Annotated in this window: 52 protein-coding genes (1 of these 52 cut by a window edge); 24 read left to right on the top strand and 28 right to left on the bottom strand. The window is 65.9% G+C overall.

Annotated features, from left to right (window positions below; all coding sequences use genetic code 11):
* Window positions 1–416 precede the first annotated feature (416 nt).
* A complete protein-coding gene (locus ACHQ4I_RS29405) occupies window positions 417–3,890 on the top strand; it encodes a protein kinase domain-containing protein (RefSeq protein WP_420775119.1) in 3,474 nt (1,157 codons plus the stop codon).
* 15 nt (window positions 3,891–3,905) lie between these two features.
* Here the strand turns inward: ACHQ4I_RS29405 and ACHQ4I_RS29400 are convergent, their stop codons facing one another.
* Window positions 3,906–6,029 carry a putative bifunctional diguanylate cyclase/phosphodiesterase gene (locus tag ACHQ4I_RS29400; protein ID WP_420775118.1) on the bottom strand — a complete coding sequence of 708 codons (2,124 nt, stop codon included), beginning with the start codon at window positions 6,027–6,029 and terminating at the stop codon, window positions 3,906–3,908.
* Between the two features lie 122 nt (window positions 6,030–6,151).
* Here ACHQ4I_RS29400 and ACHQ4I_RS29395 point away from each other — a divergent pair, with 122 nt between their 5' ends.
* Entirely contained in the window at window positions 6,152–6,958 is an 807-nt protein-coding gene (locus ACHQ4I_RS29395) for an SAM-dependent methyltransferase (RefSeq protein WP_420775117.1), read from the top strand.
* Between the two features lie 7 nt (window positions 6,959–6,965).
* Here the strand turns inward: ACHQ4I_RS29395 and ACHQ4I_RS29390 are convergent, their stop codons facing one another.
* From ACHQ4I_RS29390 to ACHQ4I_RS29380, 3 genes are read right to left on the bottom strand one after another with little or no spacing between them, the layout of a single operon-like run.
* Window positions 6,966–7,760 (bottom strand): class I SAM-dependent methyltransferase, encoded by a 795-nt coding sequence (locus tag ACHQ4I_RS29390; protein ID WP_420775116.1) that lies wholly within the window; start codon window positions 7,758–7,760, stop codon window positions 6,966–6,968.
* 42 nt (window positions 7,761–7,802) lie between these two features.
* On the bottom strand, window positions 7,803–8,570 hold the full coding sequence (locus ACHQ4I_RS29385) for an alpha/beta hydrolase family protein (RefSeq protein WP_420775115.1): 768 nt from the start codon (window positions 8,568–8,570) through the stop codon (window positions 7,803–7,805).
* 29 nt (window positions 8,571–8,599) lie between these two features.
* Window positions 8,600–8,881, bottom strand: a complete 282-nt coding sequence (locus tag ACHQ4I_RS29380; RefSeq protein WP_420775114.1) for a YggT family protein — start codon at window positions 8,879–8,881, stop codon at window positions 8,600–8,602.
* Between the two features lie 111 nt (window positions 8,882–8,992).
* Between ACHQ4I_RS29380 and ACHQ4I_RS29375 the strand changes: the two genes are divergently transcribed.
* From ACHQ4I_RS29375 to ACHQ4I_RS29360, 4 genes are all read left to right on the top strand, one after another.
* Window positions 8,993–9,784: a transporter substrate-binding domain-containing protein gene (locus tag ACHQ4I_RS29375; RefSeq protein WP_420775113.1), complete on the top strand. Its 792-nt coding sequence runs from the start codon at window positions 8,993–8,995 to the stop codon at window positions 9,782–9,784.
* Window positions 9,785–9,895: 111 nt separating this feature from the next.
* A complete protein-coding gene (locus ACHQ4I_RS29370; RefSeq protein ID WP_420775112.1) occupies window positions 9,896–11,320 on the top strand; it encodes an MFS transporter in 1,425 nt (474 codons plus the stop codon).
* An 88-nt stretch (window positions 11,321–11,408) separates the two neighbouring features.
* A complete protein-coding gene (locus tag ACHQ4I_RS29365) occupies window positions 11,409–13,199 on the top strand; it encodes a DUF3556 domain-containing protein (protein ID WP_420775111.1) in 1,791 nt (596 codons plus the stop codon).
* 125 nt (window positions 13,200–13,324) lie between these two features.
* Window positions 13,325–13,885, top strand: a complete 561-nt coding sequence (locus ACHQ4I_RS29360; RefSeq protein ID WP_420775110.1) for a hypothetical protein — start codon at window positions 13,325–13,327, stop codon at window positions 13,883–13,885.
* Window positions 13,886–13,970: 85 nt separating this feature from the next.
* Here the strand turns inward: ACHQ4I_RS29360 and msrA are convergent, their stop codons facing one another.
* The 3 genes from msrA to ACHQ4I_RS29345 form a co-directional block, all read right to left on the bottom strand.
* Window positions 13,971–14,486, bottom strand: coding sequence for a peptide-methionine (S)-S-oxide reductase MsrA (gene msrA / locus ACHQ4I_RS29355; protein ID WP_420775109.1), 516 nt, complete (start codon window positions 14,484–14,486; stop codon window positions 13,971–13,973).
* Window positions 14,483–14,938 carry a peptide-methionine (R)-S-oxide reductase MsrB gene (gene msrB, locus ACHQ4I_RS29350; protein WP_420775108.1) on the bottom strand — a complete coding sequence of 152 codons (456 nt, stop codon included), beginning with the start codon at window positions 14,936–14,938 and terminating at the stop codon, window positions 14,483–14,485. The genes msrA and msrB overlap by 4 nt, the downstream gene beginning before the upstream one ends.
* 184 nt (window positions 14,939–15,122) lie before the next feature.
* Window positions 15,123–15,635, bottom strand: coding sequence for a GNAT family N-acetyltransferase (locus tag ACHQ4I_RS29345; protein ID WP_420775107.1), 513 nt, complete (start codon window positions 15,633–15,635; stop codon window positions 15,123–15,125).
* 69 nt (window positions 15,636–15,704) lie between these two features.
* On the opposite strand from ACHQ4I_RS29345, the gene ACHQ4I_RS29340 reads away from it, so the two are divergent.
* The gene (locus ACHQ4I_RS29340; RefSeq protein WP_420775106.1) at window positions 15,705–16,661 is read left to right on the top strand and encodes a LysR family transcriptional regulator; all 957 of its coding nucleotides are present in this window, start codon (window positions 15,705–15,707) and stop codon (window positions 16,659–16,661) included.
* 257 nt (window positions 16,662–16,918) lie between these two features.
* Complete coding sequence (locus tag ACHQ4I_RS29335; protein ID WP_420775105.1) at window positions 16,919–18,955, top strand: M3 family metallopeptidase; 2,037 nt, start codon at window positions 16,919–16,921, stop codon at window positions 18,953–18,955.
* Window positions 18,956–19,005: 50 nt separating this feature from the next.
* On the opposite strand, the gene ACHQ4I_RS29330 is transcribed toward ACHQ4I_RS29335, so the two are convergent.
* Window positions 19,006–20,331, bottom strand: coding sequence for an AIM24 family protein (locus ACHQ4I_RS29330; RefSeq protein WP_420775198.1), 1,326 nt, complete (start codon window positions 20,329–20,331; stop codon window positions 19,006–19,008).
* Window positions 20,332–20,490: 159 nt separating this feature from the next.
* Entirely contained in the window at window positions 20,491–20,808 is a 318-nt protein-coding gene (locus ACHQ4I_RS29325; protein WP_420775104.1) for a hypothetical protein, read from the bottom strand.
* A gap of 169 nt (window positions 20,809–20,977) precedes the next feature.
* On the opposite strand from ACHQ4I_RS29325, the gene ACHQ4I_RS29320 reads away from it, so the two are divergent.
* Entirely contained in the window at window positions 20,978–22,471 is a 1,494-nt protein-coding gene (locus ACHQ4I_RS29320; protein ID WP_420775103.1) for an alpha/beta fold hydrolase, read from the top strand.
* Window positions 22,472–22,474: 3 nt separating this feature from the next.
* On the opposite strand, the gene ACHQ4I_RS29315 is transcribed toward ACHQ4I_RS29320, so the two are convergent.
* On the bottom strand, window positions 22,475–23,989 hold the full coding sequence (locus ACHQ4I_RS29315) for a putative glycoside hydrolase (protein ID WP_420775102.1): 1,515 nt from the start codon (window positions 23,987–23,989) through the stop codon (window positions 22,475–22,477).
* Window positions 23,990–24,239: 250 nt separating this feature from the next.
* Between ACHQ4I_RS29315 and ACHQ4I_RS29310 the strand changes: the two genes are divergently transcribed.
* A complete protein-coding gene (locus tag ACHQ4I_RS29310; protein WP_420775197.1) occupies window positions 24,240–25,199 on the top strand; it encodes a polysaccharide deacetylase family protein in 960 nt (319 codons plus the stop codon).
* A gap of 214 nt (window positions 25,200–25,413) precedes the next feature.
* Window positions 25,414–27,963, top strand: coding sequence for an MFS transporter (locus ACHQ4I_RS29305; RefSeq protein ID WP_420775101.1), 2,550 nt, complete (start codon window positions 25,414–25,416; stop codon window positions 27,961–27,963).
* An 18-nt stretch (window positions 27,964–27,981) separates the two neighbouring features.
* On the opposite strand, the gene ACHQ4I_RS29300 is transcribed toward ACHQ4I_RS29305, so the two are convergent.
* The 4 genes from ACHQ4I_RS29300 to ACHQ4I_RS29285 form a co-directional block, all read right to left on the bottom strand.
* Entirely contained in the window at window positions 27,982–28,392 is a 411-nt protein-coding gene (locus tag ACHQ4I_RS29300; protein WP_420775100.1) for a hypothetical protein, read from the bottom strand.
* The gene (locus tag ACHQ4I_RS29295) at window positions 28,374–29,135 is read right to left on the bottom strand and encodes a HEAT repeat domain-containing protein (RefSeq protein ID WP_420775099.1); all 762 of its coding nucleotides are present in this window, start codon (window positions 29,133–29,135) and stop codon (window positions 28,374–28,376) included. Before ACHQ4I_RS29295 ends, ACHQ4I_RS29300 begins: the two co-directional genes overlap by 19 nt.
* A gap of 92 nt (window positions 29,136–29,227) precedes the next feature.
* Window positions 29,228–29,431 (bottom strand): hypothetical protein, encoded by a 204-nt coding sequence (locus ACHQ4I_RS29290; RefSeq protein WP_420775098.1) that lies wholly within the window; start codon window positions 29,429–29,431, stop codon window positions 29,228–29,230.
* Window positions 29,416–30,147 (bottom strand): LLM class flavin-dependent oxidoreductase, encoded by a 732-nt coding sequence (locus ACHQ4I_RS29285; protein ID WP_420775097.1) that lies wholly within the window; start codon window positions 30,145–30,147, stop codon window positions 29,416–29,418. Before ACHQ4I_RS29285 ends, ACHQ4I_RS29290 begins: the two co-directional genes overlap by 16 nt.
* Window positions 30,148–30,304: 157 nt before the next feature.
* Between ACHQ4I_RS29285 and ACHQ4I_RS29280 the strand changes: the two genes are divergently transcribed.
* Together ACHQ4I_RS29280 and ACHQ4I_RS29275 are read left to right on the top strand one after the other, a co-directional pair.
* Entirely contained in the window at window positions 30,305–30,805 is a 501-nt protein-coding gene (locus tag ACHQ4I_RS29280; RefSeq protein WP_420775096.1) for a hypothetical protein, read from the top strand.
* Window positions 30,806–30,861: 56 nt separating this feature from the next.
* Entirely contained in the window at window positions 30,862–32,040 is a 1,179-nt protein-coding gene (locus ACHQ4I_RS29275; protein WP_420775095.1) for a cytochrome P450, read from the top strand.
* 37 nt (window positions 32,041–32,077) lie between these two features.
* Here ACHQ4I_RS29275 and ACHQ4I_RS29270 read toward each other — a convergent pair whose 3' ends face one another.
* From ACHQ4I_RS29270 to ACHQ4I_RS29250, 5 genes are all read right to left on the bottom strand, one after another.
* On the bottom strand, window positions 32,078–32,302 hold the full coding sequence (locus ACHQ4I_RS29270) for a hypothetical protein (protein WP_420775094.1): 225 nt from the start codon (window positions 32,300–32,302) through the stop codon (window positions 32,078–32,080).
* Between the two features lie 46 nt (window positions 32,303–32,348).
* Window positions 32,349–33,575: a cytochrome P450 gene (locus ACHQ4I_RS29265; protein ID WP_420775093.1), complete on the bottom strand. Its 1,227-nt coding sequence runs from the start codon at window positions 33,573–33,575 to the stop codon at window positions 32,349–32,351.
* Between the two features lie 135 nt (window positions 33,576–33,710).
* A complete protein-coding gene (locus ACHQ4I_RS29260) occupies window positions 33,711–34,130 on the bottom strand; it encodes a MarR family winged helix-turn-helix transcriptional regulator (protein ID WP_420775092.1) in 420 nt (139 codons plus the stop codon).
* Window positions 34,120–35,496, bottom strand: coding sequence for an MFS transporter (locus ACHQ4I_RS29255; RefSeq protein ID WP_420775091.1), 1,377 nt, complete (start codon window positions 35,494–35,496; stop codon window positions 34,120–34,122). Before ACHQ4I_RS29255 ends, ACHQ4I_RS29260 begins: the two co-directional genes overlap by 11 nt.
* A 228-nt stretch (window positions 35,497–35,724) precedes the next feature.
* Complete coding sequence (locus tag ACHQ4I_RS29250; RefSeq protein WP_420775090.1) at window positions 35,725–36,276, bottom strand: DUF8020 domain-containing protein; 552 nt, start codon at window positions 36,274–36,276, stop codon at window positions 35,725–35,727.
* A gap of 313 nt (window positions 36,277–36,589) precedes the next feature.
* Between ACHQ4I_RS29250 and ACHQ4I_RS29245 the strand changes: the two genes are divergently transcribed.
* From ACHQ4I_RS29245 to ACHQ4I_RS29235, 3 genes are read left to right on the top strand one after another with little or no spacing between them, the layout of a single operon-like run.
* Window positions 36,590–37,639, top strand: coding sequence for a DUF2235 domain-containing protein (locus tag ACHQ4I_RS29245; protein ID WP_420775089.1), 1,050 nt, complete (start codon window positions 36,590–36,592; stop codon window positions 37,637–37,639).
* A complete protein-coding gene (locus ACHQ4I_RS29240) occupies window positions 37,618–39,552 on the top strand; it encodes a gluzincin family metallopeptidase (protein ID WP_420775088.1) in 1,935 nt (644 codons plus the stop codon). Before ACHQ4I_RS29245 ends, ACHQ4I_RS29240 begins: the two co-directional genes overlap by 22 nt.
* 7 nt (window positions 39,553–39,559) lie before the next feature.
* Window positions 39,560–40,798 (top strand): ComEC/Rec2 family competence protein, encoded by a 1,239-nt coding sequence (locus ACHQ4I_RS29235; RefSeq protein ID WP_420775087.1) that lies wholly within the window; start codon window positions 39,560–39,562, stop codon window positions 40,796–40,798.
* Between the two features lie 110 nt (window positions 40,799–40,908).
* On the opposite strand, the gene ACHQ4I_RS29230 is transcribed toward ACHQ4I_RS29235, so the two are convergent.
* The 5 genes from ACHQ4I_RS29230 to ACHQ4I_RS29210 all read right to left on the bottom strand — a co-directional run bounded on the left by ACHQ4I_RS29230 (window position 40,909) and on the right by ACHQ4I_RS29210 (window position 45,121).
* A complete protein-coding gene (locus tag ACHQ4I_RS29230; protein ID WP_420775086.1) occupies window positions 40,909–41,820 on the bottom strand; it encodes a haloalkane dehalogenase in 912 nt (303 codons plus the stop codon).
* Window positions 41,821–41,980: 160 nt separating this feature from the next.
* On the bottom strand, window positions 41,981–42,424 hold the full coding sequence (locus ACHQ4I_RS29225) for a TIGR03618 family F420-dependent PPOX class oxidoreductase (protein ID WP_420775085.1): 444 nt from the start codon (window positions 42,422–42,424) through the stop codon (window positions 41,981–41,983).
* Window positions 42,425–42,576: 152 nt separating this feature from the next.
* Entirely contained in the window at window positions 42,577–43,011 is a 435-nt protein-coding gene (locus ACHQ4I_RS29220; RefSeq protein ID WP_420775084.1) for a hypothetical protein, read from the bottom strand.
* Entirely contained in the window at window positions 43,008–44,702 is a 1,695-nt protein-coding gene (locus tag ACHQ4I_RS29215) for a hypothetical protein (protein ID WP_420775083.1), read from the bottom strand. The genes ACHQ4I_RS29220 and ACHQ4I_RS29215 overlap by 4 nt, the downstream gene beginning before the upstream one ends.
* Complete coding sequence (locus ACHQ4I_RS29210; RefSeq protein WP_420775082.1) at window positions 44,699–45,121, bottom strand: hypothetical protein; 423 nt, start codon at window positions 45,119–45,121, stop codon at window positions 44,699–44,701. Before ACHQ4I_RS29210 ends, ACHQ4I_RS29215 begins: the two co-directional genes overlap by 4 nt.
* A 270-nt stretch (window positions 45,122–45,391) precedes the next feature.
* Between ACHQ4I_RS29210 and ACHQ4I_RS29205 the strand changes: the two genes are divergently transcribed.
* Window positions 45,392–46,027 carry a class I SAM-dependent methyltransferase gene (locus ACHQ4I_RS29205; protein ID WP_420775081.1) on the top strand — a complete coding sequence of 212 codons (636 nt, stop codon included), beginning with the start codon at window positions 45,392–45,394 and terminating at the stop codon, window positions 46,025–46,027.
* Window positions 46,028–46,116: 89 nt separating this feature from the next.
* Window positions 46,117–46,509, top strand: coding sequence for a hemophore-related protein (locus ACHQ4I_RS29200; RefSeq protein WP_420775080.1), 393 nt, complete (start codon window positions 46,117–46,119; stop codon window positions 46,507–46,509).
* A 39-nt stretch (window positions 46,510–46,548) separates the two neighbouring features.
* Here ACHQ4I_RS29200 and ACHQ4I_RS29195 read toward each other — a convergent pair whose 3' ends face one another.
* Both ACHQ4I_RS29195 and ACHQ4I_RS29190 read right to left on the bottom strand, forming a co-directional pair.
* Window positions 46,549–47,709, bottom strand: coding sequence for a sensor histidine kinase (locus tag ACHQ4I_RS29195; protein WP_420775079.1), 1,161 nt, complete (start codon window positions 47,707–47,709; stop codon window positions 46,549–46,551).
* Window positions 47,706–48,362 (bottom strand): response regulator transcription factor, encoded by a 657-nt coding sequence (locus ACHQ4I_RS29190; RefSeq protein WP_420775078.1) that lies wholly within the window; start codon window positions 48,360–48,362, stop codon window positions 47,706–47,708. Before ACHQ4I_RS29190 ends, ACHQ4I_RS29195 begins: the two co-directional genes overlap by 4 nt.
* A gap of 150 nt (window positions 48,363–48,512) precedes the next feature.
* Here ACHQ4I_RS29190 and cqsA point away from each other — a divergent pair, with 150 nt between their 5' ends.
* Complete coding sequence (gene cqsA, locus ACHQ4I_RS29185; protein ID WP_420775077.1) at window positions 48,513–49,751, top strand: alpha-hydroxyketone-type quorum-sensing autoinducer synthase; 1,239 nt, start codon at window positions 48,513–48,515, stop codon at window positions 49,749–49,751.
* Between the two features lies 1 nt (window position 49,752).
* Here cqsA and ACHQ4I_RS29180 read toward each other — a convergent pair whose 3' ends face one another.
* Both ACHQ4I_RS29180 and ACHQ4I_RS29175 read right to left on the bottom strand, forming a co-directional pair.
* Window positions 49,753–51,276: a sensor histidine kinase gene (locus ACHQ4I_RS29180; RefSeq protein ID WP_420775076.1), complete on the bottom strand. Its 1,524-nt coding sequence runs from the start codon at window positions 51,274–51,276 to the stop codon at window positions 49,753–49,755.
* The gene (locus ACHQ4I_RS29175) at window positions 51,273–51,446 is read right to left on the bottom strand and encodes a hypothetical protein (RefSeq protein WP_420775075.1); all 174 of its coding nucleotides are present in this window, start codon (window positions 51,444–51,446) and stop codon (window positions 51,273–51,275) included. The genes ACHQ4I_RS29180 and ACHQ4I_RS29175 overlap by 4 nt, the downstream gene beginning before the upstream one ends.
* Before the next feature lie 164 nt (window positions 51,447–51,610).
* Here ACHQ4I_RS29175 and ACHQ4I_RS29170 point away from each other — a divergent pair, with 164 nt between their 5' ends.
* From ACHQ4I_RS29170 to ACHQ4I_RS29150, 5 genes are all read left to right on the top strand, one after another.
* Entirely contained in the window at window positions 51,611–51,976 is a 366-nt protein-coding gene (locus ACHQ4I_RS29170; RefSeq protein WP_420775074.1) for an ArsR/SmtB family transcription factor, read from the top strand.
* Between the two features lie 90 nt (window positions 51,977–52,066).
* Window positions 52,067–53,890, top strand: a complete 1,824-nt coding sequence (locus tag ACHQ4I_RS29165; protein WP_420775073.1) for a phosphoenolpyruvate carboxykinase (GTP) — start codon at window positions 52,067–52,069, stop codon at window positions 53,888–53,890.
* Between the two features lie 157 nt (window positions 53,891–54,047).
* Window positions 54,048–54,524 (top strand): NADH-quinone oxidoreductase subunit B family protein, encoded by a 477-nt coding sequence (locus ACHQ4I_RS29160; RefSeq protein ID WP_420775072.1) that lies wholly within the window; start codon window positions 54,048–54,050, stop codon window positions 54,522–54,524.
* Window positions 54,525–54,580: 56 nt separating this feature from the next.
* Window positions 54,581–56,494: a proton-conducting transporter transmembrane domain-containing protein gene (locus ACHQ4I_RS29155; RefSeq protein WP_420775196.1), complete on the top strand. Its 1,914-nt coding sequence runs from the start codon at window positions 54,581–54,583 to the stop codon at window positions 56,492–56,494.
* Between the two features lie 5 nt (window positions 56,495–56,499).
* Window positions 56,500–56,690: the 5' end (the start) of a respiratory chain complex I subunit 1 family protein gene (locus ACHQ4I_RS29150; protein WP_420775195.1), read on the top strand. 760 nt of this gene lie beyond the right edge of the window; only the first 191 of its 951 coding nucleotides appear in the window; it begins with the start codon at window positions 56,500–56,502; the stop codon falls past the right edge of the window.

Raw genomic sequence — 56,690 nt, 5'->3', positions numbered from 1 at the left:
CCGTGATGCGAGCCCCGAATCGATTGCCCCGGTTGGACATCGCGCGGAAGCCTCCATTGAACGGCTCGCCGAGCTTGCCGAAGATTGAGCAGGTAAAGCGCTGGGCCGGGCGATCATTCGCAACACGTGGCGGGGGTGTGGCGTCAATGTCGCTTCGGGAGTAACGGGATGGCCTGGCGCCATGTCGAAAACGTGGTGTTCCACCCCGTGCGCGGAACCCGGATCGCAGGCTGAGGTGTTTTTCGCCGACCAATAGCCTCGAGTGCCGGGCGCAAATGTTTCGGCACCGAGACATTCGGCTGTCAGGATCGCCTGCACCGCAGTGAATTGCGGCGACATCTGTGGCGAGCGCGCGCGCAATCGTAGCGACGGGAATATGCTCGAAGTAACTGATTGATTGTTGTATCGAGGTCGCCGTGGCGCAAATTGATCCGCTTTCCACACAGCGCGACCTGGCCTCAGGGTTCGCGGCGGAATTGGACGCCGCGGGGTTCACCGATGCCGCCGAGATCGGCCGTGGCGGTTTCGGGGTGGTGTATCGCTGCCGGCAACCCGCGCTCGATCGCACGGTGGCGATCAAGGTGCTCACCGCCGATCTGGAGTCGGAGAATCTCGAACGATTCGTCCGCGAACAGCTCGCCATGGGCAAGCTCTCCGGTCATCCGAATATCGTCACCGTCTTCGAGGTGGGATCCACCGCGACCGGACGGCCCTACATCGTGATGCCGTACCACTCGCACGGTTCCCTGGACGTCCGCATCCAGGAGCACGGCCCGATCGACTGGCAGGACGCGCTGCACATCGGGGTGAAGATCGCGGGCGCGCTGGAGACCGCGCACCGGCGCGGGATGCTGCACCGCGACGTGAAACCCGGCAATATCCTGCTGACCGAATACGGTGAGCCGCAGCTGGCCGACTTCGGCATCGCCCGGCTGGTCGGCGGCTTCGAGACGACCGCGGGCACGATCACCGGCTCACCCGCCTTCACCGCACCCGAGGTGCTGCAAGGCCATGTCCCGGACGTGACCTCCGACATCTACAGCCTGGCCTCGACCCTGTTCTGCGCCAGCACCGGCCACGCGGTCTTCGAACGGCGCAGCGGCGAGCAGCTGGTCGCACAGTTCCTCCGCATCACCAAGCAGCCGATTCCGGATCTGGGCGATGCGGGTCTGCCTCCCGACGTGACCGCCGCGATCGAATGCGCGATGTCCCGCGAACGCGGTGAACGTCCCTGCAGCGCAGCGGAATTCGGTGAACGACTGCGCGAGATCCAGGAGCGGCACGGCCTGCCGCCCGACGATATGGCGATCCCGCTGCCCGCCGCCGAACCCGTCGGACACCGCCCGACACCGACACCGACCGGAACCGGCCGCCGCCGCATCTCCGGAACGCATTCGACCCGCACGCCGCCCGTGCCCGCTACCCGTCTGCGGCCCCCGGTGGCCAATCGCCCGCTGGTCGACCGTCAGCGGCTCATCGCACTGTTGCGACAGGGACGCAAGCGCAGGCTCGCGGTCATCCACGGCCCCACCGGATTCGGCAAGACCACCCTCGCCGCCCAATGGTGCGAAGCGTTGAGTGCCCAGGGGGTGGCGGTGGCCTGGCTGACCGTCGACCACGACGACAACAATGTGGTCTGGTTCCTGTCCCACCTGATCGAAGCCATTCGCGCCGAACGACCGTCGCTGGCACACGAACTCGGCGAACTGCTCGAGGAGCACGGCGACGAATCCGAACGCTACGTGCTGACCTCGCTGATCAACGATATCGACCGGCGCGGTGAACAACTCGTGGTCGTCATCGACGACTGGCACCGCGCCACCGATCCCGCGACCACCCGCGCACTGCGCTTCCTGATCGAAAGTTGCAGTCCGACACTGCACCTGGTGATCACCAGCCGCAGTCAGACCGGACTGCCGATGAGTTCGATGCGGGCCCGCGACGAGCTGGTCGAAATCGGTCCCCCCGCATTGCGTTTCGATGTCGAGGAGGCCTACGTCTTCCTGGTCGAGCTGGGCGGGCTGGAGCTGGATCGCGCCGATGTCGAAGACCTCACCGAATCCACCGAAGGCTGGGTCGCGGCACTGCAACTGGCGGCACTGTCGCTGCGCGGCAGCGACGATCCCGGCGAGCTGATCAGCCATCTGACCGGACGCCATCACGCCATCAGCGAATTCCTGGTCGAGAACGTCCTGGACACCCTGGAACCCGGCACGCTCGACTTCATGGTGGCGACCTCGATCACGCCACGGATCTGCGGTGAACTCGCCTCGGTGCTCACCGGCGTCGCGGACGGGCAGGCGATGCTGGAGCAGATAGAACTCCAGGATCTGTTCCTGCGCAAGCTCGATGACGGCAACTGGTTCCGATATCACCACCTGTTCCAGGACTTCCTGCAGCAGCGGCTGGAACGCGATCGGCCCGAACGGATCACCGAACTGCACCGCGCGGCCTCGCGGTGGCTGGCCGAGCACCGGCACGTCAGCGAGGCGGTCGATCACGCCCTGCTGGCCGGGGATGAGCAGCGGGCCATCGAGATCGTCGAACAGGACGGCATGTCGCTGCTCGAGTACGGACAGTTCGCCAGCCTCATCGGTCTGGTCAACAAACTCCCCGCCACGATCATCGAAACCCATCCGCGGCTGCAGTTGGATCTGGCGTGGGCGAATATCCTGCTGCACCGTGCCGGACCGGCCGAACGCGCACTGCGGCTCGCCGAATCGAATCTGGACCGTGGTGAACTCGACGAGGACACGACCGGGCGGTTGCGTGCCGAGGCCGGTGTGGTGCATGCGGTGGTGCGGGTGCGCGCGGACGTGCTCGCCGATGTCGACGACATGCTGGCGCCCTGCTTCTTCCGGGCCGAGGAAATGTCACCGTATGTGGTGGCGATCGGCGCGAACGTCGCGACCTTCGCCGCGGGCTATCGCTACGATTTCGACGAGGCATTGCGGATCCAGGAATGGTCCGCACCGTATATGCGGCAGAACAAGGGTTTCTACAACAACATTCACGGTTTGTGCTTTCTCGGTCTCGCCGCGAGTCTGCAACTCGACATCACCAGTGCGGAGCACTACTTCCGCCGGGCGATGAAGGTGGCCAGACAATCCGGCGGCAGTCACTCCTACGGCGCGCGGCTGGCCGGATCCCTGCTCGGCGAATTGCTGTACGAGCGTGGTGAAATCGCGGAGGCGGAACGGCTGCTGGATGAGGGCTACAAGCTGGGACCCGACGCGGGTGTGGTCGATTTCAAATTGGCTCGCTATGTCGTCGGGGCGCGCATCAAAGCGCTGCGCGGGGACCGCGCCGCCGCCATTCGCAGGCTGAACGAGGGTGCCCGCGTCGCCCGTTCGGTGTCCTTGCCGCGACTGGGCGCGGAGGTGGAGAACGAGCGGCTGCGGTTGGGCTTGCCGCCGCATCCGGAATTCGGCCCGCTGCCCGTCGTCGAATATGGGAGCCGTCGCCAGCCGGTGGACCCGATCGACGAATTCACGGTCCTGTACGAGGAATTCACCGCGATCCGGCTGCTGCTCGCCGCGGAATCGCCGGAAAAGACCGAACTCGCCTGCACCTGGGCGCAGGAATGGGTGGATCTGCTCGAATCCGTGCGGCGTCCGAGGGAACTGTTGAAGGCGCGCCGATTGCTGATCGCCTGTCTGGCCGCGGCGGGCCGCATCGATGCGGCCAAGACCTTGCTGGCAACGGTGACCGCCCAGTGTGCCGAACTCGGGTCGGTCCGTTATCTGCTCGACGGGGGACCACATGTCGTGGCCACGCTCGCCGCGGTGCGCGCCGATCAGCTCGCCGGCCGCTGGCGTCCCGAATGGCCGGACGTACCTGCCGAATTCCTGCTCGCATTGGTCGATGCCGATGCGGCCCAAACAATCTGACGAGCTATAGGCCGGTTATTCACCGCGGATCTCGGAAAGGAGATCGGTGACCTGATGGGCGGGCATGGGGCGGTGGAATAGCCAGCCCTGTGCGGTATCGCAGCCGAGCGCGCCGAGCCGGTCGGCCTGATATCGCGTTTCGACGCATTCGGCGGTGAGGGTGTAGCCGAGGGCGTGGGTGAGTTCGATGATCGATTCGAGCACCAGCAGATCGGTGGCCCCGGGTGATTCGGGGGTGCGGATGCAGTGGATGAACGGGCCCGCGAGTTTGACCACATCGAGCGGGAGTTGGCCGAGGTAGGCAAGATTGGAGTAGCCGGTGCCGAAGTCGTCGATGGCTATGTGTATTCCGGCTTCGGCGAGGGTGCGCAGTGCCTCCAGCGGCCGACCGGTCGTGTGCATGAAAGCCCGTTCGGTCAGTTCGAGTTGTAGCCGATCCGGCGGTATGCCGGTATCGGCGATGACCCGCTGCACTCGGTCCAACCAGGTCGGATCGGCCACTTCGGCGGCGGACACGTTGACGCTCACGATCGGCGTGTGCTCCGGGAACAGCTTGTGCCAGTCGCGGCTGTCGCGGCACGCGCGCTCGAGTACGTGCGCGCCGAGCGCGCCGATATGGCCGTTGTCCTCGGCGAGGTCGACGAATTGCGCCGGGGTGAGCACACCCAGTTCCGGATGCCGCCAGCGCACCAGGGCCTCGACCGCCACCATCCGCTGATCGGTGAGCGCGACGATGGGCTGGTAGTCGAGGAAGAGTTCGCCGCGCACCAGTGCGGCGGGCATGGCCGCGGAGAGTTCGGCGCGGGTTTGCTCGCGGCGACCGCGGTCGGCATCGAAGATCGCGTAGCGGCCGCGGCCCGCGGTCTTGGCCCAGTACATCGTGGTGTCGGCGGCCTGGAGCAGTTCGTCGACCGTGCGGTGCTCGGCGCGTCCCGCCATGACGCCTATGCTCGCGGTGACGGTCAGGTGGTGGCCCTCGATATCGAATGGCCCGGCAAAGGCATCGAGCATGGTCTGCGCGATCTCGGCCACCTGGTCGGACGCACTGACCTGGGGGACCAGGACGACGAATTCGTCGCCGCCCATGCGGGCCACGAGCTGGCCGGGCCTGGCCCGGGCGCGCAGGCGGGCCGCGGCCTGGATCAGCAGTTCGTCGCCGACCGCGTGCCCGAAGGTGTCGTTGACGAGTTTGAAATGGTCGAGGTCGATGTAGCAGAGGCCGAAGGCGGCGGCCGGATCGGCGAAGGCGGCGGTGAGCGCATCGATGAACTTCGACCGGTTCGGCAGGCCGGTCAGCTGGTCGTGGTGGGCGCGGTAGTGCAGGCGTTCGCGCAGTGCGTGCCATTCGGAGATGTCCTCCACCAGCACGAGCGTGTACTGGGGCCGACCGTGATCGTCGCGGATGAGCGAGACATTGAGGTTGGTCCAGACGGTGCTGCCGTCGCGATGCCGGTAGGCCTTCTCGAGCTGCACATTGTCGTGTTCGCCGCGCAGCAGCGCCTGATACAGGTCCCACATGTCCGGATCGTCGTCCGGATGCGCCAGATCGGTGACCGCGAGTTCGTACATCTGCTCGGGTTCGTACCCAAGCATGGTGGCGAACGCGGTATTGACCTCGATGATCCGGCCGCTCATATCCGAAAGTCCGGTGCCGATTCCGGCCTGGGTGAATACCGCCCGCAGCCGCGCCTCACTGGCGCGCAACTGTTCGGCGACGGCGCGGCGGGCGGCGATTTCGGCGGCGCGCACGCTCTCCTGCTCGGCGAGCAGCCACGCCCGGAATGCGCGGACATACCCATTCGCGAAGGCCGCGAGCAATTTCGCCAACCGCTCGGCGGCGACGGTGCCCGCCTCGGCGAAATATGCGCTCAGCACCGCGATGCTGCGCCCGAGCACCTCGTCGCCGACGAAATGCGACCGCGCCAACTCCGCCCCCAGTTCGGCCACCCGATCGGCCGGTTCGGCGCTGTGCGCGGCGGCTTCGAAATCCCCTGCCAGCCGGGTCAACAACATGCGCGCCTCGGCCGCACTCATCGGCACCACATGATCGCGGGCCCCACCACTGAGCGCGGCCGTCCAGCGGGCGGTCAGGTCGGCACTCGAGCCATCGCCTGAACCGGGCCCGGCTTCCCAACCCATGGGGCTTGATCTTAGTCCGGCCGGGCGGCACGCGTGAATCGCGGCGGTAGGCCGGTGGCTGGGATACGATGGCGGCGAATTCGCGGGTGTGGGGCGAAATGTGGGCGGTACGAGAGGTTTTCATGACCAGACCGAGTTGGGCTCCCGAGGGAATCGATCTGGATCGGCCGAGTGCGTCGCGGGTCTACGACTACTTCGTCGGCGGTATGCACAATTTCGAGACCGATCGGCAATTGGCACGCCAGATCGAGGCGTTCACGCCGAACGTCGCCGAGACCATGCGGGCGAACCGGGATCTGTTGCGCCGGTGCGTGCGGTTCCTCGTCGACGCTGGGATCAACCAGTTCCTCGATATCGGATCCGGGATCCCGACGGTCGGCAATGTGCACGAGGTCGCGCAGGAGCGTGACCCCTCGGTGCGGGTGGTCTATGTCGACATCGATCCGGTCGCGGTCGCGCACAGTCGCGCCATCCTCGACGACGATCCGCGCACCGCCGTCATCGAGGCCGATCTCGGCCGGCCCGATGTCATCCTGGCCGATCCGCAGGTGCGCAAGCTGATCGACTTCGACGAGCCGGTCGCGGTGCTGCTGCTCGGTGTGCTGCACTTCGTCGGCGACGATGCCGATCCGCTCGGGTGCGTGGCAGCGCTGCGCGATGCGGTCGCCCCCGGCAGCTACCTCGCGATCACCCACGCCACCTCCGACGGACAACCCACCGAGGTCCTGGAGGCGCAGAAACTCTCAGGCCGCACCTCGACCGAGATCGTGCTGCGCTCCAAGGACGAGATCGCCGGATACTTCGACGGGTGGTCGCTGGTCGAACCCGGTCTGGTGCATCTGCCGCTGTGGCGGCCCGACAATCCGGACGATATCGCCGAACATCCCGAACAGTCCGGCGCCTACGGCGGTGTGGCCCGCAAGATCTGACCGGGACCTATGCCGCGACGGATCCGCGGACAGCCCACGCGCGTGCGGTCAGCGCGATCGAGCCGTCCGGCCCGACCGGCAACCACCGGCGGAGCAATTCGCGAAGTTCGTCCTGTCGATCCTTGGTCAGGGCCGCGACGTAGCCCGGAGCGGGCCCCTGTCCGCCGAGGAAAGGTGTCCAGAAGTCGTCGAAGTCGCGGAAGACGGTCGGCACGACGATCGGTTCCACCGCGACCTCGGCCAGCCCTGCCGCGAGCCACAGCGCCTGCAACGGTCCCGGTCGGCACAGTGGGAAGCGCACACCTTCGTCCAGGTCGGCCGCCGCCGAGGCGCATGCGACCGCCGCATCCCAGAAATACCGGAGCATCAACATGCCCTCGGCGTAGTCCCACACATACGCCGCGACCGTGCCGCCCGGTGCGGTGACGCGAACGAACTGCGCGAGGGCATCGGCAGGCTCGGGGACAAAGTTGAGCATCAGGCCGCTGACCACGACGTCTTGACTGTCGTCGGGTTGTGGCAGGGCCGTCGCGTCGCCGACGTCGAAAGTCGCACGGGCATCGGCGATTCGGCTGCGCGCCCGATCCACGAAGGATGCCGACGCATCGATACCGTGCACGTGGGCCGGGTCGGCGTTGGCCAGCACACTCGCCGTCACGGCTCCGGCTCCGCATCCGATATCCAGCCACCGACGGCCGGGCACGATCCCGAGCGAAGTCACAAAGATGTCGGCCACCGGGCGGCTCCACCGTCCCATGTACGCCTCGTAGGCATCGCCGTGGACCCAGACGTCGTCGGCCATACCCGCAAGCCTAGGACGCGGTCACTCGATCCGGCAGGCCTGTCAGTCGAGGTAGCGGCGTAGCGCCTTCAATACGAAAGGCCATGCGGCGGAATCGGGATCGATGAGTTCGAAGTGCCCGGTGCCGGGCAGTTCGACGAGTTCGGCCCCGGACTTCGCGCAGTATTCGCGCGCCATCTCGACCGGCAGGCGCTGGTCTCGATCGCCATGGACGACGACGATCGGGATGTCGGCGGCGCCGAGAACCGATGGGTCGCTGGCGGCGTAGCGCTCGGGAAACTCCTGCGGTCCGCCGCCGAGCAATTCGGCAACCGCACCCTGGCCATTGCCTCGGTGATAGGCATCGACCAGATTCGCCGCGGGTGCCAGTGCCACCACACCGGCCACTCGCGGCGCCACCTCGGTGCGCCAGGCCGCACCGTTGGGCAGTCGATGCCGCAATGCCGCCCATAACGCCAGATGCCCGCCGGCCGAATGCCCGACATACACGATGCGGTCCAGGTCGATTCGGCCCGGCCGGGCGTCCTGGATCAGTCCGGGCAGCACGTCGAGCGCCCGCGCCACGTCGTCGAAGGTCTTCGGCCATCCGCCACCACCGCCGACCCGCCGGTACTCGATATTCGCCACCACGTATCCGAGCGCGGCGAGCGCCTCGGCCTCCGGCCGGGCATGTTCCCGATCGAACGCCGCTCGCCAGAATCCGCCGTGCAGAACGAATATCAGGGCTGCCGGATCGTTCGCGGTGGGCAGGTACAGGTCGGCCACCTGGTCGGGGTGGGGGCCGTAGGCGATGGTCGTGTCGATGGTCATCGGTTCATCAAACGCCTCGGCGGCCGGGGCTACAGGCTGAAGGCGATGTTGCGCAGGATCAGCGCGACGATGAAGACCGCGGCGAAGGCCAGGTCGATCGACATCCCGCCCAAGCGAATCGGCGGCAGGAACCGGCGGACCGGTGCGATCACCGGTTCGGTCCAGGCGTGGCTCAGGTCGCGGGCGCGGTGCACCCAGGGTGGGGGGCTGCCAGTGGAGAGCACCCCGACCCAATCCAGCACCATCCGGGCGAGTAGCAGCACGATGAACACCGTCAGGGCTATCCCCAGCAAGATCCCGATGAACGCCATGTCGAACTCCTTCGTCGGTGGCCAGCTACCAGTATCAACGCTGCGGACCGAGTGGGAAGTGTCCGATTCGCCGGGTTCTCAGCCGACTATCAGGTCGGTTAGCCTGTCCCGATGCGCCGACCGCTTCGATACCTGCCGATGGCCATTCTGTTGACGATGAGCGGGCTCCTCGCCACCGGACCAACCGCGACGGCGCAGGAGGTGTCCCGGCTGTTCACCGTGCAGCAGTCGGGCGTGCTGCGGGTGTGCACGACCGGCGACTACCCGCCCTACACCCTGCGCGAGGACGACGGCGCCTACCGCGGCGTCGACATCACTCTCGCCACCGACCTCGCCGCCACCCTTCATGTTGTCCCGCAATGGATTCCGGCAACATGGTCGACCCTGACCGATGATTTCCTCGCGCAGTGCGATATCGCCGTCGGCGGCATCTCCGATACCGCGGCCCGCCGCCGCGTCGCCGACTTCTCCATTCCCACGTCCATCGACGGCAAGACCCCGGTCACCCGCCGCGCCGATGCCGACTCCTACGCGACCATCGAGCAGATCAACCGTCCCGAGGTCCGCGTGATCGTCAATCGCGGCGGCACCAACGAGGCCTTCGCCCGCGCCCATTTCCCTGCGGCCCAACTCGCCGTCTGGCCCGATAACCTCACCATCTACGACCAGCTCGAACAGCACAACGCCGACGTGTTCGTCACCGATTCGGTCGAGGGTCGCTACCGTCAGCGCACCCACCCCACCTTGCAGGTGCTGCACCCCGAAACACCCTTCGATTCCGCGCCCAAGGCATACCTGCTGCCGAAGGACGACACGCTGTTCAACACCGTCGTCAACACCTGGCTCGAAGCCGAAATCCGCAGTGGCAGAACCGATCAACTGCTGAACGACTGGATCGGCTGACACCGGCGACGAGTCATCCGACCATTTTGCGGTTTCCGCAAAATTGTTTCCGGTTCGACGGCTGCTGCCCTGAACATCGGTTGCCCGATCCCGAATTCACCGGAGGCGACGATGTGTCCCACACCCCAACCCGCGAGCGCGCATAGGCGCTGGACCGTACTGGCCGTGTGCTGCCTCAGCCTGTTCCTGGTCGGCCTCGATACGACGATAGTCAATATCGCGCTGCCTTCGATCGGGTCCGGACTGCACGTCGGGACCCGCGGGCTGGAGTGGACGGTCGATGCCTACACCCTCGTGCTCGCGAGCCTGCTGATCTCTTCAGGAGCGATCGCCGATCGGATCGGACGACGACGGGTATTCCGGCTCGGGCTGGTCGTATTCGCCGCGGCCTCGGTGGCATGTGCGCTCTCACCCTCGATCGGCGTACTCATCGCGGCGCGCGTAGTCCAAGGCATCGGCGCTTCGATGCTCAGTCCGGTGGCGCTCGCGATCGTGGTCAATACGATCACCGAACCCAGGGAACGGGCGCGGGCGATCGGAGTGTGGGCAGCGATCTTCGGCCTGAGTATGGCGATCGGCCCCACGCTGGGCGGTGTGCTCATCTCCGGTTTCGGTTGGCGGTCGGTCTTCTGGATCAATGTGCCGGTCGTCGCGGTGGCGCTGATGCTGACGGCGGTTTTCGTGCCGGAATCTCGTGCGGCGCAACCACGTAGGCTCGATGGCCATGGTCAGTTGCTCCTGATCGTCGTTATCGGCGCGGCGGTGGGGGTGCTCATCGAGGGCCCGAGGATCGGGTGGGGCTCGCTGGCCGCATTGGTCGGATATGGCTGCGTCGCGGTGGCGGCGGCCGGTTTCGTGTGGATCGAGTCGCGGCGGCGTGTTCCGCTCATGGATCTGCAGCTGTTCCGGCGCGTCCCATTCACCGCGGCGGTCGTCGGTGCGGTAGCGGTGTTCGTCGCGTTCAACGCGACACTGCTGCTGAATACCCTCTACCTGCAGCATGCGAGAGGTATGGGTGCGGTGGCGGCCGGTGCCGCGACATTGCCGATGGCCATTGCCGCCACGGTCTGCGCACCGTTGTCCGGGATGCTCGTCGGTCGGGCCGGTCCGCGGCTACCGCTGCTGCTCGCGGGCGGTTTCACCACCATCGGGGGCCTGTGCCTCGTGCGCATCGACGACCACACCGGTCTGCCATCGCTGCTGCTGGCCTATCTGCTGATCGGCATCGGGGTCGGCTTCGCGAATGCCCCGATCACGAACACCGCGGTCAGCGGGCTGCCCGCCGAGCGCGCCGGTGTCGCGGGCGGAATCACCTCCACCGCACGCCAATTCGGTGCGGCACTGGGGATCGCGATAGCGGGCGGCATCGTCAGCGGCACGGCGGATACCGCGCTCGCTCACACATCCCGACTCGGGTGGGTCGTTGTCGCGGTGTGTGGGCTGTTCCTGCTGGGCGTTGCGCGAGTGTCGCCGGCTGGTGTCGCCGTGCGTTCTGATGTTCGGCGGGTGGTCTCGGTCGCTGGGACAGCCGATTGACAGCAAATGGCTTACCTGCCAACGTATCGGAGGACATCGAGGTCCTCGCCCTTGGCGCCGGCGATGTCGTCGAATCGGAGAGTGCTTGATGGGGTTTCTCGAGCCGGACCTGCCCGTGGTCGATATGGCGGAGTGGAGCAAGGGGACTCGCAGCGAGCGGATCCGTCCGATGGCCCGGCATTGGGCCGAGGTCGGTTTCGGGACGCCGGTCGCGCTGCACCTGTTCTATGTCGGCAAGGTGTGTCTCTATATTCTCGGTGGCTGGCTGATCGTGTTGTCCACCAAGGGGATCGATGGATTCGCCAATGTCGGTGACTGGTGGTCCGAGCCGATCGTCTTCGAAAAGGTGGTGCTCTATACGCTGCTGTTCGAGGTGGTCGGGCTCGGGTGCGGGTTCGGTCCGTTGAACAATAGATTCTTTCCGCCGCTGGGGTCGATTCTGTATTGGTTGCGGCCCAGGACCATTCGGCTCCCGCCGTGGCCCGCCGTCGTTCCGCTGACCAAGGGGTCCAACCGTTCGCCGGTGGATGTCGCGCTGTACGCGGCGTTGTTGGTGATGACATCGGTTGCGCTGCTATCCGACGGCGTTCATCCGGCAGCAGAGTCGAATATGTCGGTCGCCGTGCTATCGGACGGCGCTGGTCCGGTGCCGGAATTGGATAAGGCGGTCGGGCTGCTGCCGTGGTGGCAGATCGCGGTGATTCTGGGTCTGCTGGCGTTGATCGGGTTGCGCGATAAGGTGATATTCCTGGCGGCGCGCGGCGAGGTCTATGCCACGCTGACGGTCACCTTCCTCTTCGCCGCGGATATGATGATCGTCGCGGCCAAGCTGGTCTTCGTGGTGATCTGGATGGGTGCGGCGATATCCAAGCTGAACAAGCACTTTCCGTTCGTGGTGTCCACGATGATGTCGAACAGTCCGGTGATGCGGCGAAAGTCGCTCAAACGCAAGTTCTTCGAGAACTTCCCCGACGACCTGCGGCCGGGACGCCTGTCGCGCATCGTCGCCCACGCCGGGACAGCGGTCGAAATGTGTATTCCGTTGGTGCTGTTCTTCTCCCACGGTGGCTGGGTGACCGCGCTCGCCGCGTTCGTGATGGTGTGCTTCCACCTGGCGATCTTGACCGCCATTCCGATGGGTGTACCGCTGGAGTGGAACGTCTTCATGATCTTCGGCGTGCTGGCGCTATTCGTCGCGCACGCCGATCTCGGTCTCGCCAGTCTGCAGAACCCGACGCCGGTGGTTCTGCTGTTCCTCGTGCTCGCTGGCATCGTGATCGCCGGAAACCTTTTCCCGCACCGGATTTCGTTCCTGCCCGGCATGCGCTACTACGCGGGCAACTGGGACACCACGATGTGGTGCGTCAAGCCCTCGGCCGCCGAGAAGATCAACCAGGGCATCGTTGCCATCGCCAGCATGCCGCAGGCCCAGCTGGAGCGCTTCTACGGTAAGGACCGGGCACAGATCCCGATGTTCATGGGATACGCCTTCCGTGCCATGAACACCCACGGCCGCGCCCTGTTCACCCTGGTCCACCGCGCCATGCCAGCCGGCCGCGAGGACGAGTACACCATCACCGACGGTGAACGCATCTGTAGCACGGCGGTCGGCTGGAACTTCGGCGACGGCCACATGCACAACGAACAACTCATCGCCGCCATGCAGCAGCGCTGCCACTTCGACCCCGGCGAAGTCCGCGTCGTCCTCCTCGACGCCCAACCCATCCACAAACAAACCCAGTCATACCGCCTGGTCGACGCCGCCACCGGCGAATTCGAGCGCGGCACAGTGAATGTCGCAGACATGGTCACCCGACAACCCTGGGCCGACGACGTCCCCGTCCACGTCACCTATAGCGATCAGATCGACCGCACCTGACATGGCGGGTTCGATCGCACCCACTGCCCGTATGGCGAGCCGGTTGTTGTTTCGGTCGTCTCCGTGCACGTCTACGGCGGCGGCTATGTTCGCAGTGACCGAACTACGAGCGAAGGTGAGGTGCGATGCACTGGGATCAGATGAGCGCCACGCCCGATGACCTGCGTGAACGGGTGACGCGGGGGCGGCGCAGTGCCGGACAGCTCGGGGTGCTCGCCTCGATTATCGAGGCGGCGGATGGTCCGTGGCTGGGTGCGCTGGATGTCGATGGGCGGGGTGCGGCGGAGCTGCGGATGCACCTCGCCGGGCGTTATCGGCTCACCGCGGTGGTGACAAGTGCCGGGAAGTTCGACCTTGTGCGGATGAACTCGGGGCGGGGGGTCGAACGGGTGCTCTCGTCGAAGCCGTCGGTCCGGCGCGGATGGGAAGCCGACGTGCCCATGCCGAAGCAGCCCGAGTGGCTCGATTACGTCGTGGAATGGGTGGGGTACGCCAGTTCGGACGTGGACCGTCGTGCTGTCGTCGAATGGCGTCTGGAGGGCGCCGACCGGAAGCTGGCGGCGATGCACGACACGGTCGAGAATCTGCGCGCCAGCCTGCGGGAACGCGAACAACTGCGCGACGAACTCGCCGCCGAGGTTTCGGACTTGCGCGCCGAACTCGAAACCCTCGTCAGGGGTGATTGAACGTCCTGGCGCGGTAGCTTGCGGTTTCCGCGCGCGGTGATCAGGTGAATGCCCCTGGCGGGCTGCGCCAGGGGCGATACGGAATCTACTGAGCGGCGCTCGCGCGCTTCGGCAGCTTCCAACCCGGCCGCGGGAAGTGGCAGGTGTAGCCGTCCGGGTAGCGCTCCAGGTAATCCTGGTGCTCGGGCTCGGCGTCCCAGAACGCACTCGCCGCGGTCACCTCGGTGACCACCTTGCCGGGCCACAGTCCCGAGGCGTCGACATCGGCGATGGTGTCCAGCGCGACGCGCTTCTGCTCATCGTCGAGGTAGAAGATCGCCGAACGGTAGCTGGTACCGATGTCGTTGCCCTGGCGGTCCTTCGTCGTCGGATCGTGGATCTGGAAGAAGAACTCCAGCAGCGCCCGATAGTCGGTCAGCGCCGGGTCGTAATCGATCTCGATGGCCTCGGCATGTCCCGGGTGATTGCGATAGGTGGGGTGGTCGTTGCGCCCGCCGGTGTACCCGACGCGCGTCGAGAGCACTCCCGGCTGCCTACGAATCAGATCCTGCATGCCCCAGAAGCATCCGCCCGCGAGAATCGCCTTCCGCGTGTCGGTCACACGTCCTCCTTGGTGAAGAGAGTTCGGTACTGCCCATAACCTTCCGCCTCGAGGTCGTCGAGGTGGATGAACCGCAGCGCCGCCGAATTGATGCAGTAGCGCAGCCCGCCCGCCGCGCGCGGCCCGTCGGTGAACACATGTCCGAGATGGCTGTCACCGTGCGCCGAACGCACCTCGGTGCGGATCATCAGATGACTGAAGTCCCGCTTCTCGACCACGTTCTCACCATCAATCGGCTTGGTGAAGCTCGGCCACCCGCTGCCACTGTCGAACTTGTCGACCGAGGCGAACAACGGCTCACCTGACACCACATCCACGTAAATACCCGGCTCGTGATTGTCCCAGTATTCACCGGTGAATGCCCGCTCGGTCCCGTTCGCCTGCGTGACCTGGTACTGCTCAGGCGACAGCGCGGCGATCGCCGCAGGATTCCGGTTGTACTCCCGTGCCACATGACCTCCTCATATCGGCCCCACGTACAACCAGCGTCGATCCCTCGAAAGTCCCCACCCGCCCCCGCGTCACACTTCGGTCATAAATTCGGCATCCACCGACGCAGCTCGACAAATACAGAGGAATCGCGAGTTGGTGCATTCCAGCCCACTGGTGACCGCAGCCGATGTGGCTGACCAAGTTTCAGTCCAGCTCGTACCGCATGAACACATCCGCGCGCTCGTACGGCATCGGCCCGATCTGATCGCTCGGGACGTGCACGAAACCGATCGATTCGTACAGATGCACAGCGTCGGCCAACTTGGTGCTGCTACCGAGGAACAGCGCCGTGGCGCTCTGCCGGCGGGCGTAGTCGATGGCCTCCTGCAGGATGATGCGGCCGAGGCCGCGGCCGCGCCGGTCCCGCGCCACGGCCATCTTCGACAGCTCGAACACACCGTCGCCCTCCGGCACCAGCGCCACACATCCGACGATGTCATCGCCGTCGCGGGCGATGAGTACCTGTCCGCCCTTGGCGACGATCTCGCGCTCCGGGTTGTCCAGTTTGACGGAGTCGGCGGGTTCGAGGGAGAACAGCTCGACGATCCATTCCTCATTGAGTTCCTTGAACGCCCGTGCATCGGCCGGGCTGGACATCGGCTCGACGACGATGGTGTCGATCTTTTCGGTGGCAACGGATTCGGTCTGCGGTGTCACGTCGTCAGCATGCCCGGTCGCGAATCATCACGTCCAATACTTGATAGGTCCGATTGATATGTTGAACTTATGACTGATGGGGTCGAACTACGGCACCTGCGCTACTTCCTGGCGGTCGCCGAGGAGCTGCATTTCGGCCGGGCGGCCGCGCGGCTGCACATCGCTCAACCCGCGCTGACCCAGCAGATCCAGCGGCTGGAGACTCTGCTGGGAACCCGCGTGTTCGATCGCACCTCGCGCAGCGTCGCCCTGACTCCGGCGGGAGAGGTACTGCGCGAGCGGGCCGCGGCCATCCTCGGTCACGCGACCCGCGACCTCGACGAGGTCGCGCGCATCGGCCAGGGCAGCCAGGGGCGGCTCTACCTGGGCTTCGTCCCATCGGTGCTGCCGCTGAAACCGCTGCGGAGTGTCCGACAGTTCCGGGACCGCTACCCGCTGGTCCAGATCGACCTCATCGAGGGCTACACCACCCACATGATGGCGCAGCTCGGCTACGGCGCGCTGGACATGGCGATCGTGCGCGACCCCGACGAGCAGCCCGACACCGTCGTATTCCCGCTGGTCACCGAGCCGTTCATGGCGGTGCTGCCGGTCGATCACCCGCTGGCGGACCATGCCGCCCTCACCGGCCCCGACCTCGCCGACGACCCGCTGGTGTTCTTCCCCCGGGCCGCGGGCTCCCATGCCCATGACAAGAATCTGCGGCCCCTGGTGGAAGCTGGCTGCCGGCCCCGCATCGTGCAGGAGGGCAACAACTGGACCACCATCCTCTACCTGGTGGGTGAGGGGCTGGGCGTTACTATCGCACCGCGCAGCGCGACGTTCACCGCGCCGCAGACGGTGCGCATCGTGCCACTCGCCGAAACCACCGCCACGACAACGGTTTACGTGGCTCACCGGGTCGATGACGATCGGGCTCTCGTTCGCAACTTCCTAGCGTTACTGCCGAAGGATGACGCTCGGGCGTGCGGCCGGGAGGATCGAACGGCATGTGTGGCAGCAGATCTCGCTACGGTGGCCGAGTAATACGGTCGTCCGAACCTGGACGAGGAGCTGCACCTTTCCACAACGACAGGTTCCGCTTCGACAAGTTGGTGATGCTGCGCTACGTGGCCGGGGGGCATCGCCGGAGGATTGCGATCTGGCGCTGGGGATCGTCCGGCAGAACTGGTCATTGCGGAATAGCTGATCATGCTGTCGCGGGCTCGGGTTGCCAGGGCTTGGCGGAATGCAGGAGCGGCTGATTCCTGCCGCCGGGCTTGGTTGCGGCATAGGGTTCACCTATGACGAGCAATCCGTTCTTCGAGCGCAGTGCGCTGCCATATGAGCTTCCGCCGTTCGCTGAGATCGGTGAGGAGCATTATCTGCCTGCGTTCGAGCGGGGGATGGCGGAGCAATTGGCTGAGGTCGCGGCCGTCACCTCGGTTGATGCGGAGCCCAGTTTCGCGAATACGATTGTGGCGCTGGAGCGTTCGGGGGCATTGCTGACTCGGGTCGCCAATGTGTTCTTCAATATCACGAGCTCGGATTCCACCGCGGGGACCGATGCGATCGAGGCCGAGGTTTCGCCGCGGTTGGCTGCGCATCGGGACGCGATATATCTCGATCCCGCGCTCTTCGGGCGCGTCGAACACCTCTACCAGCGCAAGGACGAGCTGGGACTGGATGCCGAGCAAACAAGGCTGTTGGAGCGGTACCACATTCGGTTCGTGCGGGCGGGGGCTCGGCTGGATGCGGCCGGTCAGGCTCGACTGCGTGCGCTGAATGCCGAACTTGCCACGGCGGCAACGGAATTCGGGCAGAACATGCTGGCGGCCACCAATGGCGCGACGGTGGTCGTTGAGCACGCGGAGGAATTGGCGGGGCTGGGGCAGGCGGCGGTCGCGGTGGCCGCGGAGAACGCTCGGTCGATGGGACGCGAAGGGGCGTGGGCGCTGCGTCTGCAGAACGTTTCCAATCAACCCGTCTTGGCCGAGTTGGCCGATCGGGAGGTGCGGCGGCGGGTGATGGCGGCTTCGCTGGGGCGCGGGCTGGGGGACAACGGACCCCTCGCCGTGCGGATCGCCGCGCTGCGGGCGGAGCGGGCGGCGTTGCTCGGGTATTCCGATCACGCGGCGTATGTGGTGGCGGATCAAACCGCGAAAACCACTGCGGCGGTGGAGGAGATGCTAGGGCGGCTGGTCGCGCCAGCGGTGGCCAATGCGGAGCGGGAGGCGGCCGAGCTGGCCGAAACCATGAAGGCGAGCGGACAGGACGGTGAACTCCGCTCCTGGGATTGGCAGTTCTGGTCGGAAAAGATTCGGGCCGAACGTTTTTCGGTGGACGCCGAGGCTCTGCGACCCTATTTCGAGCTCGAGCGGGTGCTGCGCGACGGGGTGTTCTTCGCCGCCGAACAGGTATATGGGATCACCTTTCGCGAGCGCGCGGATCTGGTCGGGTATCACCCGGAGGTCCGGATCTTCGAGGTATTCGACGCGGACGGCACTGCGCTGGGCCTGTTCCTCGGCGACTTCTTCGCCCGGCCGTCGAAGCGCGGCGGGGCGTGGATGAACGAATTCGTCGGTCAGTCAAGGCTTCTGGGAACGCGACCGGTGGTGGTCAATAACCTCAATATCGTGAAGCCACCCGCGGGCGAGCCCGCGCTGCTCACCTGGGACAACGTCCGGACGCTCTTCCACGAATTCGGGCACGCGCTGCACGGTCTCTTCTCGAACGTGCAGTACCCGTTCTTCGCCGGGACCGAAGTACCACGAGATTTCGTCGAATTCCCGTCACAGGTCAACGAAATGTGGATGTCCCGGCCGGAAGTGTTGGCCAACTATGCCAGGCATTTCGAAACCGGCGAACCGATGCCCGCCGAACTCGTCGAGCGCATGGACGCCGCCGAGCGATTCGGCAAGGGCTTCAAAACCGTCGAATACCTCGGTGCGACGCTGCTGGACTGGGCATGGCACCGCATCCCGGCACCCGAGGCACTGGCCGGAACCGACGCCGAGACATTCGAGGAAGAGGCACTGCGCAAGGCGGGCCTGGCCATCGATGCGATCCCACCGCGATACCGCACCGGATACTTCGCGCACATCTTCTCCGGCGGCTACGCGGCAGGCTACTACTCTTATATCTGGAGCGAGGTCCTCGACGCCGACACCGTCGAATGGTTCAACGAACCCAACGCGTCGATCCGCGAAAAAGGCGACCTGTTCCGCCGCGAATTACTCTCCCGCGGCGGCTCGGTGGACCCACTCGAAGCCTTCGAATCCTTCCGCGGCCGCGCCCCCGAAATCGACCCCCTACTCATTCGCCGCGGCTTGCTCAACTGATCCGGGACGCTGGAACCGGCTGCGGTGCGGTCGGTTCCAGCGCCGGTCGGTTATCCGAACAATCCGCCGAGTACGCCGCCGCTCTGGCCGGCCTCCTGGCCGCCGCCGGTGCCGCCGATGAAACCGCCCGGCGGCAGCTCGGAGGGTTGGACGATGACGAAGCCGCGGCCGGAGAAGGACAGGGTCAGGCCCTCGCCGGTGCTGCGGCCGATGAGGCGGCCGAGGCCGAAGGAGTCGTTGCGTTTGATGCCGGTGGACAGGCTTGAGGACCAGGCGACGGCGGCTTGCGGGTCGGCGTAGGTGGGCTGGTCGACGTTGAGGACAACCGGCGTGCCGTGCGTGGTGATCGCGATGCGGCCGCGACCGGTGAACACGCAGTTGAAGAAGCCCGCGTTGCTGGCGAAACCGGCTGCGCCGTGGACCCTTTGGATGTTGTAGGACAGCGATGTATCAAAGGCGAGGACATTCGCGCCATTGATGGTGAGCCCGTCGGTGCCGTCGAGGTCGACGGTGTGCACGTCGGCGGCGGCGTCGGCGAGGAACAGATCGCCGTGGCCGGAGACCTGCATCAGCGGCACGCCCTCGCCGGTGAGACGCTGCTGGATGGCGCGGCCGATGCCGCCCGAGCCGAGCGCTTTGAAGTGCAGGTCGCCCTGGTAGGCGACCATCGACCCGGCGCGCGCCATGGTCTCCCCGTTGACGGCGACCTTGATCATCTTGCCGCCCTGTTTCTGGATGCCGATGCCGTTGACTTCGGCGTGGCTCGCGTTGAACAGTTCGCTCTGCATCGGCAGTGCTCCTTGCTGAGGTGAAGACATCGGTGGGGGCGGCGGCACCGCGCCGGGCGGGGGATAGGCAGGCGGCGCGGGATACCCGGCCGCGGGTGGAGCCGGATGCTGAGTGGGCACAGGCTGGGCTGCTTCGGGCTCATCGTCGATATTCACGCCGAACGCCGTCGCGATCCCGGCCAGCCCGTTGTCATACCCCTGCCCGACCGCGCGCACCTTCCACCCACCGCCGCGCCGGTAGATCTCCACGCACACCACGGCCGTCTCGGTGCTGAGGCCGGTCATCGGGAAGGTCAGTGTCCCCGTATCGGATCCGATCGTCGCGGTCAGCGAACTCGCGCCGGCAAAGGTCGGCGGCCCGCTGCCGTCGAGGCTGGCCGCGACCACCACCTTGTCGACATCGGCTGGCAGCGCGGAGGTCTGCACATCCACCATGTCGCCCGCGCCGCGCCCGTGCCGGTAGGTGACGCCGGGGCCGACCGGCTGATTGAAGAATACGAAGTCGGCATCGGAGCGGACCCGCCCGTCGGTCCCGAGCAGCAGCGCCGACACATCGACCGGTGCGGCACAGGTGACGGTCACGGTCATGCGGTCGCCGGGCGCGGGCCGATTTTCCCCGCGAGCGAGTGCGGTCACGGCGCACCGCCCCGGTCGATATGTCCGAGTGGCATGCGATTCACGGGATCAAGTGTGTCCCGAGTCCGGTCCGCGCGCCACTATCGCGCGTGCGTCCCGGGATGTCGTGGTTCACCGCCGCAGCGTGGCGAGTCCATCCCGCGACAGATCCGGCCACGGTGGCCTGCGCAGCACCGCGAGGGTGGCGATGACCGCCGCCAGCAGTCCGATCAACTCACCCAGCAGCGTTATCCGGGTCGCATCGACCGCGGGTGCCCACGTGACCTGTCCGTCGTGGACGACGAACACGCCGACCGGCCGAGCGCTCCGCAGCAGGCCACCGGTCCGAGCTACGGTGATGACGGTGGATCCGTCGTGGGTTTCGTGTGGTTGGCCGTAGATAACCGAATCGTCCACCGCCTGCAGTCGACTCAGTTGATTGCCGAGCATCAATTCCACCCCTCTGTTCTGGAACCGGCAGCCGCACCGTCCATTGGAGTATCGGCGTGACGGCGCGGGGTGACAAGCGTGCTGCACAGCGTATGTCCAGCTGTGGGGCTAGGGGGTGAGTTCAGGTGTGATACCAAGTTGCGGGATCGAGGGTGAGAGGCGAGTGGGTTTGTCGGCGAGGCTTGTGCGGTGGTTGTTGCTGGTAGCGGTCGGGGCCGCGCTGATCACGGTGCCGGGGGCGCGGGTAGACCCGACCCTGCGGTTCGCGCACCAGCGGCTGCATTGGAAGTCTTGCGGTATCGAGGATTTGGACAAGGCGGGGGCCGAATGCGCCGAGGTGCTCGTGCCGCTCGACTATCTGCGGCCCGACGATCGCACGTTGAAGGTGGCGATCTCGCGGGTCAAGGCCACCGATCCGGGCCAGCGCCAAGGGATTCTGCTGGCCAACCCGGGCGGCCCCGGCGCATCGGGTTTGGACAGTATCGATCTGCTCGGCGATGTGCTCACCCCGCAGGTGCGTGCCCGTTTCGATTTGATCGGCATGGATCCGCGCGGCGTCGGCGAGTCCGGACGAACTCCGCGTTGCGGCTGGCCGGTCGGCGAAATGATCCACTCGGCGGGCCTGGATCCCGCGGGCTTCGCGCGCGAAACCACGTTGGCGGCCGATATGGCCGCCAGCTGTGTGACCGATGATCCGGTGAAGGTGCGCCAGCTCACCACCCGCAATACCGCCCGCGATATGGATGTCATCCGAGCCGCCCTGGGCGAACCGAAGATCAGCTACTTCGGCGTCTCTTACGGCACCTATCTCGGCGCGGTATTCACCCAGATGTTTCCCGAGCGCAGCGACCGGATCGTGTTGGACAGCGCGATCGATCCGGACCGGTATTGGGAAGGCCTCGTACAGGATTGGGGAGCCTCGGATGAGCGAGCGTTCGACGAATGGTCGAATTGGGTTGCCGGACAGGATAATACGTACCACTTCGGCGCTACACCGGACGAGGTGCGGGCAACTGTAGTGGAGCTGATCGCCACGGCGGCTCGTCAACCGATCGTGATCGACGACTTCCCGATCGACGACCACTGGCTCCCATTTCTCTTGCACAACATGGTGACCGATTTCCGGCGCAACCAAGCGCTGGCCGAGACGATACGGGAGATCGCCGACGCGGTGGGCGGTCCACCCGTGGCGGCCCGGGTGCCCAGGCTGCAAATCATGCTGCAGGCATTGCGATCCGAGGAGAACTCCGTGCTGGCCCAGATCGCCTGCGGCGATGACGCAGCGCCGACCGACCCGGCGTGGTACGCGAGAAATATCGAAGCCAGCCGTGCCAGCCAACCGATATTCGGGGCGCTCGCCAACAATATCCAGCCGTGCGCATTCTGGCCCAGACCCGTCGAACCCGCCACCACCGTCCGGAATTCGGTCCCCGTGCTCATCCTGCAGGCGACCGGGGATGCCAGAACCCCGTACGCCCACGGCGTTCGACTACATCAGCACCTGTCCGGATCTCGCCTGGTCACACTGCAAGATGTCCGCATCCACATGACATTCCGGCCCGAGCTGAGCGCCTGCGTCAACAACGCGATCAACACCTATTACAGCGAGGGAATCCTGCCCGCCGCCGATGTCACCTGCTACGCCGACCAAACGGCCCAGTAGGCATCAACCGGGCACCACCGCCCACGAGTGATACCGCGATGCCGCATTCCACAGGAAGAAGCTGTTGGTCCCCGCGGCCGCCGCCGCATCGATCTGCGCCTTGACCTCGCCGTCACCGTAATTCACCCCGAGGCTGAAATCCTGCAACCACGGAATGACCTTGGCCCCGGTGCCTTCGGTCTGCTCAAAAAAGTCGGCCAGTGACCGGAACACGATGGCATAGGGCTCCGAGTTGGGATTCGCGACACCGTATTCTCCGGGATTCCAGTGCGAGGGATAGAGCATCGGCGCCACATAGTCGACGTACCGTGCGATCAACGGAATATCCTGGGCGATCTCATCCGGTCGGGTCGCGGCGATGCCGAATACCGCGGCACCGAGGTCGGCGCCCTTGTCACGCACCGGATCCCGGCTCTCGTGCAGGAATTCGGCGATGGATACGCTCGGTGTCTGGGTCAACCCAGGAAACTGCATCTGCGACAGCGGGCCGTCCGGTCGTCGGACGTAGTCGTACATGATGCCGTCGAATCCCAGCTCCGCCGCCTCGGTCGCGAGATCGATATTGTACTTGCGGATCTCGGGATTGGCGAAGTTGGTGAACGCGATCGCGCCGTACTTACTGGCATACGGCTGGCCGGACGGATTCTGGATGACCCAGTCCGGATGTCCTTCGCGCCAGGCCCATCCGGCCATCGTCGGGTCGCGGAACGCGACGATGCGCCCGACCACGCGCAGATTCATATCGTGCAGTTGCCGCAGTGCGGCGCGCACATCGTAGATTCCGGCGGCGGCACCGGCTTGCCGTGCCAGCGGCACCTGCGAGTCGTAACCGATCACCCCGTCCTCGTCCTTGATATCGAGCTGAACGGTATCGATGCGCCCCTCGCGCGCCATATCCAGCACCGGTTCGCGCAGGCCCTCGTACGCCCACCCATAAGCGGTCATGTGTACGGCCTTGACCCTCGGCACCTCGACCGATGTCGTAATCGCCTGCGTCGCCATATTTCCCGCAGCGTCCACCGCGACCACCGCACCGCCGACGGGTGTGCGCGGCAGTGTGATCTCGAACGAACCGTCCGCGGCCGGCGTCACCGACTGCGCGCCGACCGAGACGTGCACCGCACCGGATTCCTTGCCGCGTACCGTGATCGGCTGACGATACGATCCGGCGGTACCCGGTTGGGTCACTTCGAGTTTCGGCGCTTGGGTATCCACGGTGAAGGTCGCGGTAGCCCCGGGACCGGTGCTCAGCAGGCCGAGTATGCCCCCGCGCGAAATTTCGGCGGTGAACTTGTGATCGCCATCGGTGAGGTGTCCGGGTCGGTACACCACCGAGTCACCCTCGACCGTGCCGTGCACCGCCCTGCCGTCGAGTTCGAGGCGCATGTCATCAGGGTTGTGGCCGTGCGCGTCCACCCGCAATGTCAGTCCGGCCAGCGCGGACGCACCGACCACCCCATCCGGCAGTCCGGACAGCGCCAAACCCGCAGGCTCGGCCCGGTTGGCGCCGATGATCACGGATCCGATGAGAATTGATAAAACCGCGATAACCGCTATTGCCGCGATCCGCCATCGTCCGGTAATTCGGACCAATTTTTCCAACGCGCACACCAACTCTCATCTACCGCTATCGCCTAACTATCTACCTCGGATAGCGCCCGTGTGCGCACATATTCCAATTCGCAACCGAGATTCCCTGCCGCCGCGTACCGTTCGAACCGTGGTGCGGCGCACGGCTATCGGAGCTCGGATTATCCTGTCTGCCTTGATGTTCGCGACCGTCACCGCCTGCGGTGGTGCGGCGGATCCGGTTCCCGCGGCCGTCGAAATCGCCACTTCTCCCGCGGCTGCTCCAGCGCCCGACCCGGCCGCGGTGGGTGCCAACGAACTCGGACTCGTGCCCGTCCTGATGTACCACCAGGTGACACCGGCGCCGGCGGGCGAATACGACCAGACACCGGAGAAGTTCCGCGCCGAACTCGAACGGCTGCATCGCGAGAACTATCGACCGGTGACCGTCGCCGACTACATCGCCGGTCGCATCAATATCCCCGCGGGGACGCACCCTGTGGTGCTCACCTTCGACGACTCCACCGTCACGCAACTGCGCTTCGCCGAGGACGGAAAGGTGGCCCCCGACACCGCGATCGGCATTCTCGAGGAGTTCGGCGCGCGCAATCCCGACTTCGCACCCACAGCTACGTTCTACGTCAACAACGACCCGTTCGCCGGTGACCTGCGCGCACTGCCCTGGCTGGCCGCACACGGATACGAAATCGGCGCCCACACCGCGAGCCACGCCAACCTCGCCAGCCTGGACGGCACCGGCGTCCAACGTGAACTGGCGGCGAATGTGCGCGCGATCGAATCCGCCGTGCCCGGCTATCGGGTGCGCACGATGGCGTTGCCGCTGGGCATCTTCCCGCGCGACCGCGGACTTGCCGAGGCGGGCAGCTGGGACGGCACGCCCTATACCTTCGAGGCCGTGCTGCTGGTCGGCGCCGAGCCAGCGCCGTCCCCGTTCGGCCAGGTAGATCCCGCCGGTATCCCGCGCATCCGATCCGGTAGGAATGAGGTCGACTTCGCCTCGGCCTACTGGCTCGACCGCCTCGACCAGCATCCGGACCAGCGCTACACCTCCGATGGCGATCCGAACAAGATCTCGGTCCCCAAACAGCTTGCCGACGAACTGAATCCGCGCTGGCGCGACCAGTTCAACCCCTACTGAGCCCGGCAACCCATCTCGCCGATCCGAGGGAGGGACGCCCACCAGGCGGTTTCGTTCCGGATGGGCGTATGTATATTAGCCACCGCAACTAGTTGCAGGGATCAGTGAGCGGGGCCAGATTCCTTGTGGCGCAGTGTGCCAACTTTGCTCGACCGGCTCGACTCAGGTTTCGAGATCTTCCACCACGGATGCCGATCAGAACTAGGGCTCAATTATGACGAATGCGACCACCCAGGCCCCGGCAAAGACGCCGGACCTGGATGCCGGTGAGGGTACGTCACTGTCGCACCGGCAGATCCTGACCATCCTGTCCGGTCTGCTGCTCGGCATGTTCCTCGCCGCGCTGGATCAGAACATCGTGAGCGTCGCCATTGTGCGCATCGCCAACAGCCTGGACGGATTCAACGAACAGGCCTGGGCGACCACGGCTTATCTGATCACCGCGACGATCACCACGCCGCTCTACGGCAAGCTGGCCGATATCTACGGCCGAAAGCCGTTCTACCTCACCGCGATCGGGCTGTTCGTCATCGGCTCGGTCGCCTGCACATTCGCCACCTCGATGTACGAGCTCGCCGGATTCCGCGCCTTCCAGGGGCTCGGCGCGGGCGGGCTGATGTCGTTGGCCTTCACCATTATCGGCGATATCGTGCCCGTCCGGGAACGCGTGCGCTACCAGGGCTACTTCATGATGGTCTTCGGTACCGCCACCGTGCTCGGACCCGTGCTCGGCGGCTTCTTCTCCAACTACGACCAACTCTGGGGCCTGGAGGGCTGGCGCTGGGTGTTCCTGGTCAACGCGCCGATCGGCGTGCTCGCCCTGGGCGTGGTCGCCAAGGTGCTCAATGTGCCGCATCAGCGCCAGCATCACCGCATCGACTGGTTCGGCGCGGTCGCGCTGACGATCTGTGTGGTGCCGCTGCTGATCGTCGCCGAACAGGGCCGGGATTGGGGATGGGGTGCGCAGCGCGCGCTGATCTGCTACGGGATCGGTGCGGGCGGGCTGCTGCTGTTCCTGCTCGTCGAATTCCTGATGAAGGATGCGGCGCTGATTCCGTTGCGGCTGTTCAGGAATTCGACCTTCAGCGTGACCATCGCGGGCGGGTTCATAGTGGGCGTCGCGATGTTCGGCGCGATCGTCATGGTGCCGCAGTATTTCCAAGTGGTGCGCGGCTATTCGCCCACCAAGTCGGGTCTGCTGATGCTGCCGCTGGTGATGGGCATCATGTTCGGCTCGCAGATCGCCGGGGTGATCACCAAATTGACCGGGCGGTACAAGGTCCTGCCGGTGATCGGGACATTCGTAATCGCGGTCGGGGCGGCGCTGTACGGGCAGGTGCACTACGACAGCCCGCTGTGGCAGCCGCTGGTCTACGGCGGCGTCATCGGTTTCGGCCTCGGTGGCTGCATGCAGACGCTTATCACCGCGGCGCAGAACGCTGGACCGCGTTCGGATATGGGTGTTTCGACCGCGTCGGCGACCTTCTTCCGGCAGATGGGCGGCACGCTGGGCGTCGCGGTCTTCCTGACGATCCTGTTCAATCTGCTGCCGCACCGGATCGTCGACGCGTTCGGCGGAGCACTGCCCGCCGGCTTCGATGCCGCGCAGTTGAGCACCATGCAGAGCAATACCAGCGGCATCGCGGCGCTGCCGGATGAGCTGAAGGTGCCCATTCTGATCGGGTTCACCGACGCCATGCACGGTGTCTTCCTCGTCGCCGCGGGAGTGGCGCTATTGGCCTGCCTGGTGCTGATGTTCATGAAAGAGATTCCGCTGCAGGATAATCCGGTGCCCGCACCGCAGCAGATGACCCTGGATGCGGAATCCAGCTGGGACGAGGCGCAGGTCTGGGAGGGAGCCGCCGAGGTGTTGTCCGAGCCCGAACCGGTGTTGGCGGGTGCGGTCAGGCATGTTTCGGTGGATCACGACGGCAACGGTGTGTACGTGGCCGCCGTTGTGCCGCAACCATATTCGAGCACGGAATACGAAGACCGATCGATCGGAGGGCGGATCGGGCGCGAGGACGGCAGAGCGGTGCCCGGGGCGGTGCTGACATTGATCGACCAACGCGGTCGCCAGGTTTCCCGGGCGACCGGCGATGCCGACGGCGGCTACCTCATCGGCGCGCCCGCGCCGGGCAACTATGTATTGATCGCCTCGGCGACCGGACATCGACCGGAGGCGGTGAGTGTGGCCGTCGGACAACGATCACAACTGCTCGACCTGACCCTCACCGGTTCCGGCGAATTGTTCGGTGTGGTCCGCTCGGCCGGTCGTGGCACCCCGCTATCGGGGGCGACCGTCACGCTGACCGATACGCACGGCGAGGTCGTCGGGGCGGCCATCACCGCGGACGACGGTGCATACGTCTGCCACGGCGTCGTCTCGGGCGCCTACACCTTGGTAGCCGTCGCCGAACATATGCGACCCAACGCGACCACACTCGTCGTGCCCGACAGCGGTCTACTGCGCCACGATATCGATATGGCATCGATGGCCGTACTCGCCGGATTCGCCCGGGCCGATGGCGACCGAGCCGTCCCGGATATCCAGATCACCGTCCTCGACGCGTCCGGAGACCTGACCGCCACCGCACGCACCGACGCCGACGGCCGCTACCTGGTAACCGACCTGGCCGAAGGCCAGTACACCGTCATCGCCCGCGGCTACCCACCGACCAGCACCCGAGTCACGGTCGCCGGCGGCGAAGTCACCCACGACGTGCGCCTGGCCTACGACCTCGAAGACACCGATTCGCACTGACGGAACGGCCTGGCTCGCCTAGTCTTTCGCCGCCTCGAGCGGCACGACGCTTCGCATCAGGTCCAGGTTGTCCACGGTGGCCAGGTGCGTCAGCGGCGGCGCGGACAGGCCGAGTTCGCGCAGGCCGTCGAGCAGGGCGCAGTGGGCGGCCCATGTTACGCAAGGCGGTTCGTCCAGAAGTGGAGTCAGGGCGCGAAGCTCCTTGGCGGCGTTCAGATTTGTGAGACCGTGGATGGCTTCGTACCGGATCGCCTCGCGGGGGTCGCAGCGGACCGATTCGACCAATCGATCGGTCGCCTCCGTTGTGGGCGCGTGAACGAGATAGGTGCGCAGTGCCTCCTGTGCCGAAGTGCTCGTCACGGTCGCGAGATACTGCCAGGCGCGCTCGGCGATGGCCGGATTCGCCGGGATCAGCGACAAGTTGTACATGGCCGCCTTGCGGACCGACGAAGTAGCGCAACCGGTCCGGCATCGCCACACTCGGCCGCGTCCTCGAAGGTGCCCTGTAGGTCGGCGTAACTGTCTGCGGCGGTGGCACTTATCTGTTCGTCGGCATTGCCGCGGAGTTCGGCCAGCGCTCGCAGAACGCGGCGAGTCGGGTAGTACCGCAGCGTATTGATGGCCGCCACGGCAACCTCGGGTGAGTGATCGTGGGCCGCATCGAGCAAACGGGTCTCCGCGGCAACCGGCTCATCCCACAGCAGTGCGTTCGCCGCGACCGTTCGAACATCGGCCGTGGGGTGGCCCAGTGCGCGGATGAGCACCGGCGGGAATTCGGCTTCGCCGAAACCGATACCCAGCGTGTCCAACGCCGTCGCCTGCAAGGGATGCGCATCGTCCATGGCTACCGGGACCACGATGTCGGCGTCCTCGCGTTCCATCAGTCCCAGCGCATGCCGCATCAGCACCGGATCAGCACTGGCCCACCAGGCGCGTCGCCTCGCACTGGTGGTGGTGTCGTCGAAACCGGCGACCACATCGGATGCCATGGCGCGGACCGTGTCCGGCAAACGATGGTCGGCGACCAGGGCGGTCAACGGCGCAATCGACCGATAGTCCTCCAGCCGCTTCAGCTCGCGCAACGCCGCCGCCCGCTCCGCACTCGGCGTGCCCTCGGCGGCGATCAGCTCGAGCAGCGCAAACGTCCGCGACCGGTCCCCCTGGAAGTTCATTCCGTCAGCATGGCACGGTTCGGTTGATCCGCATGTTGCGTGCGCACCGACACGGCTCCCAGCCCTGTCATTGCCGGCGGTGCGCTCCGGGTTCAGTCGACGTGCGGCAGGACCTCGGCGGCGAGGCGCTCCATTTGGGCGGCCTCGTCGAAGAGCGGATTCACCAGGATCATTTCGGCTCCGGCCGCCGCTACCTCGCGCAGGCCCTGTACGCAGTCCTTCGGGGTGCCGTGTACCGCGACGGGCAGCAGCGTCTTGCCGAATTCGCCGTAGAAATCGATCAGGGCCGCGGCCATGCGCTGTTCGGCGCGCTCCGGATCGTCGTCCACGGCAATGTAGACGCGCTTGGCGATGCGGAAATCATCTGGGTCGCCGGAGTTTCGGTGAGAGTTTCGCCGACGATGCGAACCTGTTCGGCGAACTTCGCGGTGGTGGTCGATCCGGCGCCGAAGAAACCATTGCCGTGGCGGACCGCGCGCCGCAGCGCGGCCGGCGTGCTGCCGCCGAACCACAGTGGCGGATGAGGTTTCTGGAACGGTTTGGGCTCCATGGTGGCACCGGTCAGCTGCCAGAACCGGCCGTCGATATCGATGCGCGGCTGGGTCCAGAGCGCCTTCATGACCTGCAGGCTCTCGTTGAACCGGGTCACCAGGTTGTCGGCGGGGTCGACGTCGAATGCCGAGAACATCCGGTTGCGGCCGCCGATGCCGACACCGATCTCGAGCCGACCGCGGGTGAGCTGGTCGAGGGTGCTGATGCGTTTGGCGAGGTGGACCGGATTGTGCAGCGGCGTCACGAATACCGCGCAACCGAAGCGCAGGCGTTCATTGCAGGCGGCCGCGAAGGTCAACAGTTCGATCGGACTCAGATTGGGCGCAGAGCCGAGCAGCTGCTCGGTCGTCCAGGCGCTCTCGAAGCCGAGGGCTTCGGCGCGCTCGAGGTACGCCCGCAGGTGGGCCGGTTGGAACGACCCATCGGGGATGAGCTGCGGAACCGAAATGGCGTATCGCACCATCCGAGCCTAGCTCGGGCCGCGAGACGGCACTGCGAGTGATCTTGATGCAGACCTGAACATGCTGGTAACTCGGCTGTAACCGTCCGGCGAGCCGGAACGATGCTCGCATGGATAAATTATCCGAAAGCCACTATCCCAGAAAGGAAAGCACCCCGTGGGGCTGTTCTGCAGAGCCGTCTTCCTGGACGCCGACCACAAGTTGATCGGGTATCTGGAACCCAAGGTCCGATTCATGAAACGGGCCTGGATCGGCGACGACTTCGTCCAGGGTGTGGAGCGCCTGCTGACGGTGCCGACACGCGTGGTGTGGGCGGGGCCGCAGCCCCGTCCGCGCGGGGTGCGGACCGATCAGAGCCTGTACGACAAGGCCGCCTCGGTCGCCCCACTGGTGGCGCCGCAGTACGGCTTCATCGGCCGCTACATCCTCAACCACGACAAACGCACCTATGTGGACAAGGCGACGGTGCTCGGCAGTGACGACCGCAATCGCATCCACCCGCTGCCCATGCTGACCGCCGAGGGCGCGGGCTGCGACGGCGGCCGAACCGGCGGTGATGTCGCGCTGGTCGGCGCGTGGGCGGGGGACCGGATCTCGATGAGCGCCACCGTGCCCGCCGGATTCGAGCCACTGAAATACAACCTCGTGCCGAACTAGCCCATGGTCGACTACGGTCGACCATGTCAGCTCGACCCGCGGCACGGAGGCATCCCATGCAGATGCGTTACAGCCCTTACGATTTCGACGTTCACGAGGACCCCTACCCGTACTACGCCCGGCTGCGCGAGCAGGCGCCGGTCTTCCGCAATGCGACCGACGACTTCTGGGCGCTCTCGCGGCACGCGGATGTGCGTGCCGCACTGCGGGATTCGGATCGGTTCTCCAGCCGCAACGGCTTTCGGATGGAACCCGCGTTCTGGGGACCGCAGGCCGAACAGTTCTTCTCCTTCGTCGCCATGGATCCGCCGAAACACACTCGGCTGCGCGGTCTGGTGACCCGAGCCTTCACTGCCCAGCGGGTGCAGTCGATGCAGCCCCGGCTGCGCGAGATCGCGCGTGGCCTGTTGACGCCGCTGATCGCCGCCGGGAGTTTCGATCTGATGACCGATTTCGCGGGAACCTTTCCCGGCGAGGTGATTTCGGAGTTGGTCGGCGTACCCGAGGCCGATCGCGCCCTCGTGCGCGAACTCGGCCGCGAGATCATGTACACCGATGAGGAGACCACCGATCTGCGGCCAGAGGCGGTGCAGGCGGTTGGCGCACTGATCGGCTATTACACCGAGCTGACGATCGAGCGGAGTAGACACCGCCGCGACGATCTACTCTCCGGACTGCTCGACGCCGCCGACAACGACGACCGGCTGACGCCGGAAGAGATTGTCGGCGTGATCATTCTGCTCGTCGGCGCCGGGATCGAGGCCGTCATGCTGACGCTCGGCAATATCTGGCATGCCGGGTGGCGGCATCCGGACCAGCGGCGCGCGGCATTCGACGGGCGCATCGATGACTGGATCGCCGAGTCCATGCGATGGGATCCGTCATCGCAGAACTTCCTGCGCACCACGACCGAATCGATCGAGCTGCACGACGTGAAAATCCCTGCGGGGGAACGGATCCTACTGATCACCGGCTCGGCCAACCGCGATCCGGAGGTCTTCGACAACCCCGACGCCTTCGATATGGACCGCGACACCAGCGCATCCCTGGTCTTCGGCAGCGGCCGTCATCACTGTCTCGGCTCGAGTCTCGGACAACTCGAGCTGCGCATCGCCCTGGAGGAAATCGTCGGCCTGGTCGCCGATTACGATATCGACCCCGAGCGCATGCGGCGGATCCACTCCTCGAACAACCGCGGCTTCGCCGCACTGCCGACTCAGGTCACCGCACGCTGAAAGAGCAGGGTGAGCGCGCCAGCCGAACAACTGCCGATCAGAGCCGCGGATCGAAGACCAGCCGGAAACCGGTCAGTCCATGCTCATCACCTGAGGCCCAGAACTCTCGTCCCGGCAACTCGTTCTGCGGCAGCCCGGCCTGCTCGGCAATCTCGGCCGCCGGTACCCACATCGGCGCATGCGGCGGATGCCACGGTGTCTGCACCTGCGCCCGATCGCCGAACAACAGGATCACCCGCACCCGCACTGGTTCCGGATCCATGAATACATGATGCGCGCTCGGAACCGGTTTGCCGAGCTCGCACGCATCAATCGAAACGTACTTCCCATCGTTTTATCCCGTTGAGCCATCCGGAGCGCAGATGTTCGGGTTCGGCGACCTGACTGATATCGGGCATGGTGTCGGCGATGGCGTTGAACATCAGGTCGATCTCGAGCCGGGCCAAGTTCGCGCCGAGACAGTAGTGTGTGCCCGCACCGCCGAATCCGACATGCGGATTGGGGTCGCGCAGGATGTCGAAGTCGAATGGGTTCTCGAAGGCGTCCTCGTCGAAATTGGCCGAGCTGTAGAACAATCCCACGCGCTGGCCCTTGCGGATCAACTGCCCGCCGAGTGCGACATCGCGGGTCGCGGTCCGCTGGAATACCGAGACGGGCGTGGCCCAGCGGACGATCTCGTCCGGCGCGGTGCGCGGGCGCAGCTGCTTGTAGAGCTCCCATTGGTCCGGATGATCGACAAATGCCTTCATGCCGTGCGTGATCGAGTTGCGGGTGGTTTCGTTCCCCGCCACCGCCAGCAGAATCACGAAGAACGCGAACTCATCCGACCCCAGATGCTCACCGTCGATATCGGCGTTCACCAATTGCGTCACGATATCGTCGGCCGGGCAGGCCCGTCGCTCCTCGGCCATGGTCCAGGCATACCCGGTCAATTCCAGCTGCGCGGTCGTCGCATCGGTGGCGTACTCCGGATCATCGGCGCCGATCATCTGGTTCGACCAGGTGAACAGCTTCTTGCGGTCCTGCTGCGGCACCCCGAGCAGTTCGGCAATGGCCTGCAACGGCAATTCACAGGCGACCTGCTCCACGAAATCGCCGCTGCCGGACTTCTTGGCCTCGCGCACAATTCGGTTGGCACGTTCGGTGAGTGCCGCACGCAGACCCTCCACGGCGCGCGGTGTGAAACCCTTGGAGACGATGCGCCGATTCTTGGTGTGCACCGGCGGGTCCATATTGAGCAGAATCAGCCGCTGCATATCGATCTGGGCGCGGGTGATGTCGGGCTGATAGCGGATGATCGCGCTGTTCTCGGTCGAGGAGAAGATCTCCGGATGCTTCGAAATCTCCTTGATGTCTTCGAGCTTCGTGACCGCCCAGTAGCCGCCGTCGTCGAATCCGCTGGACCGGTCGGGCTGGGCGCACCACCATACCGGCGCGGTCCGGCGCAGTTGCGCGAATTCTTCGGCAGGCCTGCGTCTGGCCCACAGGTCCGGATCGGTGAGATCGAACCCGGCGGGAATCGATGGCGTGGCCATGGCCACCTCCCAGAGCTAGAACGCGTTCTACAATCGATTGAAGCACAGTGCGCCGCTCTGAAATGGTGAAACCGCGCGGCGGTGTTCGCGGCGGCGGAATATGCGGCGTGACGGATCGAGGGGCGGTCTCGGCCGTCAGTGCTCGAGCTTGCGCAGCAGTTCGTGCAGCGTGCGCAGGTCATCGGGGGAGAGGGCGGCGACCGCGGGCGGTGCGGGATCGGGGGTGGCCATGGCCTGGGCGAGGACCGCCCGACCGGCGAGGGTGATCGAGACCTGTTTGCGCCGGCGGTTGGTCGGGTCGATCTCGCGGTCGACCAGTCCGAGTTCGTCGAGGTTATTGACCGCGACCGTGGTCGCCGGCGCGTCCATGCCGGTGGCCTGCGCGATCTGATTGAGCGTGAGCGGTCCGGGGCGCAGGCGGCGCAGGATGCGAATCCGGCTGAACGGCAAGCCGGTTCGTTCGGCGACGGCGCGCTTCCAGGAGTCGCGGGTATCCATCACCAGGTGGGTCAGTTGTGCCCACACCACATCGGCGGTGGGTGCGTCATCCGGCATGCGCGGGGACCTTCTCTTCCAATATCGGGGCGACGCGATCGCGGGACCGGGCGGCCCACCGGGTGTTCGCGACTACACCGAGTATGGCGATCCCCGCGGTGAACACCGCGATCAGCCACCACAGACCGGCTCCGGTCAGCGCACCGCACAGCGCGACACCGATGCTCACCCCAACCTGTCTGCTGGTCGAGGCCACCGCCGCCGCGGCGCCCGCGCGATCCAGTGGCATCCCGCTGACCGCCGCCGTCGTGATCGGCGCATTGACCATGCCGAAGCCGACTCCGAAGATCGCGAAGAGGGTGACGAGCTGCCAAACCGGCGTGGTCGCGTCCAGCCGGGTCAGTAGTACGGCGGCAACGGTCATCGCGGTACCCGCCGCGAGCAGCGAGGGTTTGGTCCCGTAGCGCCCGACCAGACGTCCGGACAGCGGCGAGAAGATGAGCGTCGCGACCGCCATCGCCATGTACAGCAATCCGGTGTGCACCGCCGAATAACCGCGCACCCCTTGCAGATACAGCGAGCAGGTGAACAGGAACGCGCCCAGCGCCGCGAATGCGAAGATCGCGGTCACCGTCGCCGACGTGAACGGCACACTGCGGAAGAACCGCAGATCGATGAACGGATCCGTGCGCCGCGATTCCTGCCACAGGAAGGCCGCGAAGGCCACCGCCGAAACCGCGAACACCACCGGCAGCTGTTCGATCAACCCGAAGACCAATGTGAACAGAAATGCGATCGCCAGCAGTTGCCCGATCGGATCGAGCCCGCGCACCGTCGCCGACTTCGATTCCGGCACAAACAGCGTCGTCAACACCAGCGCCAGCAGACAGATCGGCAGATTGATCCAGAACACCGACTGCCACCCGAGCGAATCGATCAGCACACCGCCGACTATCGGGCCCAGCGCCATCGAAATGCCGACCACGGCACCCCAAATGCCCACCGCGCGAGCGCGTTCCACCCTCCCGGTGAATACCTGCGTAATGATCGACATCGCGACCGGATTGAGCATCGACCCACCGATGGCCTGCAAAAACCTTGCCCCGATGAGGGTTTCGATGGTCGGTGCCAGACTGCACGCCAGCGACCCGAGTGCGAACACCACCAGCCCGATCCGGAACACCCGCCGTCGCCCGAACCGATCGGCCGTCGCCCCCGCGAGCATCAGCAGGCTGGCGAGGGTGAGTGTGTAGATATCGATGATCCACTGCAATCGTTCCAGTGGCGCATCCAGATCCGCCCGAATCGCGGGCACCGCCACATTCACGATGGTCGAGTCCATCGACACGATCAGCAGGCTCAGACAGCAGGTCGCCAGCACCAGCACCTTCCGGCGCGGTGTCAGCTCGACAACAGTTGTGTTCACACAATGATTGTGTGGCTACAACTGTTCCGAACGCAAGGATGCGGACACGGATGTGATCCGCGGAACAGATATCGATTGAGGCGATGGGGCGAGAATCGGCGAGCTGGTCAAGAAAGCGATGAGCTGAGGACCGACCGTAGGAGTATCCGGCAGACGCGGGCGGGCCGGGCGGCCAATGGGCGCCCGGCCCGCTTGTCATTGTTTTCGATTACCTCCACTGGGTGATCATCACGGGAAGGGTGTGAAGAAGCCGATCGTCGCACCGATCGCTGCGCCGATGGCGCATCCGATGACGGCTCCGATCAGGAAGAACCAGATCCCGACCAGAATGCCGATCGCGCAGCCGATGCTCGCGCCGACGAAGATCGAAATCGGTCCCCAGGCCTGCTGCACGCCGGGCATGTTCTGTGATGCCACGGCCTCATTTGTCGGTCCGCCGACCGGTGTCAGGGTCAATTGCGTGCCGGTGCTGTCCAGTGACGGCGTCAGCGCGAAAGTTTGGCCGGTCTCCATGCGCAGTGTCGTCGGGATGGTGCCGACTACCGTGCCGTTGTCCGCGAGGACGGTGATCCCTTCGGGTGTGGTGGCGAATCTGCCGGAGGCGAGGCTCACCAGGGCGCTCGAGTGATCGGCGGCGAGCGTCGTCGTGTAGGCGACCGGGCCGTCCGAGCCGGTGAGGCTGACATCGGTCAGCATCGCCTCGCCGTGTCCGGTCGCGGTGGCTATGCAGGTCGCCGCGATCGCCATGAACGCGGTCGCTATCAATTTCTTGACGAACATTGGACTTCCAATCTTTCCGATTTTCCCCTGACGTTCCCCGACAAACGACGGGATAGCTATAATGATGCTCCGTCGAATTGATCGCTGTCGATGGGATGGTGGGGATTACCTAATTTCCGAACTGTAGTCGGTTTCTATCTAATTTCCGAACTATGGTACGGTTTTCTCCCCGATCTGAATTGAATTGCGTTGAGTCGACTTCGCAACTTCGCAATAGCGCCAATGGAGCGCCGGAAAGTCTATAGGCGATCGGGCGAAATTCAGGTATAGCACTACTCGATACTCGCCGACTCGACCGGCGCACACTCATGGTGTGTCCACCGAAGCCGCGGGTAAGAACATCATCATCTGTCTCGACGGGACCGGTAATCAGGTCCGCGCCACGGGTAATACGAATGTGGTCCGCCTCTTCGAGATGCTGGACCTGAGCGACTCTGCGAAGCAGATCGCCTACTACGACCCGGGTGTCGGTACGTTCAGCGCTCGGGGAGCATGGTCGCCCGCGGCCCGGTGGTTCTCGCGAATACTGGGACTCACCGTCGGCAGCGGTCTGCGTTCGAATCTCGCCGAGGCCTACACCTATCTGATAGAGCACTGGCAGGTGGGCGACCGGGTGTTCGTTTTCGGATTCAGCCGCGGCGCGTATACCGCGCGAGCCCTCGCCGGACTGCTGCATCAGCCGGGCCTGTTGCGGCCGGGCAGTGAGAATCTCGTCCAGTACGTTGTCAGCGCCTACACGCGCAAGACCACGGACTGGCCGGAACTGCGCAGGTACGCCCGCACCTTCTGCTCGAAGACCGCGGACGGCGCCTTCTCGATTCCCATCGAATACCTCGGCGTATGGGACACCGTCAAGGCGGCCGGTCTGCTCCGCTGGGAACTTCGATGGCCATTCACCAGGCAGGTTCCCAATGTGGTGAAGGCGTACCACGCCGTTTCCATCGATGAGAAGCGCCGTCCGTACGAGGAATATCTGGTCAGGCCCAAGGGGGACCGGCCGATTCTCACCGAGGCCTGGTTCGCCGGTGTCCACTCGGACGTCGGCGGGACATTCGAGGACGATCCGAAGCTGGCCGAGGTCGCACTCAAGTGGATCACCGACGGTGCGCTCGATGCCGGATTGCTGCTGCGTACCCGGGCGTACCTGGACACCTGTGCCGTCGGCGCGGCGCATGCGAACGGCCGAGTGCACCGGATGGGGCGGATCTGGGCCCTGCTCACCTACCGTCGGCGCAAGGTTCCGGTGGGGGCCCGGGTGCACGCGAGCGTGCGGTCACGGTGCGAGACCGACTCGAGCTATCGGAAGCGAATCCCCCAAGGTGTCACGTGGGAGGACGAGCAATGGATGAAATTGCGGATGTAGCGGTGCGCGCGAGCGCGAGTTCGGATGGTGCGCCACGGGATAACAACAGGACACGGGTCGACGGCAATAACAGAATCCGCCGACCGGCGCGGCGCAGACTGCGTACTTTCGCGCTCGACCCGATGTCGACGCGTCTATCCGGGCAGTTCCTCACCCTGGACATCCCGTTCGAAGACATCAAGGGACCGGGCCCCGACGGTGACCTCGTGCAGGTGGTCGATTTCGACGCCAGCCGCAACGAATGGTACGAGCCGGTCGACCTCGACGATCCGTATGTGCTGGCGCAGGACGGAATTCGTCCGTCAGAGGGTGACCCCCGGGCGCACCAGCAGGTGGTATACGCGGTCGCGATGAGTGTCATCGAGCGGTTCGAACGGTTCATGGGACGTCGATTCCGGTGGCGCGGCGACCAGATCCTACGTCTCGTGCCACACGCCTTCGAGGGGCAGAATGCCTATTTCGATCCTCAGCGCCGCGCCGTGCTATTCGGCTATTACCAAGCCGATGCCGAGAATCCCGGCCGGAATCTCCCCGGACAGGTCATCTTCACGTGCCTGTCGAGTGACATTGTCGCGCACGAGGTGACGCACGCGATCGTGCATCGAATCAGGCGGCTGTACAACGAATCCACTAACCAGGATGTCTTCGCGTGGCACGAGGCCGTCGCCGACCTGATCGCACTGTTCCAGCACTTCGCACACCGAGATGTAGTACTGGACGCAATCGCGACCACGTCGGGAGAACTCGAGAACAGCACGGGGTTGCTGGACCTGGCCACCGAATTCGGCGAATCCACCGGGCGCGGCGCGGCATTGCGTTCGGCGATAAAGGACCGGAGCCGAACGCCCGACGGATTTCGCGCGGCAAAAGAGCCACACGAACGGGGCGCGTGTTTCGTAGCGGCGGTGTTCGACGCGTTTTTGGACGCTTACCAGAACTCGATCGCAGACCTGCGGCGGATCGCCACCGGAGGAACCGGAGTGCTACCGCCGGGACGGCTGCATCCGGATCTCGTATCTCGGATCGCCGATGAGGCGGTGAAGACCGCCGACCGGATTCTCGGGATGGTCGTGCGCGGCTTCGACTACCTCCCGGTGGTAGACGTGACGTTCGGCGATGTCGTGCGCGCCATCGCCACCGCGGATCGTGGCCTTTACCCGGAGGACCGGCAACATCTTCGCAGCACTCTCGTGGAGGCGTTTCGGCGGCGCGGCATCTGGCCGAAGAGTTGCACCTCGCTGAGCGATGAAGCTCTGGTCTGGCCAAGGCCGGATACCGGGCTGAACCTCAGCGAAGGCGAGCGCGCCGTGGACTTGTCCACGGTCATGCTGTCCGCATCGCAGGATCTGGACCCGATAGGCAATCCGGGCGATTTACGAACACCCGCCATACCCGACAGCCAGAGCGCCTCCGGTCCGTGCCATTCCCCGACCAGGCGATCCGTTTTCGCGCAGGTTGCCGCGGAGGTCACCGCATGGGCGCATGTGAATGCTCCCCAACTCGGGCTGGATCCGAACTTCAAAATCAGCTGCGAAGGAGTCCATGTCTCATATCGATTGGCGGGTGATCGGTTACCGCGTCCCGAATTGGCCATTGCGCTCCTGCAGCGCCGCAAGGATCTCGAAGACTCGGACCAGGGCAGGCAACCGGTGATCCGTGCCGCCACCGCGCTCGTCGTCAGCGCCGACGGGGAGGTGGACTACGTGATCCCCAAGCCACTGCCGCTCAGCGACGAGCTGCAGGCCGATGGCGAAGCCGCCCTGCTGCTGCACCGCGCGGGACAGCTGCGGCTCGATGCGATGCGCGAATGGTTCGCGCAAGTGGAAGCCGACGACGCGCTGAGCGCATGGACTGCCGAGCACGCAATCCATCGCCTCGACTTCGCGGCGATCCACGCGCAAACAGATGAGTAGGAACGACATGTCAACGCCGACAACAATTGCCGTTCGGATGTACAACGTCGGATTCGGCGACGCCTTCACCGTGACGGTGCGGCGCAACGACGAAACGTGGCGGATGTTGGTCGACTGCGGTGTACACAGCCAGGGCCGGGCGCGCCCGATCCGTGACTCCGTGCAGGCGATCATCGCCGACCTCACCGAGGCCGAACCCCACCACCGACCGCATCTCGACACCGTGGTCGCTACCCATCACCACGCCGATCACATCGCCGGATTCGCCTGCCAGGAATGGGAGCAGGTCACCGTGGACGAGGTGTGGGTGCCATTCGTCGAGGACCCCGAGGACGCGGACGCGCGACGGATCCGTAGCGGGCAGGCCGAGGCCGCGAACGGCCTGCTCGCGCTCATCGGCAGGCGTCGCATGTCCGCGATAGTCGAACAGGCACACGCGTTCGCGCTGAACTCGCGCGGAAACGCCGCCGCGACCGATCGTCTCCTGGGCCGCAATCAGAGCGGGTTCGCCGCACCGCACCGCGTGCGGTTCCTCCCGAGCACAGACGAAGCGGAGAACAAGATCGCCGTGGATCGCGTCGGGCTCGTCGCGCACATCCTCGGGCCGCCGCGCGATGCGCGATTCCTGAAGCGAATGGATCCACCCGCGAAGCAGTCGTGGCCATTGGCACGGGCAGACGCAACCGCGAAGGGCGACGACGGCAGGCCGACACCGCTGTTCAACCGGCGCTACATCGCGCGGGATCCCTTGCCGGGCCGCCTGCCCCGAGCGAAGGATGATCTGCGGCTGGACAAACTCGTCGACGATGACGACCGACTGCTGCGCGCCGCCTCGATTCTCGAGAACGCGGTCAATAACACCAGCATCTTCTTCGTCCTCGATATCTCGGGAACCCGGCTGCTCTTTCCCGGAGACGCGCAGCAGGGCGCATGGGAGCACGTACTGTCCGACCCGAGCAATGTCGATCTCGTTTCCCGGCTAGCCCTGTACAAGGTCGGACATCACGGCTCGCACAATGCCACTCCTCGACATTTCATCGAAAAGGATTGGCAGACACACGGATACGCGATGGTCCCGTTCGGCCGGGTCGAGCGATGGGCGAACACCATACCGAAGCAATCACTGCTCGATTCGCTCGAGAAACACGATCACACCGTCATCAGAGCAGACGAGACACCCGATGCCGTCCCCGGCGAAATCGCCGTCAACGGCGACCTGTGGACCGAGGTAACACTCACGGCCTGATCCAATTACTGCGACGTGAGCCGTCCGGCCGACCTCGGCCGCGCCGAACGTCGAGATGCGCGAACGTCAATGGGAACCAGACATATTCACGACCATGCCCCCGAACCAGCCTATCGCGCGGTCGCGCGGACAAAGTCGACGACGACCGCGGCGAGTTCTTCGCCCTTGTCCTCCTGGAGGAAGTGCGCCGCGGAGGTGATGGTCACCGGCGGATGTCCGGCGGCACCAGGGATTTTCGAGCACAGCACCTTATCCGCGCCGCGGGTGATGGGATCGGAGTCCGAGAAGGCACACAGGAACGGGCGCTCGAAGGTTTCCAGCGCAGCCCACGCGGCCCGGTTGGCGGGTGCGGCAGGATCGTCCGGACTGACCGGAACCAGTAGCGGGAACTGGCGGGCGCCCTGCTTGTAGGTGTCGTCGGGGAACGGAGCGTCGTAGGCGGCGACCACCTCGGGGGTGAGGTCGGTCAGGCAGCCACCGTTGACGATCTTCCCGGCTCGAAAGTTGGGCGTTTCCTGGCTGAAGCGCTGCCAGGCCAGGAACGCATCGCCGGGATGGCGGTCACCGGTCGGCAGGAATGTGTTCGCGGCGACGACCCTTGCGAAACGTTCGGAATGTGCACCGACCAGGCGCAGCCCGATCAATCCGCCCCAGTCCTGACACACCAGGGTGATCCCGTCGAGGCCGATCGCCTCGACCGCGGCCCAGGTCCAATCGACGTGCGCCTGGTAGCTGTAGTCGTCACGGTCGGCCGGCTTGTCGCTGCGGCCGAAACCGACCAGATCGATCGCGATCGCGCGCAGGCCCGCCGCCACCAGGACCGGGATCATCCGCCGATACAGGTACGACCAGGACGGTTCGCCGTGCAGCAGCAGCACGACCTCACCATCGGGTGGGCCCTCGTCGAGGTAGTGCACCCGCAGCACGGTGCCGTCACCGGCCGCCACTTCGACGTAGTGCGGTTCGAACGGGAAGTCGGGCAGTCCGGCGAACCGCTCGTCGGGAGTTCTCAATATCCGCATGACCCAATCCCTTTCGCCGAGTGCTGCCGCGCCCAGATAGCTTCTGCTGTATCGGCCTCGGGTCCGAGGAGTTCCGTCGAGCGTAGTCGAATGGCGGTCGCAGACGCTGCATTCAACCGCCGTATCGCTGCGCTCGGCGAGCTGAGCTATCGGCGCGGCACTAGCTTGCGTTGCTGTAGATCCGGGTTGGGGCGATGAGGACGGCGGCGCGGCGTTCGGCTGCCATCACGCGGTCGTATTCGTCCCAGTCTTCGTGCTTGCCGCCGGCGGCGGTGAACACGTCGCGCAGCAGTAGGCGCAAGCCCTCGGCGTCGATCCATGGCTGCGGGTCGTCGGGGCCGGCGATCTGGGCGCGGCCCTCGACTGTTGCCCAGGCCCAGCCTCGGCGAAAGGTGGTGGTCACCTGCGGTCGGATGCGCAGATTGGCGAGTTTCACCTTGCCGTAGGTAACGAAGCCGAGGACCGGCTGGCCGGATAAGGGATGGTCCAGCAGCCCGACATTGACCAGCGAGGACTGAATGGTGTCGTCGGATCGGAGGGTCGAGACGACGGCGAGACCGTTCTCATCACGAGCGAGCTCGGCCGCCTGTGCCAGTGTGGTCATCACATCTCCCATGGTTGTGTGCCCACCAGATCCTCGCATGCTCGGTTGTGCGCCCGCCAGCACAACGACCCGGCCGTTCCCAGGTCCTGAAGGACGAGCGCCAGCGGATTTCTGACGAGAACTCTTGCAGCGCAGAATATCTCGAAGCGGACCTAGCCGCCCTCGGCCGGTGCACCAGGGCCCCCGTCGCCCGGCTGGCCGGGGTGTAGCGCCTGCTGGCGAACCTCGATCAGCAGGGCCACCGCCTCGAGCCAGCGAGCGAAGAGGTCGTCGCGAGCGATATCGGGGTCGGGGCCGGTGTGGGCGGCAGACATCCATTCCCGCACGAGCTGGGTGGGCTGGTCGCCGATGAGCGGCTCGGGGAGCTGCAACGAGCCGTCGAGACCGAGCGAGCGGACGCAGCCGGCCAGGAATCGCACTGGATGCGGGCCGACGCCGAGGTCCTGGGCCGCCAGTGATGCGGCGATGGCGGCCTCGGCGAAGAGGATTCGGCGAGCCGGTCCCGGTTCGGGCATACCCGCCACGAGTGCGGCGGGCACGTCGAGTCCGCGCAACTCCTCGTGTGAGCGGCCCATGCGCCAGTTCATTGCGGTACCTGCACTTCATAGGGAGTGGGCATGCCGCCGTCGGGGTTGCCGTCTGCCGAGGTGAGCGCGCCCATTCGCCCATCGACGAACTGTTGTGTCGTAACCCACTGGGTGTAGCCCCATGGGTTGTAGACCTCCAGTTGGTTGTCGTGGGCACCGACGATCACCATCTGGTGGGCTGACGTCTGGGAGTAGATCTCCGGCCTGTGGTGTGGAATCGACCGGTCCACAACTAGTTCCGTACCGGATACGTCGACCGGTACCGGCTTGCCCGCGCTCGCCGCGGCCTGGATGCCGGGCAGGGCGGCCTGACGGGCTGCCGGGTCGTCCAGCGACTGGATCTGGTAGGTGCTGCCAGTGGCGGGGGAGAGTAGGGAGCCGTCGAGCGCCGCTTGGCCCTTGGGCCCGATGCCGTTCGTCGTGTTCGGGTGGGCCACACCGTCGGCGGTCTGCCCGACGTCGTAGTTGTGGAGGTAGAGGTTCTGCAACCGGTTGTGCACCGCGTCGAGGCCGTCGTTGCCGACAGGGGCGCCGGCGACGGCGGCGGGCCCCCGACCGGTCGTGACCCCCAGCATTTGCACGGGATCGGCGCTGAGTTTCGCCACCACGGTCGACGCGGCGACGCAATCGCCGTAGCCGCCCTGACTGTAGAAGCTGTAACCCACCTTTGCGCCCGGCTTGACCGGCATCCAATCGACGCCGTCATAGCTCAACACCTTTCGATTATCCGATCCCGGAGCGGTGTTGCCGGAGTGGACCTGGGGGTTGAGATGTTTGGTCAACCAGGGGAGGTCGTTCCCGAACGGGTGAATGACCTGGTCGAATGCGGCGATCTGGCCGGTGTCGTAGCCCGCGGCCAATGCTTTCCAGAGATAGGCGGCCTCCTGCGGCGACTGCGCGTCGGCCACGAGCTTCTCGAATGCCGCACGGTCGGCGGCCGACATGGTGGCGAGTTGCTGGGAGGCTCTTGCCATCGCGGCCGGACTGAGAATGCCTGGGTCGGCGAGGGTCCCGGCACCATCTCCGGTGTAGGCCAGGCTGACGGCGCTGAGCGGGTCGACCCCCGGGGCGGTGATCTGGCGTGCCCGAGCCGCCAGGGCGGACTGCTTCAGCGCGGTGATCGCGTCGTTTGCGGCGTCGTGGGCCAGGTTTGTGGCGGCGAGCATGTCGCGACAGCCTGATTTCGCCTGCCCCAGAGCTTTCAGCAAGCTCTGGGGCCGCCGCATCGGCCCGAAGCGGGGGTTGTCCGGGGGTAACGACTTCACCAGGTCATGGGCTTCGTTCAGCTGCTTGCGGCCGTCCCCGTCGCGCTTCTGGGCCTCGCCCAGTTTGCTTGCCCACGTGGTCAGCGTGCTGTGGCCGTCCTTGAACCCGGTGACGATATTCGTGCCTTGAAAGGACGTGGCGCGCAGCGCTTGCGCGGCGGTTTCGGCCGCCGCGCCCCGCCACGCCGTGGGCAACGCCGACGCGAACACATGCATCAGGTCCGTCGCGGCGGTCTGGGTGGTGTCCATGGCCGCCTTGTAGATTGCCGCCTGATTGTCGACCGTGCCACGGTTGCCCGCAGGCGCCGGAACCAGCAGGGCGGCCTTGATCAGTCCTTTCAAATGCGCCGGTGTGCAGTATGCGCCGGAGATCTGGTCCAGCTGGTCCAGCACCAACTTCAGGGCCGAGGCCCCGTCCGGGCTCATAGGTCCGGCCGGTGCGTGAGGCGGCGGGGTCCCGGAGGGGTCGTGTCATTGTGCCCGGACCCGTCGTTGGTGTTCGCCCCGTCGATCGGGTCGCGGGTGATGGCCGCTCCGCCGCCGTGGTCGGTGTGCTGGTAATCGGTGCTCGCCACGGGGAGCATCCCCGCCAGCGCTCCCAACGCCTGCATGGCGAATACGGCCTCGCCGGCCCAGGCCTGGTGGAATTCCAGCCACGCCTGCCCGACGGGACCGAAGTCGCCCTGGGAGTGGCCGGGCGTCTTCGGATTCGTCGCCACCACGGTGGACATGTGATCGCACGCGCGGGCCACGCCGGAGACGGTGTCCGGGAAGGTTTCCGGGTCGAAGTACAACGTGGGTGTGCCGGCGCCTGAACCGTCGGGCGGAATTTGTTCGGGCGGCATACTCGCTCCTTGTACAGCAGGGTTGACGTGACGGTATTTAGCACGGAGATGCGCTCCGGCGCTTGCCGGGTCTTGCCGGTCCTGGGAGCTTGCCGCTGATCCGGAAAGCCTTGGGGCCAGGCCGAACCATCCCGGCGGGGCGAGGCGTCCGGTTCGGCGACCGCGCGCAGGGCCGCCGAGTTCGGTGCTATTGCCGCAGAGGCGCCTTTGCCGAACCCATTGGACGGGCGGGATTGACATGAACCAGGGTTGAGGTTGAAGGCTGGAGACATGATTCGGCCTACTGAGTTCTGGAATTCGGCTTACGACAATGGTTCCGCGCCGTGGGTGATCGGGGAGCCGCAGCCCGCGGTGCTCGAGCTGATCGAGCACGGGTGGATTCGTGGTGCGGTGCTCGATGTCGGGTGTGGGGCCGGTGAGCACACCATTCGTTTGACCGAGCTCGGGTATGACGTGCTCGGGGTGGATCTGTCGCCGAGTGCGATCGCGTATGCCCGCGCCAATGCGAAAGAGCACGGGGTGGTCGCGCGGTTCGAGGTGGCCGATGCGCTGGAACTCGGGGACGAGCCTCGCTACGACACCATTGTCGATAGCGCGCTGTTTCACGTATTCGCCTATGACAACGGCGATCCGAGCGATTACGTCCGCAGTCTCCGGCGCGTACTGAAGCCCGGCGGGCTGGTCCATATCCTCGCGCTCTCGGACGCCGAACCGGGCTTCGGCCCGCGCATCAGCAGGACGGCGATCTCCAGTGCGTTCGGCGCAGGCTGGGAGTTGGCGGAGTTGAAGTCCGCACGGTATCGCGGGCGAGTGAGCGAGACTGTCACGCAGGCCGAGGAACTCGGCCTCACCAGGGGCAGCATTGTCGACGAGGCGGCCTGGCTGGCCCGCGTGCGACGTTCCTAGCGCTGTCCAAACACCCTGCCTGGTGGACTGGCATCGGATCACGGGATTGCCTGCCGTGATCCGATCGCCAATGGAAAGGGTCACTCGTAATGACATTCACCCGTACCGGAATCATGCGAACCGCCGTCGCGCTCGGCGGTCTGCTGGCGGCGGGCGCGCTACTGGTTCCCGCGACCGCTTCGGCGCAACCGGGCGTCGGCGGCGGACTGATCGAGACGACATGCACCTTCGCCCAGGTGGACGCGGCCATTCACGCCGAGGCGCCCAAGCTGGCCGAGCGCCTGGACAGCCATCCTGAGCGCAAAGCGAAGCTGCAGGAATTCCTCGCACTGCCGGTCGACCAGCGCAAGCAGCGTGCCCAGCAGTGGCTCGACAACCACCCGAATGCGCGGACCAAGATCGAGGAGAAGCGCAACTCGCCCGAGGGGCAGAAGAAGATCGACAAGCTGCGGGAGATCGCCAACAGCTGCCACAACTACTGAGCCGAGTGCGGGCGGCGCTACCGGGCGCCGCCCGCCAGGTCAGATCGTGACCGTGACGATCAGCCCGCCCTCGGGTCGAGCTTGCGCCCGCACGTCGCCGCCGTGCGCATTCGCCACCGAACGCACGATCGACAAGCCCAGTCCCGCACCGCGAGTGTTCGGCGCATGGTCGGACTCGGCGATCCGATCGCCGGAGGCCAGTCGGCGGAATGGTTCGAAGAGGCCGTCGACCTCGAAGGCCGGTACGACAGGGCCGGTATTCTCGACCACGAGTTGGGCTTTGCCTTCAATTCTCGCCGATCTGATTGCGACCCAGCCGTTTTCGCTGACGTTATAGCGAATCGCATTGTCCGCCAGGTTCTGTGCGAGACGTTCCAGCAGTACCGGGTCGCCGGAAACCGGAGCCGCCGCGATATCGGTGCGAATCTCGATACCGGCCCGCCCGGCGGCATCGCCCGCGACGGCGACCACCCGTCGGACCACCTCGGCCAGATCGACCCGGACGCGTTCGATCAGCCGCTCCTCGCTGCTCGCGAGCACCAGCAACCCATCGATCAACCGTTCGTGCCGATGGTTCACCTCCAGCAGCGTTGCCCCGAGCCGACGCGTCGACTCCGGCACGTCGGGATCATCGAGCGCCACCTCTATCAGCGTGCGATTGATGGTCAGTGGCGTGCGCAACTCGTGCGAGGCATTGGCGACGAAACGCCGCTGACCGTCGAAGGCGCGATCCAGCCGCTCCAGCATGGCGTCGAAAGTGTCCGCCAGATCCTTGATTTCGTCATCGGGCCCGGTCAGCGCGATCCGCTCGTGCAGACTGCGATCGGCCACCCGGCGCGCGGTCGCGGTGATCTGTTGCAGCGGATGCAATGCTCGCCCGGCCAGCAGCCAACCCAGTCCACCCGCCGCGATTCCGATGGCGCCGAGGGAAACCAGCGACCAGACCAGCATCGCCTCCAGGGTGTCGCGGCGCTCCTTGGCGGCCTGCGCGGTCAGCGCCTCGTACAACTCCTCGGACACGACCGGGCGGTTGCGCTTGGCCAGCCACTCGCGCACGAGCCGCTGCGCACCCATCCCGTAGCGCCGATCCAGCGAACGATCGAGATAGAAGTACATCAACGCGACCAGGATCGCCCCGGCGATGAAGAACGCGCCCGCGTACAGCAAGGTGAGCCGCAGCCGAATAGTGCGGCCCCTCATCGGATGCGGTACCCCACGCCCGCCTCGGTCTCGATCACCGGCGGATCGCCCAGCTTCCGGCGCACCATCATGATCGTGTAGCGCACCACCCCCGTGAACGGATCGATGTTCTCGTCCCATGCCTTCTCCAATAACTGCTCCGCCGACACCACCCCGCCATCGGCGCGCAGCAATTCGGCCAAAACCGCGAACTCCTTGCGCGACAACGAGATCGGCTCACCGTCGCGGGTGACCGACAGTCGATGCGGATCGAGTCGAATGCCGGCGCGCTCGAGCACCAGCGGCGTCGCGGGCCGCGATCGCCGCCCCAGCGCCTGAATTCGGGCGACCAGTTCGGCGAAGGCGAACGGCTTGGTCAGATAGTCGTCGGCGCCCAGTCCGAGTCCGGCGACGCGCTCGGCCACCGCCGCCGCGGCCGTCAGCATCAGGATTCTCGCGTCGCTCCCGGCCTCGGTCAGCCAGGTGCAGACGGTATCGCCGGACACCGTCGGCAGATCGCGATCCAACACGATCACGTCATAGTCGTTCACGCCGACCCGCTCCAGCGCATCGGCCCCGTCGTACACCACATCGACCGCCATCGCATGCCGCCGCAGCCCATCGGCTATCGCGTCGGCCAGCAACCGCTCGTCCTCGACCACCAGTACCCGCACCCGACCATCGTGCCTGTTGATCCTGTTAGGACGCTGTTAGTGCGACATGCCCGGGCCAACTTGGCGATTTCGGCGCATGCGGCGACGGGTAATGATTCAATCTGCTCGATGTGTGCTCTGTAGTAGCTGATAGCAGTGAAAGGAGTTCAGATGACTTTGTCGGTCGCCGACCGCATATTCCTTCGCGTCAGTGCATTCCATACCGAACGGATTGCGGCCGCATGGGGCGGACGGCATTTGCTGCACGGCCGTAAACCGACGCTGGGCGACGTCGTGCTGACCAGCAACGACTATCTCGCGCTCGCCCGCGAACCGCATATCGTCGGCGCGATGTGCGCGGCGCTGCAGAACACGGGCGGGCCGGTGGCACCGTCCGGTGTCTTCGTGCACGGTCTCGACCACCCGCAGATCGCGCTGGAAATGGCGCTCGCCGAACATATGCGGGCGGCGGCCGGAATTCTGTGTCAATCCGGCTGGGACGCCAATGCCGGATTGATGCAGTCGATCGCCGACCCGTACACCCCCGTCTACGTCGACCACATCGCCCACATGTCGCTGTGGCATGGTGCGAAAACGGCTGGTGCGCCGGTGTATTCGTTCCGGCACAATTTTCCGGGCCATCTGCGCGAGGAGATCCGCAAACACGGTCCAGGAATCGTCGCGGTGGACTCGATCTACAGCACCAATGGCAGTCGCAGTCCGCTGACCCAGATCTGTGACGTCGCCGACGAGACCGGCAGCGTGCTGGTGGTCGACGAATCGCATTCGCTGGGCACCGACGGACCGTACGGTGCGGGCATGGTGGTCGCGCTCGGCCTCGTGGACCGGGTGCCGTTCCGAATCGCCAGCCTCGCCACGGCTTTCGCCGGACGCGCCGGATTCATCGCGGCGAACAACATCGATTTCGTCGACTACTTCAAGATGGAGTCCGATCCCTCGGTCTTCTCCGCGACGCTGCAGCCGCACGATATCGCGGGCCTGGCCGCGACACTCGATGTCATCCGCGTCGACGACTGGCGGCGGATCCGGTTGCGCGAGGTCTCCGCCATCGTGCGCCGTGCCCTGATGGCATTGGAGTTCGATCTGGAGGGTTCGGCCAGCCATATCGTCGCGCTGCAGACCGGTCCGGATAAGCGCACCATGGCGATCAGCGACTTCCTGGAGGCCCGTGGCGTTTTCGGCTCGGTCCTGTGCTGGCCCGCCACCGCGCACGAACGTTCCCTCATCCGGTTCGCGCTGCACGCCGGGCTGACCGATATGCAGGTGGACCGGCTCATCCAGGTCTGCGCCGAGGTTCGCGACACGTTCGGTGCGATGGCTCCGTTGCGGCATGAGGCGCCGAGGCCCGCGACGACTCCGGTCGAACCGGCCCTGGTGCCGACCCAGTGAGTTAGGCCTGAACGGCTTTGGCGGAGTCCGCCGTCGGCCGCGGCAGCGTCACGGTAAAGGTCGCGCCGCTGCCCGGCTCGCTGTGCACGCTCACCCGGCCGCCGTGTGCCACGACGAGGGCCTGCACGATCGATAGGCCCAAACCCGTTCCGCCGCTGGCCCGGGTGCGTGAATCGTCGGTGCGATAGAACCGTTCGAATACTCGGGCGGCGGCATCCGGTGGCAGACCGGGGCCGGTATCGATGACATCGATGCGCACCGCATCGGCGGACGGGGTGAGCCGCACGGTGATCGCGGCGGTGGCCGGGGTGTGGGCCAGGGCATTGCCGAGCAGATTCGCCAGCACTTGACGCAAGCGCGCCTCGTCGCCGGTCACGTCCATGGTGCCGACGCCGGGACGGACCTCCAGGGTGATCCGGCGTTGCGGATCGGTCTGCTGCTGGGCCGCCATGGCCTGCGCGTTGTGCACCGCATCGCCGGCGAGTGTCAGCAGATCCACCGGCCTGCGGTCGAGCGGGCGTTTGGCATCCAGTCGCGCGAGCATCAGCAGATCCTCGACCAGCAGGCCCATGCGCTCGGCCTCACCCTCGATGCGGCCGACCACCATGCGCGCGTCGGTGCTCGCGCCCTGGCGGTAGAGCTCGGCGAAACCGCGAATCGTGGTGAGCGGGGTGCGCAATTCGTGGCTGGCGTCGGCGATGAACTGACGCATGCGGCGTTCCGAACGCCGGGCGTCCTCCTCGGAGGCCTCGGTGGCGGCGACCCCGTGCTGGATCTGGGCGAGCATCGCGTTCAACGACCGTGCGAGCCGATCGACCTCGGTGTCGACATCGCGCACCGGGACGCGGCGGTGCAGATCGCCGCCCGCGATCGCGGCCGCGGTCTCCTCGACCGTGCGCAGCGGACGCAGGCTGCGCCGGACCACGAAATATCCGACCACGCCGAGGGCGAGCAGCGCGGCCGCCCCGGTGGCGAGTTCGAAGTAGATCAACCGCGACACCGTCTCCTGGTTATCGGCGAGCGGCAGCGCGATGGTGGTCGAGCCGTACTGGTTACTGGTAGTCAAGGTGCGCCATTGCACCGAGGAATCGTTGGTCGAGCCGACCGTTGTGGGCACCGCTTTCGCTTGCCCGGCCATATCGGGCATGGCGCCGGTGCCCGCGATATTCCCTGGACTGCCCGAATAGAGCTGTCCGTCAGGGCCTTTGCGCAACTCGTAGAAGCGGCGCGGTTGGTCGGTGAACAGTCGGGGACCGGTCGGCGTGTCCGGCATATCGGCCGGAATCCACACCGTCGCACCGTCATTCGTGATGATCTGCCGCATCTGACGCGGCTGCGCCCACGAACGCGCCGCATCGTAGAGCTGCTCATCGGTTCGCGCGGTCAGGGATCGGCTCAACGCGGAGGTCACCGCGAAGCCCGTTGCCAGCAGCACCATGGCCGCCAGGAAGACGAGGGCGACAACGAGTCCGACCCGCAGCGGGATGGCCGACACCCGCCTGGCCAGCGCCTCGTGCAGTCTCATGCCCGACTCGGCTGCGGTTCGCGCAGCACGTAACCGACGGTGTGCAGCGTGCGGATGAGTTCCGGCTCGGTGGTATCGACCTCGCGCCGCGGATCCGACACATGCGACTCGACCGCGCCCGTGTCATCGCCGAAGTCGAGAATCCGCGCTGGCGGCTCTCCTCTGCTCATCACCCCAGCGTGCCGCCCCCAACATCACCCAACCTCAGCGAACGCTGGGTGTTTCCTGTGAGCGACCGAGCTCGGCTCGGGGCGTTCGGCGGTTGCTTCCCTGTTTGCTAAACTGCGAAATCAATGCGTCGGTCGGCTCGAGCCGATGCGGATAAGGCTGGAGGATGGTTCACCAAGTGCCGGGATTGAGCAGGCCGCTGTACCAAATGAAAGCCGACTTCTTCAAAACCCTAGGGCATCCGGTGCGGATCCGGGTGTTGGAGTTGCTCAGCGAGCGTGAGCATGCGGTATCGGAGATGCTGCCCGAGGTCGGTGTCGAGGCGGCGAACCTATCGCAGCAGCTGTCCATCCTGCGGCGCGCCGGATTGGTGACCGCCAGGCGTGAGGGCCTATCGGTGACCTACGCGCTGACCTCACCGCGGGTCAAGGAGTTGCTGGTGGTGGCACGCGCCATTCTGACCGGTGTCGTCGCCGGTCAGGCCGAATTGCTGGAAAGCCCGACCGAGACCGTGCCGGCCGTGGGCACCTGACCGCGATGAGCGGGAACCTCGGGCCCTCCCGCGTTCACTGGTTGCATATTTTCTAAACTAGCCACCTAGTCAGTTTCTAAGGAGAGTCCCGTGACCGATCACTCCCAGGCCTCGCAGGCTCCGACCGACCATCCGGGCATCCTCGCCTGGGTGCGGGAGGTCGCCGAGCTGACCGCGCCCGACCGCGTCGTCTGGTGTGACGGCTCGCGCCAGGAATGGGACCGCCTGACCGCCGAACTGGTCGACAAGGGCACCTTCGTCCGCCTCGACCGCAAGCCGAATTCGTTCTGGTGCGCCTCGGACCCAGACGATGTCGCCCGCGTGGAGGACCGCACGTTCATCTGCTCCGAGGAGCGGTCCGACGCGGGCCCGACGAACAACTGGATGGATCCGGTCGATATGCGCACCGTGCTGACCGAGCACTACCGCGGCGCGATGTCCGGGCGCACCATGTATGTAATCGCCTTCTGCATGGGACCTTTGGATGCGGCGGAGCCGAAATACGGTGTGCAGATCACTGATTCGGCCTACGTAGCGGTATCGATGCAGATCATGACCCGCTCCGGTGAGCAGGTGTGGAAGGCCCTCGCCGAGGGCACCGAATTCGTCGAATGTCTGCATTCGGTGGGTGCGCCGCTGACTCCGGGCCAGCAGGATGTGCCGTGGCCGTGCGATAAGACCAAGTACATCGCGCACTTCCCGGAGACCCGCACCATCTGGAGCTACGGCTCGGGCTATGGCGGCAACGCCCTGCTCGGCAAGAAGTGCTTCGCACTGCGGATCGCCTCGGTGCTCGGCCGCGACGAGGGGTGGCTGGCCGAGCACATGCTGATCCTGAAACTCACTTCCCCACAGGGCAAGACGCACTACATCGCGGCCGCGTTCCCGTCCTCGTGCGGTAAGACCAACCTCGCCATGCTCGAACCGGCGCTGCCGGGCTGGCAGGCCGAGACCGTCGGCGACGATATCGCGTGGATGCGCTTCGGCGCGGACGGTCGCCTCTACGCGGTGAATCCGGAGGCCGGATTCTTCGGTGTCGCACCCGGAACCGGGGCCGAGACCAATCCGAATGCGATCGCCACCATCGATGGCGGCAACTCGATCTTCACCAATACCGCGCTGACCGACGACGGCGATGTGTGGTGGGAGGGGCTGACGGACCAGCCGCCCGCACATCTCACCGACTGGCGCGGCCAGAGTTGGACGCCGGACTCGGGTACGCCCGCGGCACATCCGAATTCGCGCTACTGCACGCCGATCGAGCAGTGCCCGTCGGTGGCCCCGGAATGGAACGACCCGACGGGCGTGCCGATTTCGGCGATCTTCTTCGGCGGCCGCCGCGCCACCACGGTGCCGCTGATCGCCGAATCCTTCGACTGGGCGCACGGCGTCTTCGTGGCCTCCACCCTGTCCTCGGAGACCACCGCCGCCGCGGCGGGCAAGGTCGGCGTGGTCCGGCGCGACCCGATGGCGATGCTGCCGTTCCTCGGCTATCACGTCGGGGATTACTTCGCGCACTGGCTGGCACTCGGGGCAGGTGCCGATGCCGCCAAACTGCCGAAGATCTTCCAGGTCAACTGGTTCCGGCGCAGCGCGGACGGCAAATTCCTGTGGCCGGGATTCGGCGACAATGTCCGCGTGCTGAAGTGGGCGATGCAGCGTCTGGAAGGCACCGCCGACGCCGAGTGGACCCCCATCGGCCATGTGCCGACCGCCGAAGCGCTCGACCTCACGGGCATTGGCGACGGCTACCGAACACTGATCGACGCGGCGCTGGCCGTCGATACCGAGGAGTGGGTGGCCGAGACCCGCTCGATCGACGAGTGGTACGCCACCATCGGCGGCAACCGCTTGCCCGAGGTGCTACGTGAGCAACTGGCCGCCCTGAAGCTACGTCTCGTCGGCAACCGCTGACCGTGCGCGAACTTCGCGAATTCGAACGGGCGCTACTTCACTTGCGGGTTTTCGCAACTGCTTACATCGGCGGATGGTTATCTGCTAAACCTCTAGCCGTGGGCGATGTACGCGCAAACATTCCACCCGCCAGTCGAAGCCGTCGGTAGGGCGCGCGATGGGCTGGGTGCGCAAGATCGCGCGGGTCGGCCGAGTAGCCGAGCCCGCGCCCGCCGCGCCCGTGGCAGCGAATGTGCCTGCCGCCGTGCGTGGTTCGCTACAGATCAGGCATGTCGACGCCGGATCGTGTAACGGGTGCGAGGTCGAGATCTCGGGCGCGTTCGGTCCGGTCTATGACGCGGAACGCTATGGCGCGCGGTTGGTCGCGTCCCCGCGTCATGCCGACGCATTGCTGGTGACCGGGGTGGTCACGCGGAATATGGCCGAACCGCTGCGCCGGACACTCGACGCGACACCGCAGCCGAATCTCGTAATCGCCTGCGGTGACTGCGCATTGAACCGCGGTGTGTTCGCCGGTGCGTATGGGGTGGTCGGTGCGGTGCGGGACGTGGTGGATGTCGATGTCGAGATCGCGGGGTGCCCGCCGTCGCCGGATCGGATCGTCGCCGCGCTGCGTTCGGTGACCGGGCGGTGACCGCCACGGCGGTGGCCGAAGCGCCCGGTGTGCCAGTTCCGGTGCGGCACAATGGAATCGACGCATTATTCGCGGGCCTGGCGACCAGTGTGGTCGGCGCGGTAGGTGTGGCGATCGGGCTGGCCGGACTCTTCGGCACCGTGCGTCCGGTGCGCATCGGCTGGTTGCTGCCATTGTCCGGGGTGTATCTCGAGGTCGATCGGGTCGGCGGCTGGTTCATGGCGGTGACCGGCGCGGTCGCGGTGCCGGTCGGATTGTATCTGATCGGGTATGCGCGGCGGGAGCACCTGGGCCGGGTGCCGCTGTGGGTGCTGCCGGTCTTCGTCGCCACGATGCTCGCCGTCACGGCGGCGGGCTCGGTCACGACCTTCCTGCTGGCCTGGGAAGCCATGGCGATCGCCTCGCTCGTGCTGGTGCTGGCCGAGCATCGGCGCGCAGCGGTAAGGGCCGCGGGGGTGTTCTACGCGGTGCTGACCCAGCTCGGTTTCGTCGCGGTGCTGGTCGGGCTGCTGGTGGCGTCCGCTGCCGCCGGAGCCGATCGGTTCGGGGAATTCGGCGCGGTCGCCGACGCCACCAAGAACGTCGTATTCGTCCTCACCGTAGCGGGATTCGGTGCCAAGGCCGGTCTGGTGCCGCTGCATGCGTGGCTGCCCAGGGCCCATCCGGAGGCACCGAGTCCGGTGTCGGCGTTGATGAGCGCGACGATGGTGAATCTCGGCATTTACGGCATTGTCAGATTCGACCTGCTGATGTTCGGGCCGGGACCGCGTTGGTGGGGTCTGGCATTGCTGGTGCTCGGCGCGACGACGGCGGTCTACGGCATTCTGCAGGCCTCGGTCGCCACGGATCTCAAACGACTGCTCGCCTATTCGACCACCGAGAATATGGGCCTGATCGTCCTGGCGCTCGGTGCGTCGACCATGCTCGCCGACGCCGGTTCGACCGGAGCGGCCACGGTCGCGATGGCAGCCGCACTACTGCACCTGGTCGCACACGCGGCATTCAAATGCCTCGGCTTCCTGGCCGCCGGTTCGGTGCTGGCGGCGACCGGGCTGCGCGATCTGGATCTGCTCGGTGGACTGGCGCGGCGCATGCCCGCGACGACGACACTGTTCGGCATCGCGGCGCTCGGCGCGTCCGGATTGCCGCTCGGCGCCGGATTCGTCAGTGAGTGGCTGCTCGTCCAGTCGCTGATTCACACTGCGCGGCAACAGGATCCGGTGGTGGCGCTGGCGGCCCCATTGGCCGTCGGCGCGGTCGCGCTGACCGCGGGGCTCGGGGTGGCGACGATGGTGAAGGCCTTCGGGATCGGATTCCTGGCCCGGCCGCGCTCCGACGCCGCGGCACAGGCACACGAGGCACCCGCGACGATGCTCACCGGAATGGTGATCGCGGCCGGTGCGTGTGCGGTCCTGGCTGTCGCGCCGCTGTCGATCGGCGCCGGTTTGCGACGCGTGCTCGCGGTGCTGCCCGCCGCACGCGGTGTCCACTTCGATCTCGGTGTGACCGTGCGACTTCCGGGCCTGTCCGGTTCGATCGTGCCGGGCGCCATCGCGACCTCGCTGGTGGTCGCGGTGTTGACGGCCGTCGGCGTCTCCGGATGGCGGTCGCGGCGGCGTCCGGCCACGGCGGTACTTCCGCTGTGGGCCTGTGGAGCTGATCAACCGAACGCTCGGATGCAGTACACGGCAACGTCTTTCGGTGAACCGCTGCAGCGCGTCTTCGATGATGTGCTGCGCCCGGACACCGATATCGAGATCACCCATCACGCCGAATCCCGTTATCTGGTGGACCGAGTCGCCTATCACGCGCGCATCTCCGATGCGGTCGAGGAGCGGCTGTATCGACCGGTGGTCCGGGTGATCCGGCAGGCCGCGTGGCTGGTGGCCAGGGCGCACACCGGCAGCGTGCACCTGTATCTCGCCTATGGCGCCATCGGTGTGCTGATCGCCTTGGTGGTGGCGCGATGAGCGCGATGTCGGTGGTGGCCGGTGCGGTGCAGATCGTCGGCGTCATGACCGGTGCGCCCTTGGTGCTCGGGACCATGCGGCAGGTGCGCGCGCGGGCCGAGGGCCGGGCCGGAGCCGGGGTCCTGCAACCATGGCGGGATCTGCGCAAACAACTCGGCAAACAGTCGATCACGCCGACCGGCACGACGGTCGTCTT

The organism is Nocardia nepalensis (assembly GCF_048910785.1).
Lineage (GTDB): Bacteria > Actinomycetota > Actinomycetes > Mycobacteriales > Mycobacteriaceae > Nocardia > Nocardia nepalensis.
Note: the sequence above shows the minus strand (reverse complement) of the source record. Positions and strands in the feature narration are given on the sequence as shown.

Excerpts from the sequence above, each read along its gene's own strand:
- ACHQ4I_RS29400 (WP_420775118.1), bottom strand. The coding sequence starts at position 6,029 with ATGGGTTGGGAAGCCGGGCCCGGTTCAGGCGATGGCTCGAGTGCCGAC.
- ACHQ4I_RS29395 (WP_420775117.1), top strand. The coding sequence starts at position 6,152 with ATGACCAGACCGAGTTGGGCTCCCGAGGGAATCGATCTGGATCGGCCG.
- ACHQ4I_RS29390 (WP_420775116.1), bottom strand. The coding sequence starts at position 7,760 with ATGGCCGACGACGTCTGGGTCCACGGCGATGCCTACGAGGCGTACATG.
- ACHQ4I_RS29385 (WP_420775115.1), bottom strand. The coding sequence starts at position 8,570 with ATGACCATCGACACGACCATCGCCTACGGCCCCCACCCCGACCAGGTG.
- ACHQ4I_RS29380 (WP_420775114.1), bottom strand. The coding sequence starts at position 8,881 with ATGGCGTTCATCGGGATCTTGCTGGGGATAGCCCTGACGGTGTTCATC.
- ACHQ4I_RS29375 (WP_420775113.1), top strand. The coding sequence starts at position 8,993 with ATGCGCCGACCGCTTCGATACCTGCCGATGGCCATTCTGTTGACGATG.
- ACHQ4I_RS29370 (WP_420775112.1), top strand. The coding sequence starts at position 9,896 with ATGTGTCCCACACCCCAACCCGCGAGCGCGCATAGGCGCTGGACCGTA.
- ACHQ4I_RS29365 (WP_420775111.1), top strand. The coding sequence starts at position 11,409 with ATGGGGTTTCTCGAGCCGGACCTGCCCGTGGTCGATATGGCGGAGTGG.
- ACHQ4I_RS29360 (WP_420775110.1), top strand. The coding sequence starts at position 13,325 with ATGCACTGGGATCAGATGAGCGCCACGCCCGATGACCTGCGTGAACGG.
- ACHQ4I_RS29340 (WP_420775106.1), top strand. The coding sequence starts at position 15,705 with ATGACTGATGGGGTCGAACTACGGCACCTGCGCTACTTCCTGGCGGTC.
- ACHQ4I_RS29335 (WP_420775105.1), top strand. The coding sequence starts at position 16,919 with ATGACGAGCAATCCGTTCTTCGAGCGCAGTGCGCTGCCATATGAGCTT.
- ACHQ4I_RS29330 (WP_420775198.1), bottom strand. The coding sequence starts at position 20,331 with ATGACCGTGACCGTCACCTGTGCCGCACCGGTCGATGTGTCGGCGCTG.
- ACHQ4I_RS29325 (WP_420775104.1), bottom strand. The coding sequence starts at position 20,808 with ATGCTCGGCAATCAACTGAGTCGACTGCAGGCGGTGGACGATTCGGTT.
- ACHQ4I_RS29310 (WP_420775197.1), top strand. The coding sequence starts at position 24,240 with ATGTTCGCGACCGTCACCGCCTGCGGTGGTGCGGCGGATCCGGTTCCC.
- ACHQ4I_RS29305 (WP_420775101.1), top strand. The coding sequence starts at position 25,414 with ATGACGAATGCGACCACCCAGGCCCCGGCAAAGACGCCGGACCTGGAT.
- ACHQ4I_RS29300 (WP_420775100.1), bottom strand. The coding sequence starts at position 28,392 with ATGTACAACTTGTCGCTGATCCCGGCGAATCCGGCCATCGCCGAGCGC.
- ACHQ4I_RS29295 (WP_420775099.1), bottom strand. The coding sequence starts at position 29,135 with ATGAACTTCCAGGGGGACCGGTCGCGGACGTTTGCGCTGCTCGAGCTG.
- ACHQ4I_RS29290 (WP_420775098.1), bottom strand. The coding sequence starts at position 29,431 with ATGGCCGCGGCCCTGATCGATTTCTACGGCGAATTCGGCAAGACGCTG.
- ACHQ4I_RS29275 (WP_420775095.1), top strand. The coding sequence starts at position 30,862 with ATGCAGATGCGTTACAGCCCTTACGATTTCGACGTTCACGAGGACCCC.
- ACHQ4I_RS29270 (WP_420775094.1), bottom strand. The coding sequence starts at position 32,302 with ATGGATCCGGAACCAGTGCGGGTGCGGGTGATCCTGTTGTTCGGCGAT.
- ACHQ4I_RS29265 (WP_420775093.1), bottom strand. The coding sequence starts at position 33,575 with ATGGCCACGCCATCGATTCCCGCCGGGTTCGATCTCACCGATCCGGAC.
- ACHQ4I_RS29260 (WP_420775092.1), bottom strand. The coding sequence starts at position 34,130 with ATGCCGGATGACGCACCCACCGCCGATGTGGTGTGGGCACAACTGACC.
- ACHQ4I_RS29250 (WP_420775090.1), bottom strand. The coding sequence starts at position 36,276 with ATGTTCGTCAAGAAATTGATAGCGACCGCGTTCATGGCGATCGCGGCG.
- ACHQ4I_RS29240 (WP_420775088.1), top strand. The coding sequence starts at position 37,618 with ATGGATGAAATTGCGGATGTAGCGGTGCGCGCGAGCGCGAGTTCGGAT.
- ACHQ4I_RS29235 (WP_420775087.1), top strand. The coding sequence starts at position 39,560 with ATGTCAACGCCGACAACAATTGCCGTTCGGATGTACAACGTCGGATTC.
- ACHQ4I_RS29230 (WP_420775086.1), bottom strand. The coding sequence starts at position 41,820 with ATGCGGATATTGAGAACTCCCGACGAGCGGTTCGCCGGACTGCCCGAC.
- ACHQ4I_RS29225 (WP_420775085.1), bottom strand. The coding sequence starts at position 42,424 with ATGACCACACTGGCACAGGCGGCCGAGCTCGCTCGTGATGAGAACGGT.
- ACHQ4I_RS29220 (WP_420775084.1), bottom strand. The coding sequence starts at position 43,011 with ATGAACTGGCGCATGGGCCGCTCACACGAGGAGTTGCGCGGACTCGAC.
- ACHQ4I_RS29215 (WP_420775083.1), bottom strand. The coding sequence starts at position 44,702 with ATGAGCCCGGACGGGGCCTCGGCCCTGAAGTTGGTGCTGGACCAGCTG.
- ACHQ4I_RS29210 (WP_420775082.1), bottom strand. The coding sequence starts at position 45,121 with ATGCCGCCCGAACAAATTCCGCCCGACGGTTCAGGCGCCGGCACACCC.
- ACHQ4I_RS29205 (WP_420775081.1), top strand. The coding sequence starts at position 45,392 with ATGATTCGGCCTACTGAGTTCTGGAATTCGGCTTACGACAATGGTTCC.
- ACHQ4I_RS29200 (WP_420775080.1), top strand. The coding sequence starts at position 46,117 with ATGACATTCACCCGTACCGGAATCATGCGAACCGCCGTCGCGCTCGGC.
- ACHQ4I_RS29195 (WP_420775079.1), bottom strand. The coding sequence starts at position 47,709 with ATGAGGGGCCGCACTATTCGGCTGCGGCTCACCTTGCTGTACGCGGGC.
- cqsA (WP_420775077.1), top strand. The coding sequence starts at position 48,513 with ATGACTTTGTCGGTCGCCGACCGCATATTCCTTCGCGTCAGTGCATTC.
- ACHQ4I_RS29180 (WP_420775076.1), bottom strand. The coding sequence starts at position 51,276 with ATGAGACTGCACGAGGCGCTGGCCAGGCGGGTGTCGGCCATCCCGCTG.
- ACHQ4I_RS29175 (WP_420775075.1), bottom strand. The coding sequence starts at position 51,446 with ATGAGCAGAGGAGAGCCGCCAGCGCGGATTCTCGACTTCGGCGATGAC.
- ACHQ4I_RS29170 (WP_420775074.1), top strand. The coding sequence starts at position 51,611 with ATGGTTCACCAAGTGCCGGGATTGAGCAGGCCGCTGTACCAAATGAAA.
- ACHQ4I_RS29160 (WP_420775072.1), top strand. The coding sequence starts at position 54,048 with ATGGGCTGGGTGCGCAAGATCGCGCGGGTCGGCCGAGTAGCCGAGCCC.